Annotated in this window: 42 protein-coding genes; 18 read left to right on the top strand and 24 right to left on the bottom strand. The window is 68.8% G+C overall.

The features are described from left to right. A partial coding sequence (locus tag QZT59_RS08715) for a hypothetical protein (RefSeq protein ID WP_290814337.1) occupies positions 1-510 on the top strand: 510 nt, incomplete at its 5' end. 30 nt (positions 511-540) lie between these two features. On the opposite strand, the gene QZT59_RS08710 is transcribed toward QZT59_RS08715, so the two are convergent. Continuing rightward, positions 541-1,089 (bottom strand): tRNA (cytidine(56)-2'-O)-methyltransferase, encoded by a 549-nt coding sequence (locus tag QZT59_RS08710; protein ID WP_290814334.1) that lies wholly within the window; start codon positions 1,087-1,089, stop codon positions 541-543. 158 nt (positions 1,090-1,247) lie between these two features. Between QZT59_RS08710 and QZT59_RS08705 the strand changes: the two genes are divergently transcribed. Then, positions 1,248-1,472: a hypothetical protein gene (locus tag QZT59_RS08705; protein ID WP_290814331.1), complete on the top strand. Its 225-nt coding sequence runs from the start codon at positions 1,248-1,250 to the stop codon at positions 1,470-1,472. 32 nt (positions 1,473-1,504) lie between these two features. On the opposite strand, the gene QZT59_RS08700 is transcribed toward QZT59_RS08705, so the two are convergent. From QZT59_RS08700 to QZT59_RS08660, 9 genes are all read right to left on the bottom strand, one after another. Then, positions 1,505-1,966, bottom strand: a complete 462-nt coding sequence (locus QZT59_RS08700) for a universal stress protein (RefSeq protein ID WP_290814329.1) — start codon at positions 1,964-1,966, stop codon at positions 1,505-1,507. Between the two features lie 2 nt (positions 1,967-1,968). Then, the gene (locus tag QZT59_RS08695; protein WP_290814326.1) at positions 1,969-3,684 is read right to left on the bottom strand and encodes a VC_2705 family sodium/solute symporter; all 1,716 of its coding nucleotides are present in this window, start codon (positions 3,682-3,684) and stop codon (positions 1,969-1,971) included. After that, positions 3,681-4,127 carry a DUF4212 domain-containing protein gene (locus QZT59_RS08690; protein ID WP_290814323.1) on the bottom strand — a complete coding sequence of 149 codons (447 nt, stop codon included), beginning with the start codon at positions 4,125-4,127 and terminating at the stop codon, positions 3,681-3,683. The genes QZT59_RS08695 and QZT59_RS08690 overlap by 4 nt, the downstream gene beginning before the upstream one ends. A 127-nt stretch (positions 4,128-4,254) precedes the next feature. Continuing rightward, entirely contained in the window at positions 4,255-6,240 is a 1,986-nt protein-coding gene (gene acs / locus QZT59_RS08685; protein ID WP_290814320.1) for an acetate--CoA ligase, read from the bottom strand. Positions 6,241-6,676: 436 nt separating this feature from the next. Continuing rightward, positions 6,677-6,814, bottom strand: coding sequence for a ribbon-helix-helix protein, CopG family (locus tag QZT59_RS08680; RefSeq protein ID WP_290814317.1), 138 nt, complete (start codon positions 6,812-6,814; stop codon positions 6,677-6,679). 5 nt (positions 6,815-6,819) lie between these two features. After that, complete coding sequence (locus tag QZT59_RS08675; RefSeq protein WP_290814314.1) at positions 6,820-8,739, bottom strand: ATP-binding protein; 1,920 nt, start codon at positions 8,737-8,739, stop codon at positions 6,820-6,822. A 354-nt stretch (positions 8,740-9,093) separates the two neighbouring features. Next, positions 9,094-9,732, bottom strand: coding sequence for a hypothetical protein (locus tag QZT59_RS08670; protein ID WP_290814311.1), 639 nt, complete (start codon positions 9,730-9,732; stop codon positions 9,094-9,096). Between the two features lie 167 nt (positions 9,733-9,899). Then, positions 9,900-10,250, bottom strand: a complete 351-nt coding sequence (locus QZT59_RS08665; protein ID WP_290814310.1) for a hypothetical protein — start codon at positions 10,248-10,250, stop codon at positions 9,900-9,902. 46 nt (positions 10,251-10,296) lie between these two features. After that, positions 10,297-11,589: a DNA double-strand break repair nuclease NurA gene (locus QZT59_RS08660; RefSeq protein ID WP_290814308.1), complete on the bottom strand. Its 1,293-nt coding sequence runs from the start codon at positions 11,587-11,589 to the stop codon at positions 10,297-10,299. Between the two features lie 275 nt (positions 11,590-11,864). Here QZT59_RS08660 and QZT59_RS08655 point away from each other — a divergent pair, with 275 nt between their 5' ends. Beyond that, positions 11,865-12,161 (top strand): hypothetical protein, encoded by a 297-nt coding sequence (locus tag QZT59_RS08655; protein ID WP_290814306.1) that lies wholly within the window; start codon positions 11,865-11,867, stop codon positions 12,159-12,161. 179 nt (positions 12,162-12,340) lie between these two features. On the opposite strand, the gene QZT59_RS08650 is transcribed toward QZT59_RS08655, so the two are convergent. Beyond that, positions 12,341-13,336 carry a hypothetical protein gene (locus QZT59_RS08650; RefSeq protein ID WP_290814304.1) on the bottom strand — a complete coding sequence of 332 codons (996 nt, stop codon included), beginning with the start codon at positions 13,334-13,336 and terminating at the stop codon, positions 12,341-12,343. Between the two features lie 158 nt (positions 13,337-13,494). On the opposite strand from QZT59_RS08650, the gene gpmI reads away from it, so the two are divergent. The 3 genes from gpmI to QZT59_RS08635 all read left to right on the top strand — a co-directional run bounded on the left by gpmI (position 13,495) and on the right by QZT59_RS08635 (position 17,218). Beyond that, complete coding sequence (gpmI, locus tag QZT59_RS08645) at positions 13,495-15,021, top strand: 2,3-bisphosphoglycerate-independent phosphoglycerate mutase (RefSeq protein WP_290814301.1); 1,527 nt, start codon at positions 13,495-13,497, stop codon at positions 15,019-15,021. A 172-nt stretch (positions 15,022-15,193) separates the two neighbouring features. Continuing rightward, a complete protein-coding gene (locus QZT59_RS08640) occupies positions 15,194-16,480 on the top strand; it encodes an O-acetylhomoserine aminocarboxypropyltransferase/cysteine synthase family protein (RefSeq protein WP_290814299.1) in 1,287 nt (428 codons plus the stop codon). A 72-nt stretch (positions 16,481-16,552) separates the two neighbouring features. Next, the gene (locus QZT59_RS08635; RefSeq protein WP_290814297.1) at positions 16,553-17,218 is read left to right on the top strand and encodes a GNAT family N-acetyltransferase; all 666 of its coding nucleotides are present in this window, start codon (positions 16,553-16,555) and stop codon (positions 17,216-17,218) included. Positions 17,219-17,258: 40 nt separating this feature from the next. Here QZT59_RS08635 and QZT59_RS08630 read toward each other — a convergent pair whose 3' ends face one another. The 4 genes from QZT59_RS08630 to nadC form a co-directional block, all read right to left on the bottom strand. Continuing rightward, on the bottom strand, positions 17,259-17,669 hold the full coding sequence (locus QZT59_RS08630; protein WP_290814295.1) for a hypothetical protein: 411 nt from the start codon (positions 17,667-17,669) through the stop codon (positions 17,259-17,261). Positions 17,670-17,735: 66 nt separating this feature from the next. Further along, entirely contained in the window at positions 17,736-18,686 is a 951-nt protein-coding gene (locus QZT59_RS08625; protein ID WP_290814292.1) for a D-2-hydroxyacid dehydrogenase, read from the bottom strand. 217 nt (positions 18,687-18,903) lie between these two features. Next, on the bottom strand, positions 18,904-19,806 hold the full coding sequence (locus QZT59_RS08620; protein WP_290814289.1) for a proline iminopeptidase-family hydrolase: 903 nt from the start codon (positions 19,804-19,806) through the stop codon (positions 18,904-18,906). A 270-nt stretch (positions 19,807-20,076) separates the two neighbouring features. Next, a complete protein-coding gene (nadC, locus tag QZT59_RS08615) occupies positions 20,077-20,898 on the bottom strand; it encodes a carboxylating nicotinate-nucleotide diphosphorylase (RefSeq protein ID WP_290814287.1) in 822 nt (273 codons plus the stop codon). A gap of 123 nt (positions 20,899-21,021) precedes the next feature. Here nadC and QZT59_RS08610 point away from each other — a divergent pair, with 123 nt between their 5' ends. Then, the gene (locus QZT59_RS08610; RefSeq protein WP_290814285.1) at positions 21,022-22,311 is read left to right on the top strand and encodes a hypothetical protein; all 1,290 of its coding nucleotides are present in this window, start codon (positions 21,022-21,024) and stop codon (positions 22,309-22,311) included. A gap of 79 nt (positions 22,312-22,390) precedes the next feature. Here the strand turns inward: QZT59_RS08610 and QZT59_RS08605 are convergent, their stop codons facing one another. From QZT59_RS08605 to QZT59_RS08595, 3 genes are all read right to left on the bottom strand, one after another. Beyond that, complete coding sequence (locus QZT59_RS08605; protein ID WP_290814283.1) at positions 22,391-23,971, bottom strand: L-aspartate oxidase; 1,581 nt, start codon at positions 23,969-23,971, stop codon at positions 22,391-22,393. Between the two features lie 2 nt (positions 23,972-23,973). Then, a complete protein-coding gene (nadA, locus tag QZT59_RS08600) occupies positions 23,974-25,107 on the bottom strand; it encodes a quinolinate synthase NadA (RefSeq protein ID WP_290814281.1) in 1,134 nt (377 codons plus the stop codon). A 250-nt stretch (positions 25,108-25,357) separates the two neighbouring features. Continuing rightward, a complete protein-coding gene (locus QZT59_RS08595) occupies positions 25,358-25,816 on the bottom strand; it encodes a DUF2267 domain-containing protein (RefSeq protein WP_290814278.1) in 459 nt (152 codons plus the stop codon). Between the two features lie 139 nt (positions 25,817-25,955). Here QZT59_RS08595 and QZT59_RS08590 point away from each other — a divergent pair, with 139 nt between their 5' ends. After that, a complete protein-coding gene (locus QZT59_RS08590; protein ID WP_290814276.1) occupies positions 25,956-26,444 on the top strand; it encodes a hypothetical protein in 489 nt (162 codons plus the stop codon). A 51-nt stretch (positions 26,445-26,495) separates the two neighbouring features. Here the strand turns inward: QZT59_RS08590 and QZT59_RS08585 are convergent, their stop codons facing one another. From QZT59_RS08585 to QZT59_RS08570, 4 genes are all read right to left on the bottom strand, one after another. After that, entirely contained in the window at positions 26,496-27,476 is a 981-nt protein-coding gene (locus tag QZT59_RS08585) for an LLM class flavin-dependent oxidoreductase (RefSeq protein WP_290814274.1), read from the bottom strand. A gap of 116 nt (positions 27,477-27,592) precedes the next feature. Continuing rightward, entirely contained in the window at positions 27,593-28,600 is a 1,008-nt protein-coding gene (locus QZT59_RS08580) for an NAD-dependent epimerase/dehydratase family protein (RefSeq protein WP_290814272.1), read from the bottom strand. Between the two features lie 103 nt (positions 28,601-28,703). After that, complete coding sequence (locus QZT59_RS08575; RefSeq protein ID WP_290814270.1) at positions 28,704-28,889, bottom strand: hypothetical protein; 186 nt, start codon at positions 28,887-28,889, stop codon at positions 28,704-28,706. 77 nt (positions 28,890-28,966) lie between these two features. After that, positions 28,967-30,604: an amidohydrolase gene (locus QZT59_RS08570; RefSeq protein ID WP_290814268.1), complete on the bottom strand. Its 1,638-nt coding sequence runs from the start codon at positions 30,602-30,604 to the stop codon at positions 28,967-28,969. A gap of 144 nt (positions 30,605-30,748) precedes the next feature. Here QZT59_RS08570 and QZT59_RS08565 point away from each other — a divergent pair, with 144 nt between their 5' ends. After that, positions 30,749-31,123, top strand: coding sequence for a hypothetical protein (locus tag QZT59_RS08565; protein WP_290814265.1), 375 nt, complete (start codon positions 30,749-30,751; stop codon positions 31,121-31,123). A 127-nt stretch (positions 31,124-31,250) separates the two neighbouring features. Next, positions 31,251-32,480: a hydroxymethylglutaryl-CoA reductase (NADPH) gene (hmgA, locus tag QZT59_RS08560; protein ID WP_290814263.1), complete on the top strand. Its 1,230-nt coding sequence runs from the start codon at positions 31,251-31,253 to the stop codon at positions 32,478-32,480. A 220-nt stretch (positions 32,481-32,700) separates the two neighbouring features. On the opposite strand, the gene QZT59_RS08555 is transcribed toward hmgA, so the two are convergent. Beyond that, positions 32,701-33,075 carry a hypothetical protein gene (locus QZT59_RS08555; protein WP_290814261.1) on the bottom strand — a complete coding sequence of 125 codons (375 nt, stop codon included), beginning with the start codon at positions 33,073-33,075 and terminating at the stop codon, positions 32,701-32,703. Positions 33,076-33,482: 407 nt separating this feature from the next. Between QZT59_RS08555 and ppsA the strand changes: the two genes are divergently transcribed. From ppsA to metG, 4 genes are all read left to right on the top strand, one after another. After that, positions 33,483-35,825 (top strand): phosphoenolpyruvate synthase, encoded by a 2,343-nt coding sequence (gene ppsA / locus QZT59_RS08550; RefSeq protein WP_290814259.1) that lies wholly within the window; start codon positions 33,483-33,485, stop codon positions 35,823-35,825. Positions 35,826-36,396: 571 nt separating this feature from the next. Continuing rightward, positions 36,397-37,482 (top strand): tyrosine decarboxylase MfnA, encoded by a 1,086-nt coding sequence (gene mfnA, locus QZT59_RS08545; protein WP_290814257.1) that lies wholly within the window; start codon positions 36,397-36,399, stop codon positions 37,480-37,482. 141 nt (positions 37,483-37,623) lie between these two features. After that, positions 37,624-37,953: a hypothetical protein gene (locus QZT59_RS08540; RefSeq protein WP_290814255.1), complete on the top strand. Its 330-nt coding sequence runs from the start codon at positions 37,624-37,626 to the stop codon at positions 37,951-37,953. A 289-nt stretch (positions 37,954-38,242) separates the two neighbouring features. Further along, complete coding sequence (gene metG, locus QZT59_RS08535) at positions 38,243-40,372, top strand: methionine--tRNA ligase (protein WP_290814252.1); 2,130 nt, start codon at positions 38,243-38,245, stop codon at positions 40,370-40,372. A gap of 57 nt (positions 40,373-40,429) precedes the next feature. Here metG and QZT59_RS08530 read toward each other — a convergent pair whose 3' ends face one another. Further along, complete coding sequence (locus QZT59_RS08530) at positions 40,430-40,717, bottom strand: GYD domain-containing protein (RefSeq protein WP_290814250.1); 288 nt, start codon at positions 40,715-40,717, stop codon at positions 40,430-40,432. Between the two features lie 121 nt (positions 40,718-40,838). Between QZT59_RS08530 and pyk the strand changes: the two genes are divergently transcribed. The 4 genes from pyk to QZT59_RS08510 form a co-directional block, all read left to right on the top strand. Further along, positions 40,839-42,629 (top strand): pyruvate kinase, encoded by a 1,791-nt coding sequence (gene pyk, locus QZT59_RS08525; RefSeq protein WP_290814248.1) that lies wholly within the window; start codon positions 40,839-40,841, stop codon positions 42,627-42,629. Between the two features lie 150 nt (positions 42,630-42,779). Then, the gene (locus QZT59_RS08520) at positions 42,780-43,133 is read left to right on the top strand and encodes an adhesin (protein WP_290814246.1); all 354 of its coding nucleotides are present in this window, start codon (positions 42,780-42,782) and stop codon (positions 43,131-43,133) included. Positions 43,134-43,352: 219 nt separating this feature from the next. Continuing rightward, positions 43,353-43,940 (top strand): NfeD family protein, encoded by a 588-nt coding sequence (locus QZT59_RS08515; RefSeq protein ID WP_290814244.1) that lies wholly within the window; start codon positions 43,353-43,355, stop codon positions 43,938-43,940. A 144-nt stretch (positions 43,941-44,084) separates the two neighbouring features. Continuing rightward, a partial coding sequence (locus tag QZT59_RS08510; protein ID WP_290814241.1) for an SPFH domain-containing protein occupies positions 44,085-44,769 on the top strand: 685 nt, incomplete at its 3' end.

The raw sequence follows: 44,769 nt of genomic DNA, 5'->3' as shown, positions 1-44,769 counted from the left end.
GAAGACGACGAGATGGAAGAAGACGACGAGATGGAAGAAGACGACGAAGAGGAGGACGACGACGAGATGGACGACGACGAGGAGCACACCCTCACCGTCACGGTCGAAAACGAGGACGAGGACCCGGTCGAGGGCGCGACGGTCACCGTCGAGTCGGACGACGATGAGGACGACGACGGGATGGACGACGAGGACGACGAAGACGACGGGATGGACGACGAGGACGACGACAACGGGATGGACGACGAGGACGACGACAACGGGATGGACGACGACGATGACGACGAAGAACACGAAGAGGAAACCGACGAGGACGGCGAAGCGGAGTTCGACCTCGCGGACGGCGACTACACCGTGATGGCCGAATACGACGATGAGGAGGACGAGGACGACGTCACGATCGACGGCGACGACGAGGAGCTGACGCTAACCCTCGACGTCGATGTCGACGATGACGACGATGACGATGACGACGACGATGACGATGACGATGACGACGACGGGCTGTAACGAATAGACTCACCAGCTCCGACGGTCGGCTCACTCTTCGTCGGCCGGTTCGACCTGCTTTCCGGTAGCCTTGGGCACGACCCGCCGTTCGGCGTCCTTCCACTCCCTGTCGAGCTCCCGACCCTCGAAGAGCCGATCGAGGAACACGGCCAGTCCGGCCACCTCGGAGTGGGGCTGATTCGTCACGCCGACGTTCCAGTCGGCGGCTTCGTAGACCTCGAAGGGGACCTTCTCGGAGCCGACGACGACGAGTAGCGACTCGCCGCGGTCCGCGACGGCGTCGCGGATCTGGTCCTCGACGTCCTGGATCCGCTCGCCGTACATCGTCAGGTGGGCGACGCGGCCGTCCCAGTTACGTATCACGCCGCGAGGCGAGTCCGTCCGCTCGACGTCGAAGGGGCCGCCGAAGCGGTCGGTGATGTCGCGGACGGTCGCCACGGCGTCGCCGGCGTTCTCCGGGAAGATTACGCGGTCGGCGCCGAGCGCCCGGGCCGTCAGGCCGACGTGGGACGTCATCCGATCGTCCCGCCCCGGTCGATGACCCAGCCTGAGGACCGCGACCGCGGCCAACTCTTCCATGGAGCAAGTTCCGTCGGCGGTCATATGTGGGTTCGGGTTCGACTCGATCGTCCCGTCAGCGACGCGAACAGGCTTTTCCCCCGCCGGGTGTCACCGACGCGTATGGACGACGGGACGACGGCACCGGACACGACCGCCAGAACCGGGAGGTGGCGCGGGTGAACCCACTCGCGGAGTGGGTCGCGAGCGTCCGCGAGGATCGACTCGGTCTCCTCGTCGACCTCGCGTTCGCGGTCGCCTGGGTCACGATGGTCGAGGTGGTCTTCCGGGTCGTCGACGGTCCGACGTGGGCGTACTACCTGGCGATGCTGTCGGGTATCGTCGCTTACTTCGGCTTCGTCTGGAACCTCGAGGTCGCGACGGGCGGTCGGGATGGCGACTGAGCGCCGCCGACCGTCGGTCGCCCGGCCTATCCTCAGCGATCTTTGGCGACGTCCACCACCAACACCGGAACGTGCGTCGTCCGGAGCGTCCGCTCGGCGACGCTGCCGAGGAGCGCGCGACGGACGCCGCCGCGGCCGGCCGAGCCCATGACGATCAGGTCCACGCCGTGATCGTCGGCGTAGTTGGCGATCTGGCGGTGGGGCGAGCCGGCCTGAACGGCTTCCGTGACCGAAATTCCCAGGGCGTCGCCCTTCTCGACGACCGATCCCGTCGCCCGTCGGGCCCGCTCCTGGAGCTCCGGCATCTCCTCGAATCGTCCGGCTTTGATTCGATCGACCTGCTCCGTTCCGAGGCTGATGTCGACCGCGCCGATGTCGACCACGTACAGCGCGTGGACGTCGGCGTCGTACCGCTGGGCGAGGTCGAGCGCGTGGTCGATGGCCGTTTCCGCGATGTCGCTGCCGTCCGTCGGGACGAGAATGGTATCGTACATTGTCAGTCTTCCTCGGTTCCGCCGTCGGTGAGCGCGTCCTCGGCGGAGTCCATCTGTTGCATCGGTTCGGGGCTGTGACACTGGCGGACCAGTCGCTTGACGTGCATCGGCGGGTCGTCGGTGAGGAACGACACGACGACGATCACCAGGAACGCGACCGGGACGCCGATCAGCGCGGAGGAGGTCGGCGGCAGGATCGTCGCGAGCGTCGGCGAGATCGCGTCGCCGGGGATCAGGCCCGTGTATCCCGGTATCGTCGCGTTGAGGATCGCACCGAAGGAGATGACGACCCCGGTGAGCATGCCGGCGATCGCGCCTTCGCGGGTGGTATTCTCCCACCAGAGCCCCAGGAAGAACACGGGGAAGAACACGCAGGCGGCGATCGCGAACGCCATCCCGACGAGTTCGCCGATCAGCGCGGGTGGATCGAGGGCGACGACGGTGACCAACACGCCGATCCCGACGATCGTCAGACGACCCACGAACACCTGTTCACGCTGACTGGCCTCTTCCTTGTAGAGATTTGTGTAGATGTCGTGGGCCGCGGCCGACGATGCGGAGATGAACAGCCCGGCGGTCGTCGCCAGCGCCGCGGCGACCGCGCCGGCGGCGACCAGCCCGACCAGCGCCGTCGGCAGGTCGGCCAACTGGGCGGTCAACGCGACCAGCGCGTCGGCGTCGGCGCCCGGCATGTCCATGAAGGTATCCACCTCGCCGACGGTGACGGCCGTGTCGGTGTCCTGGACCGGGTCCTGGTACAGCAACCCGCCGAAGACCGCGTACGCCGCGGTTCCCCAGTACAGCAGACAGATGAACAGCAACCCCCAGACGGTCGACCAGCGGGCCGTCCGCTCGTTATCGACCGTGTAGAACCGCACGAGGACGTGTGGCAGACCGCACGTCCCGAGGATGAGGCTGACCGTCAGCGCCACCCAGTGATAGTAGCTGCCGTGGGCGAACGGTTCGACGAACTGGGCGTCGATCTCGTCGACGATCTCGGCCGTCTCCGCGCCGAACTCGAGGTACGGCATCACCGTCGAGTACCCTTGGGTCCAGCCGACGGCGTACATCCCGAGGAAGAACGCGATGATGAGGATGACGTACTGGATCGCCATGTTCTTCGTCGCGCCCAGCATCCCCGAGAGGGCGACGTACCCGACGGTGACGCCCATGAAGATGATGACGCTGATCTCGTAGGGCAACCCGAGGATGTACTGGCCCATCAGGCCCATGCCGAGTCCCTGACCGATCGCGTAGACGAACGCGATCGCGAGGGTCGTAAACGCCGCGATGCCGCGGGCGGTGTCCGAGTAGAACCTGTCGCCGACGAAGTCCGGCGCCGTGTACTTCCCAAACCGGCGGAACTGGGCGGCCATGAAGATGAGCAGGATGAAGTAACCGGTGGTCCAGCCGACGACGTACGCCAGGCCGAAGTAGCCGAGCGTGGCGACGAGCGCGGCGACGCCCAGGTAGGAGGCGGCGCTCATCCAGTTGGCGCCGATCGCCATCCCGTTCTCGATCGGACCGATCGAGCGGCCCGCCACCCACAGGTCGTCGACCTCCGCGACGCGGAAGAAGTACCCGACGCCGAGGAACAGGATCAACATCGCGACGACGGTCAGCGCGGGCACGAGCTTGAACCCCGGATCGAGCGCCGTCTCGTACTCCTGCAGGAGGAGCGCCTCCGACGCGGTTCCGAAGAGCGGTCGCGCGATCACTCCTCCTCACCCCCGTCGGCCACCGCCGCCCCGGCCGGTTCGTCCTCTTCGGCCGCGTGAGAAATGCCGTACTTCTCGTCCAGACGATCCCGATACCAGGCGTAGAACGCCGCGAGCACCAGCGCCGCCGCGGGCGCGATCAGGGCCGTCAGGAAGAAGTTCAGCGGGTAGCCGCCGAGCACCCGCGTCTCGGTCATGAACGCCGGCCAGAAGTAGCTGGCCGTGACCGGCCCGAAGATGAAGAGCAACCACGCGGCGAACAGGCCGAAGATCATCTTCAGATTGTCCCGCATAAACGGCGTCGCCGGCCGGAACAGGTTGATCTCCTCGTCGAGGTAATCCGGATGCTGACGATCCGCGTCGACGGCGCCGCCGTCGGGCTCCGACGCGACGTCGGTCTCGGACCGATCGGACGACCCGGCGTCGGTATCGTCGGTCGTCATGCTCCACCTCCGGTGACCGGACGGTCGGTCGGTCGTCCGTCTATCGTCGGCGTCGAAGCGATCCGCGTTGACGGGGAGAGCAGCGTCGATGGAGAGAGCCGTGGTGACGTAGGGGTCCGCATCGCGATCACCTTTCCCCCACCGATCCCTGGATCTTCTCGACGACCTCGGGGTTGCGAAGCGTGGAGGTGTCGCCGAGCTCTTCCCCCGAAGCGATGTCCTCGAGCAGGCGACGCATGATCTTCCCCGAGCGGGTCTTCGGGAGTTCGGGCGTGAAGACGACCTCCTCCGGGCGGGCGATCGGGCCGATGGCGTCTTCGACGTTCGCGACGATCTCCTCGCGGAGCGCCTCGTCGCCGTCGGCCGCCTCTTCGGTGATGACGTAGGCGAAGACGGCTTCGCCCTTGACTTCGTGGTCGCCGCCGACGACGGCGGCCTCCGCGACCCCTTCGGTGCCGACGATCGCCGACTCGATCTCCATCGTCCCCAGGCGGTGTCCGGCGACGTTGATGACGTCGTCGACGCGGCCCAGGATGGTGATGTAGCCGTCCTCGTCGAGTTTGGCACCGTCCTCGGGGAAGTAGATCCAGTCGTCGGGGTCGTCGCTGCCCGTATCGGAGTACTCCGCCCAGTACTCGGAGACGAATCGGTCGTCGTTCCGATAGAGCGTCCGGAGCATCCCGGGCCAGGGCCTGTCGATCGTGAGGTAGCCCGCCCGCCCGGCCTCGACTTCCGTCCCGCCGACGTCGACGACTCTGGCGTCGATCCCGGGTAACGGCGGCCCCGCCGAGCCGGGCTTCATCGTGTTGACGCCGGGGAGCGTGGTGATCATCATCCCGCCCGTCTCCGTCTGCCACCAGGTGTCGACGATGGGGCACTCCTCGCTCCCGATGTGTCTGTAGTACCACTTCCAGGCTCGCGGGTTGATCGGCTCGCCGACGGTTCCCAGGAGGCGGAGGCTCGAGAGGTCGTGGCGCTCGGGGTACTCCTCGCCCCACTTCATGAACGCCCGGATCGCCGTCGGCGCCGTGTAGAAGATGTCGACCTCGTTGTCGGCGACGATCTCCCACATCCTGTCGCGCTCGGGGTGGTCGGGCGTTCCCTCGTACAGCAGGGTCGTCGTTCCGAGCGCGAGCGGCCCGTAGACGATGTAGGAGTGACCCGTGATCCAGCCGATGTCCGCCGCGCACCAGTAGGTGTCTTCGGCTTCGATATCGAGGACGGCGCGGCTGGTCCAGGCCGCGTAGGCGAGGTAGCCCCCGGTCGTGTGCTTGACGCCTTTGGGCTGACCGGTCGTCCCAGAGGTGTACATGAGAAACAGCATATCCTCGGCGTCTCGCGGGACCGGTTCGACCGAGGCGCCCGCGTGCTCGTCGACGAGCTCGCCGAAGTCGCGCTGGTCCCCGCCGGCGGTCGTGTCGGCGTCGGCGCCGAGGCGGTCGACGACGACCACCTCGGAGACGCCGTGATCGACGCTCTCCAGGCCCTCGTTCGCCTTCGCGAGGTGATCGAGCGCCTCGCCGCGGCGGTAGTAGCCGTCGCAGGTGACCAGGTACTCGCTGTCGGCCGAGGTCATCCGCGTCGCCAGCGCGTCGGCCGAGAAGCCGGCGAACACCGCCGAGTGCGGCGCGCCGATGCGCGCGCAGGCGAGCATCGCGATCGGCAGCTCCGGGATCATCGGCAGGTAGAGCGTGACGACGTCGTCCGCCTCGACGCCGAGGTCTCGAAGTCCGGCCGCGAACGCCTCCACTTCCTCCCGGAGCCCGTCGTACGTGTAGGTTCGCGTCTCGCCCGGCTCGCCCACCCACTCGATCGCGACCTCGTCGCCGCGTCCCGCCTCGACGTGACGGTCGATGCAGTTGTGCGACGCGTTCAGCTTCCCGTCGACGAACCACTCGTAGAACGGCGCCTCGCTCTCGTCGAGAACCTCGTCGTACGACTCGTCCCACTCCAGCAGGTCGGCGGCCCGCTCCCAGCAGCCGGGCCAGTTCTCCGCGAACGCCTCGTAGATTCCCTCGTCGGTCACGTTCGCCTGCTCGACGAACGATTCGGGCGGTTCGAACGCCTCCTGTTCTTCGAGTCTCGCTTCGAGTTCTGTGTCGTCGTCGGTCATGGATAGTGTGGACCCAAAAGCAGGCCATGCCAACTATTACCAACCAAAGAAAGAGGACCGACCGTTCATCGCGGGAAACGAACCGATACCGGCTATAACCGGAGAATACCGTCGCATTCGATCGGTGGCTATCGGCACCCGACCGAGTCCGCCGTCGGCTATCGACCACCAAATGGCGGCGCGCGCGCCGACGGCGCTCGTCTCGGGATCCGGGTCGCATCGGAAATACATCGCTACCGCGAGATTGCGATCGGGTCATCGGGACCGGTCACCCCGTTCAGTCCCGAAGGGCTATCGGCACCGAGCCCCGGATTCGGCGCGCTCGACCTTCACGCGGGGTGCCGGGTTCCATGGGGACAACCCTTACGCGACATGCCGGGTTCGGCGCGCTCGACCCTCACGCGGGGTGCCGGGACGATTCGGCTCGCCGCCGACGTCACTCGCCCCGCTTGCGTTCGAGCCACTCTTCGAGCAGCCGCCGGATCGCCTCGTCGCGGTGGACGTGCTCGGTCCGGCAGTAGACGTCCAGGTCGGCCGCCAGGTCGTCCGCGAGGTCGACGCGACACTCTTCCATCGGAATCACTCCCTCCCGTGTCGCGTCAGACAGTGCTCGAGTCCGACGAGTTCGACGGGCTCGGAGTTGTCCGGCGAGTAGACGACCATCTGGCCTTTCTCCATGTACGGCACCTTCGACTCCAGCTCGCGCGGGATGTTGACGCTCTTGATCGCGTCCTCGTCTCCGAGGTTCAGGACGATCGTCGTGTTGAGCTGCTTGAAGACGGCGTCGTCGATGTCCTGGGGGTCCTGGGTGACGAGAAAGAGGCCGAGGCGCTCCTTGCGCCCCTGCTTTGCGGCCTCCGTGAATTTCCGGATCACCTTGCCGGCCTGGACGCTCTCGGCGTCCGTCAGGAAGTTGTGGGCCTCGTCCATCCCGAGTATCAGCGGCGTCTCCTTGATCCGGTCGAACGTCGGATCGTTCGAGAGCTTCTCGTCGATCAGCAGGCTCGAGAGCGCGAGGACGACGGCTTCGGTCGCCCGGGAGTCGCTCAGGTGGTAGGTCGGGACGACCGAGAGGCGCCCGGGCCGGACGAACTCGTGAACGAGGTCGGTGATCGGCCTGGCGTCCTGGTCGAACACGTGACCGAAGCCGCGGATCCGCCGCCGGAGCGCGTCGAAGGTCGCCTCGTGAACCAGACCGTTCTCGTCTAGCTCCTCGCGGAGGGCAGTATCGTCCAGAAAGCCGGTGAACTCGTCGTAGGTCGAACCCTGCCCGTACTGGCGCCTGAATCGGGGGAGGAGCACGTTCACGAGCGCACCGTACTGGTTGTCGTTGAGGCCGCTGCCGGCGACGAGCCACGGGTTGTCGTCGACCATCGAGAACGGGATCGTGAACTCGATCTGCTCGGCGCGGTGGTGGCCCGCCGAATACGTGGCCGAGCCCACCTTCGGGACGAACGCGACGGTATCGTCGTGGCCGCCGTGGGCGATCCCCTCCCGCTCGAGCCGGCGGGCGAACTCGTCGTCGTAGTCGCCCTCGTCGTGCATCTGGGCGTACTCGTCCTGCGGATCGAACTGGACGATCGCCGGGTGCACCTCGCGACCGTCTTCCATGGGATACCGGCGGTCGTCGGCGAGGTACTGGCGCAGGACGTTTTTCGCCGCGTGGGTCTTTCCCGACCCCGTACCGCCGGCGATCAGCGTGTGTCGGAAAACCAGGGGATCGCCGGACCGGTAGTCGTCTTTCACGCGGTAATCGATCGTCGGCGGCGACGCCGCGGTGCGGACCGTCTCGCCGCCGACCGAGAGGTGGCCGAGAAAGACGCCGGCTTCCGGGATCTTGAGGCCGGTCTTGATCTCGGCGGGATCCGTCGCCCGCCGCAGGACCGTCTGGGGCTTGGGCACCCGATCGGTCATACGGCGCTTGAGTTCGCCGCCGTCGTCGAAGAGGACGGCCACGGGATCGAGGCTCGCGACGAACTTGTAGTCGGCCTCGTCGATCCCGTCGGTGCGCATGGCGCGGCGCGCGTGGATCTCCGTCGCGTCGTCGGCCCGGTACTGCTGGGCGTACTCCAGACCGGAGATGCGACAGAACAGCGTTTCCCCGTCCGGGTACGGCGCCAGGAGGTAACTCCCGAGGCGGATCCCCGATCGATTCCCGCGAGTGACGTAGGCCTCGAGCGTCGTGTCCTCTTCGTCCGCGGCCACCCGCAGCCCCTTGGAGACGCAGATGGCGCCGATTCCCTCGTCGGCCCCGTCCGGTTCGACGCTCGTCCGTTCGAAGCGGTCGCTTCCACCCGCGTCGGTCGACGGCGGTGGCGAACCGGCTGCCTCGTCATCAGACTCGGTCGTCGCCGATCCGCTCGCGTCGTCACCCGACTCGGTTGTCGCCGCCGTTACGGCGTCGCCCGCGGCTTCGTCTCCACCGTCCCGCGTCCCGGATCCGTCCGCTCCCGACTCGTCGTCGGCGGCGAAGTCGTCGAAATCCCCGAGATCGGTCATACTCACTCAATCCGACGCATCCCTAAAACCCGTTTCCCCTCGGCGGCTGACGGACGTCAGACGCTCCGGGCCCCGGACGGGCGATTCGACGGGCGTGCGTCGCCGTTCTCGACGATCGGACCGACGACGAATCGTCCATCGACGTCCCCGACGAACGGGATCGACCCCCCGGCGAACGGGCTCGGAACGCCCCCGACGAGCGAGATCGACCCCCTCGGCGACGGGGCCCCAACGCCCTCGAGGACCCGACCGACGGATGAACGAGAAACGAACGGGTCGCGAGCCGAAACGCGCGTCGAACGCGAGCGACGGCCGCGCGATCGCGATCCGCCGACGCGACCGATCGGACGGCGATTAGGAGGTCCGAGCGGTGACGACGTCTTCCGCGGAATCGTACTCCACGAGGCCGACCGCGGACAGCGCCGCGAGGTGCGAGTGGTGCAGCGACACCCGAACGCGGTCGACGGCGGTCGCCGAAACGTCGGCCGGGTTCGTGGCGTGTTCACGGGCAGCGACGTGGCGGGCCAGTTCGTCCACCGAGCGCGCGCGCTCGCCCTCCTGCAAGACGGCGAGGACCAGGCGCCGTCGAGACTGGGAGAGTCGACCGAGCAACCGCGAGGAGGCCGCCGTCGATCGATCGTCGACGAGCTCGCGTACGCGTTCGGCGGAGACGCCGTCACCGAGCGCCACCACGTCGGACGTTCGATCCCACTCGACGATGCGGTGGGAGGCCAGCGCCGGGAGGTGGTGATGGCGGAGCGAGATGGCGATCATTCGCCGCTCTCGCTCGGCGACGTCGGCGACGGACTTCTCGGACTCGCCCGCGGCCACGAGACGGGCCAGCTCCCCCGTCTCCACGGGCCCGTCGGTGCGGGCCAGCGCCGCGAGAACGGCCACCCGTCGCGGGGGCGAGAGGATCGCGAACGCGTCGACCGAACCCGTCGACGCGTTGGTCCCGCCGGTGTCCACCGGGTACCGCAGTCCAGAAGCCATTACTATCGGAAGAGGCGTTGGGAGCTAAAGGTTCGCCCCAAATCCTGTAGGGCCGGGACGAGCACGGAGCGATGGGGACGCGAGGTTCGAGCGGAGGCGACGACGAAAACGCGGCGAGGCGGACGTGGTGTAGGCGCGAGTCGACGACCGGCTTTCCGCCGGCGGAATCACCCGGCGTCGGACTCGCAAACGTCGCCGTTCTCGACGGTCACCGAGACCGAGTCCGGCGCCACGCCGATGCGCGCGAACTGCGTCCGGACGTGGTCCTTCGCGGCCGCGACCGCCTGGGCGCGGGTGTCGAAACCGCGGGGCATCGGCGACTCGAAGGCGACGTTGATCTCGCGGTCGGCGATCTCGAGGCTCGACCCGCCGCTGTCGACCTCGTAGAACTCGTCGCAGACCCAGACGTAGGCCGCGTCCTCGTCGGGAGCGCCCCGGAACTGCGGCGCGTCCTCGCCGCGCTCGTAGATCGTCCCGGTGAGCTCGGTGCCGCCCGCCCGTCCACGGACCAAGAGCATGGGATGACGTTCCACCGCCGAGGGTAAAAGCCGTTGGCCGGCCCGCTCATCGACCGCGCGCTGCGCCGACGAATCCGCCCTCCCCGTCCCACCGGTGATCGTCGTAGTTCCGATCCCAGGTCGACTCGAACCGGTCTTCCAGCGCCTCCCGAAGCGACGCTTTCTCCGGCGCGCTGATGCGGGCGAGTTCGTCGGCCTTCGCGACGACCCGCGGGGGGCCGCCCGCGATCGCGACGTCCGCCAGCAGCTGTCTGGTGAGCCGCGCTCTCGTCTCGTCGTCGCGAGTGAACGCGTAGGGCGCCTCGACCCGGTAGCAGAGGTCCTCGCGGGGATCGTAGACGGCGAAGAAAGTGACTTCGTACGCCTCCCGGTCGAGGCGCCGGTCGACGCCGAGGGCGTTCCCGTCGACCGAGAGCGGCCGGTCGACGCCGCCGCGCGAGCGAAACCAGCCGGTGTAGCTCAGCGCGTCCGCGTCGCGCTCCCAGCGCTCGCCGTCGACGTCGTCGACGTACTCGCCGCGTTCGAGCACGCGAGTGAAGAACGCGGTATCGTCGGTCCAGGGCGCCTCGGCCCCCTTCTCGGCGACCGTTCGCGAGATGACGCGCGTCGCCGGGTTCTTGACGAAGCCGACCAGGGGGACCTCGCGCTCGACGAACGTCTCCACGAGGCGAACGTAGTTCTCGAGGACCGACCGCGGACGGTGGTCCTCGATCAGCAGCTCGGCGAGGTCCGGATGCTGGTCGTTCCAGCGCAGGAGTCCGCGGGGGTACAGCGGCCCGTCGAGTACCAGGAGGTCGGACACGTCTTCGGCGTGCTCCAGGGCGTGCTCGCTCTCGGCGAGGTAGAGCGCGAGCGCGTGAACGACGCCCTCCGCGAAACGCGGAAGCGGGGGGACCTTGATCGCTCGGCTCCGACTGTACCCCTCGTCGAATCGATCCCAGCGATCGTCGACGGTGGCCGTCGGATCGTTCGAGTGGACCGACGCGACGACGGTCCGCGAGCGGTGGACGTCGAGGTCCGACGGCGTCGCGGCCATCGCCGCCTGCGCGACGTCGATCACCAGCCCGTTGCGAAACGTCGTCGGGTTGATCGTTCCGGCGTCGAGGCCGTGTTCGGTCGGAAACGGACGATCCGCGAGGGCGACGTCCTCCACGTCGACGAGCCGGCGTACCACCGACTCGATCGGCTCGAGCACGACGCGGCCCCCGTCGACGAGCGGATCGAGGAACTCCGCCCAGACGGTCTCCGCGTACGCCCGGTGGTCCCGCTCGGACGCGCCGTGATCGATCCGTCGCGCGAGTCGCGCGATGCCGTCGAAGTGGACCGGATCGAGCGTCATGGTTCCCGGAACCGATGCCACCGCCAAAAATCTCGCGGTCGACCCGGTCTCGGCCGGTCCGACCGTCGGGGCGGCTGATCGTCGGGGCGGCTGATCGTCGGGGCGGCTGATCGTCGGGGCGGCCGACCGTCGGGGCGGCTGATCGTCGGGGCGGCTGATCGTCCCCGGAGGTAGCGGTGGCGTTCGATCACCTCCGGCCCGCAGGTTAACTCGGCCGCGGAATAACAATTATCAGAAGCCTTATGATTCCGGACGGGTTGTTCCCTTCCACCTCGATGTCCCAGCGCGATCCGGACGCGGTCGATCCCGAGTGCGAGGCGATCAACTGGCGACGAACCGACGACGGCGTCGAACTCTACGACGAGACGAACGCGGACGCCTGGGTCCACGTCTCCTGGACCGCCGGCACGCCGCCGGAGAAACGACTCTTTTCGGTCTGCCCCGAGTGCGGCGCGGTCGCCGCCCAGCGCGGTCCGCCCGGCCGGGGAACCGTCTGCGGCGACTGCGGGACCGCGTACGATCACGCCCTGGATGCGGACGGACGGTCACACGCCCTCGACCGCGAGAAGTGAAGCGACGAAACGAGGTCGCTCTCGAGACGGGGAACGAAGTCGCTCGCGAGACGATAAACGAGGTCGCTCGCGAGACTGGAGCTCACCGTGCGCGTCGGGACGGGCGCGAGGACGACCGACGAATCGGACGCTCGACCGGACGCGGTCGCCCGGAAGAGCGCCGCCGGACTTCCTCCGTATTACCGCACCGTTTCCTCGGCCACGGGCCGACCCGCCCGCGCGAGTTCGAGGTACCGTTGCAGTTCGTTCCGGTCGCCCAGCTCGGCTAAGAGGGACTCTTCCGCCGCCGTGAGATCGGACCTGGACTGCAGCTCTCGAACCCGTTCCAATCGACTGAGCACCGTGTACGCCTCCAGCGTCTCCCTGAGGTGGTGGAGATCGGTTTCCGACGATCGACCCTTTCCGTTCAATTGCGCGATCAACGCGGCCACCCGCCGATCGATCTCCATCCGCCGCCGGTTCGCGACGTTCTTATCGATCTGGACGACGGCGTAGCTGGCGTCCGTGTATTCGACCGCGCTCCCGTCGACGCCTTCGACCATGCGGAGGTCGTCGTCGAGCGACAGGTCGCGATTGCGAACGCCGTTCTTCGTGCACACGTAATAGCCGGGTTGTAACAGCCGACGACCCGTTTCGGGCTCCGCCATCTCGAGCGTCAGCCGCCGGTCGAGGATCGGCCCGTGCCGTTCGATGTCGTTCACGACGGAAACCAGCCTGTCGGCTTCGCGACCGACGTCGCCGGAGTAGGGGGCGAGCAAGGGAAACGCGCCCGCCGGCGTCGTCGCCAGTTTCCCCATCTCCGTCTTGATCTCGCTCGGTACGCCCTTCAGGTCGTAGATCTTCACGCGCAGGTGGAACCGCTCGTCGCGCAGGTCCCGCTTCGAGACGACGACGTCGTCGGAGAACTCGCCGTACCAGCCGAGCTCGTCCTCCGCGCCGACGTAGTGGACGCGGTCGACGATCGGCTTCTCGCCGAAGGCGTACTCGGTCGCGACGAACAGATCGTTCGTACTCCGGAAGAGCGACCATCGATCGTGGTCGTCGAGGACCATCGCGCCGCGCAACCGAACCCGCATGGGTTCGGACTCCGCGAACACGTCGTCTTCCGAGAAGCCGGTATCGAGGGGCCGGAGGCGACCCGACGGACTACCGGCACCTCCTGTGCCGAGCCACATACCGCCGGGGTTCACCGTTCGCGAACAAGAGGGCTTTGCCACGTTCCAGTTGGTGCGACGGCGAATGCACTCGTTAACGGGTGCGTTCGGCGAGCCGCCGTCCCGACGCTCTCCCGGCGAACGACAGCTAGATACGCCGCGCCCTTGACCGACCGACCATGCAGGCGGCACTGATCGTGCTCGACGGCTGGGGGCTCGGCGACGAGGAGGGCGGCCGTGACGCGGTCGAGGCGGCGCACACGCCGGTCTTCGACCGGCTCGCCCGGGACGGCGCGTACGGCGAGCTCGAGGTGTCCGGTCGCCGGGTCGGACTGCCCGACGGGCAGATGGGCAACAGCGAGGTCGGCCACCTCAACATCGGCGCCGGCCGGGTCGTCTACCAGGAGTACACTCGAATCGGCGACGCCATCGCCGACGGCTCGTTCCGCCGGAACGACGCGATCGACCGGGCGTTCGAGCAGGTCCGCGAGAACGACGGCGTACTTCACTTCCTCGGACTCGTCAGCGACGGCGGCGTTCACTCCGATCACCGCCACCTCCACGCGCTGATCGAGCTCGCCGGCGACCGGGACGTCGAGGCGGTCACCCACGCGTTCACCGACGGCCGCGACACGTCGCCCCGCGGCGGCGTCGAGTACCTCGCGGCGCTCGAGTCCGTCGTCGCCGAGGCCGGTACGGGCCACGTGGCAACCGTCTCCGGGCGGTACTACGCGATGGATCGGGACCAGAACTGGGACCGCACGAAGCGAGCCTACGACGCCATCGTGAGCCGCGAGGCGGAGTTCGAGGCCGCGTCGCCGGTCGAAGCGGTCGAGCACTCGTACGAGAGCGGCCGGACGGACGAGTTCGTCGAACCGACGCTCGTGCGGGGCGCGCCGGCGCTCGAAGACGGTGACGCGGCAGTCTGGTTCAACTTCCGGTCGGATCGCGCCCGCCAGCTCACACGGATGCTCGCCGACGTCCGGCCGGAGGACTGGGCCGACGAGTTCGAGACCGATCCGCCGGACGCGGCGGTCGTGATGATGACCCAGTACGACGAGACGTTCGACCTCCCGGTCGCGTTCCCGCCGACCCAGCCGGCGAACGTCCTCGGTGAGGTGCTCGCCGAGGCCGGGAAACGCCAGCTCCGCATCGCCGAGTCCGAGAAGTACGCCCACGTCACCTACTTCCTGAACGGCGGCCGCGAGGTGGCGTTCGAGGGCGAGATTCGAGAGATCGTGGAGAGCCCGGAGGTTCCCACGTACGATCTGCAGCCGGAGATGAGCGCGCCCGAAGTGACCGACGCCGCGATCCGACTCGTCGAGTCGGCGGACCCCGACGTCCTCGTCCTCAACTACGCGAATCCGGACATGGTCGGCCACACCGGCGACTACCGGGCGGCCGTCGAGGCCGTCGAGGCCGTCGACGAGCAGCTGGGCCGGCTCGCGAAAACGATCCGGGACCGCGGCGGGCACGCGATCGTGACCGCCGACCACGGGAACGCCGACGACATGGGCACGGCCGAGGACCCGCACACGGCTCACACCGCCAACGACGTGCCGTTCATCTACGTTTCGCCGGACCGCGACGACGGCGGCCGCGAGGTGCGTCCGGGCGGGACCCTCGCCGACGTCGCGCCGACGCTGCTGGAGCTGATCGGCGTCGACGTACCCTCGGAGATGACCGGCGAATCCCTGCTGAAATAGCTACGGCGCCCCGGCCAGCAAACTGCCGGAATAGCTTCGGTGCCTCGGACACCGAACCGGGTCGGCCTGGGCGGGTGGGGAGCGAGACCGAACGGGTTCGACGTGAACCGCAGTAGCGTCCGATATTGCAGCTACTGGGACCGTTATGGCGCTCCGGCGGCAGGCTCCGGGCATGGGAGACGACAGCGACGATCACCGATTCGCCACCCGCAGCGTGCACGCGGGCCAGGAGCCCGACCCGACGACCGGCGCTCGCGCGCCGCCGCTCTACCAGACGACATCGTACGTCTTCGAGGACACCGACCACGCGGCGAGCCTCTTCGCCCTCGAGGAGTTCGGGAACATCTACTCCCGGATCATGAACCCGACGAACGCGATGCTCGAAGAGCGCGTCGCCAGCCTCGAGGGCGGCGTGGGCGCGCTCGCGACCTCCTCGGGGATGGCGGCGTTCGACCTGGCGACGTTCATCCTCTGTGAGGCCGGCGACAACATCGTGAGCGCCTCCTCGCTGTACGGCGGCACCTACACCTACCTCACTCACACCGTCGAGAAGCGCGGTATCGAGACGACGTTCGTCGACACGCTCGACTACGACGCCTACGAGGAGGCGATCGACGACGACACCGCGTTCGTCCACCTCGAGACGATCGGCAACCCGGCGCTGGTGACTCCCGACATCGAACGCATCGCCGACATCGCCCACGACCACGACGTCCCGCTGTTCGTCGACAACACGTTCGCGACCCCCTACCTCTGCAATCCGATCGAGCACGGCGCCGACCTCGTCTGGCACTCGACGACCAAGTGGATGCACGGAGCCGGTTCGACGATCGGCGGAATCCTCGTCGACGGCGGCACGTTCCCCTGGGACGAGGGGAACTACCCCGAGATCGCCGAACCCAATCCGGCCTACCACGGCGTGAACTTCTACGAGACCTTCGGCGAGGCGGCGTTCACGATCGCCGCACGCACGCGAGGACTGCGCGACCTCGGCAACCAGCAGGCGCCGTTCGACGCCTGGGTCACCCTCCAGAAGCTCGAGAGCTTGCCCCTTCGGATGGAGAAACACTGCGAGAACGCGCTGGCCGTCGCGGAGTACCTCGCGGATCACCCGGCCGTTTCGTGGGTCACCTACCCCGGCCTCGAGGACCACGAGACCCACGAGAACGCCACGACGTACCTTGATGGTGGATACGGCGGCATCATCACCTTCGGACTCGAGGGCGGCTACGAGGCCGCCGAGGGCGTCTGCAACGACGTCGAACTCACGAGCATGCTCGCCAACGTCGGCGACGCGAAGACGCTGATCATCCACCCGGCGAGCACGACCCACCAGCAGCTCACCGAGGAGGAACAGCTCGCGAGCGGCGTCACGCCGGAACTCGTCCGGATCTCCGTCGGGATCGAGGACGTCGAAGACGTGATCGCCGACCTCGACCGGGCGCTCGAGGCGGTCTGAGCCCATCGACGGTCCGCGGTCGCGCTCCTCGAATACGCGCCCCTTAAGATCCACCGCGAACGACCGGCGCCCGTGCAATCCACCGTCGAGATTCGCCGCGCTCGCGCCGACGACGCGCCGGCGATCGCCGCCTGCTACCGCGACGCCTACCGAACGGCTGCCGAACTGGGCTATCCGTCGCGGATGACGGAGATCGACGCGAAGACGGTCGCCGACTGGCTCGCTGCCGACGCCGTCACGCTGGTGGCCAGGCCGACGGACGGAGACGGGAGCTCGACCGACGGGGACGGCGGCGGGGTCGACGAGGACGGCGACGTCGGCTCGACCGACGAGGACGGCGACGTCGGCTCGACCGACGAGGACGGCGGTTTGGCCGACGAGGACGGCGGCGAGTCAATCGACGAGGACGGCGGCGACGGCGGCGCGGTCGACGAGGACGGCGGCGAGTCGGTCGTCGGCACCGTCCGCATGCTGGAGAAACGACCGGCACCCTATCTCGAGCGCCTCGCCGTCGCCGAGGCGTGGCAGGGCCGCGGACTGGCCGACCGCCTCGTCGACCGCGTCGAAACGATCGCCGCGGATCGCGGGTACGAGTGCATCCAGTTGACCGCGTTCGACGGCCACCCGTTCCTCTTCGACTGGTACGCCTCGCGGGGCTACGAACCGATCGAGCGCCACCGACGGCCGGAACGGCCGTACGACTTCGTCACGATGGAGCGGCGGTTCGCCGACGACTGACGCCGCTCGCGGTTGGGCTACGGGGGCCGCCCCTCGTCGGTCACCGGCGGGGGACGATCGACGCGAGGAGCGCGTAGCCCATCGTTCCGACCGCGAAGGCGGCCGCGTATCCCGCGCGCAGCGACTCGAAGAGGGTGCCCCAGGCGAGGAGGGTGAGGGTCGCCAGCCCGAGCGCGAGGCCGGCGCCACCACGGTGGAACCACGGCCGGCCACGTTCGGCCATCGTCCCGGAGGCGCCGGACCGCGCCGCGTACAGGTACGGCACCAGCGACCCGGCGCTCGCCCCAGCGAGCCCGCCCACGACGGTGGCGTAGGTCGACGGATCGATCGTTCGGGCCACGACCACGGCGACGGCGAGCCCCGCGATCGCCGTCACGGCCAGGTGACGCGCACCGACGCCGGCGACCGTCTCGTCGGCCGACCCGGCCCGTTCGCGTCCGGAGTCCGTCATCGTCCGGTGACTCACCGACGCGCGAGGAATACCTTTCTCCGAGACGCACGGCGCGAAACCGGGCGCTCAGACGACCCGGTTGCGCATCCCGTCCCGGTCCCCGGCGACGAACCGTTCGTAGTTCTCCCGGAAGATCTCGGCGACGCGATCGTAGTACCGCGGCGTCGAGCCCGCGACGTGCGGGGTCACGAGGACGTTGGGCAGATCCCACAGCGGCGAGTCCGACGGCAGCGGCTCCGTCGAGAAGACGTCGAGCGCCGCACCCCCGATCCGGCCCTGCTGGAGGGACTCGACCAGCGCGTCTTGGTCGACGACGTCGCCGCGGGCGACGTTCACGAGGACCGCGTCGCGGGGCATCGTCTCGAAGGCCGCGGCGTCGATCAGTTCGCGGGTCTCGTCCGTCAGCGGGCACGCGAGAACCAGGTACTGCGAGCGGTGGAGCACCGCGTCCAGTTCCGCCGGGGGAACCGCCTCGTCGACGGCGTCCGGTGCGGTCGACGGATCGCGCTTGGTCCCGATCACGTCGCAACCCACCGCCGACGCGAGTTCGGCGACGCGACCCCCAATGGCGCCGAGGCCGACGATCCCGACGGTCTTCGAGCCGAGCTCGCCCCCGCCGTCGCGGAGCCAGACGCCGTCGCGCTGGCGCTCGCGGGCCTCGAACAGCGTCCGCTCGAAGCCGAGCATCGCGCCGAGCACCCACTCGCCGATGGGCTGACCGTGGACGCCGGCGGCGGTCGTCAGGGCGATCCCCGACTCCTCGAGCGCGTCGAGGTCGTAGTGATCGTAGCCGGCGGAGGTGGCCTGAGCCCACTGGAGTCGGTCGGCGCGTTCCAGCCACTCGTCGGGGAGCCGCGGCGTGAGGGCGACGGTGGCGCGCTCGAACGCCTCGCGGGACTCGGCCGGCGTGTCGGCGACGGTGATCGTCGCGTCCTCGAGGTCGCGGAGTTCCGGAACGAGGGTCTCGCGAGCCTCCGCGGAGTACGAGTGCGGGATCAGGATCTCCTGGTCGGTCATCGCCCTGGACATACCGCCCCGCGGAGTCGGTTCTTTCGGTTGCGGAGAACCGTACGGACCCCGTTCGGACGACCGTCGGTGAGGAACCCACTCGGCACGGACGAGCGGATCCCTCTCGTGCGCGCGTCGAACCCCGACGGACCGGAGAGCTCCGCCCGGCGCCGCCGATCCCGGCCGTGCCGTCCTCGATCCCGCGTTCCGCCTCCCGCCAACGGCCTCAGCGGCCCTCGGCGAGGAACCGCTCGACGCGTTCGGTGTGGGCCTCGGGCTCCTCCCAGAGCGGCATGTGACTGCTCTCCTCGAACTCGACGAGCGTCGCGTCCGGAATCCGGTCCGCGATGTCGGCGCCGATCGACGGGTCGATCTCGTCGTGTGCGCCCGTGAGCACGAGGGTCGGAACGTCGATCTCTCCGAGACGGTCGCGAACGTCCCAGCCGCGCAGTCGAGCCGTCTCCAGGAGCACGTACTCGTTGGGCCCCCACATGAGCCCGTAGACGTCCTCGTTAACGTTCGAGAGCGTCCGACGCACGGGGTCGGGATACTCCTCGAGCCGGCAGACGTGGGACCGATAGACGTCGTCGAGGACGTCGAGGTAGGCGGGATCGTCGTAGGCACGACGCCCCTCGCAGCGCTCGACGATCTCGAGATCGTCATCGGCCAGCGCCTCGACGTGACTCCGCATCGACTCGTACGCCGAGGCGGTGTCGGCGAGCGTATTCGCGAGGACGAGACTCGAGAGTCGGTCCCCGTATTCCAGCGCGTACTCCAGGGCGAGCATGCCGCCCCACGACTGCCCGTAGACGTGGAAGTTCTCGGGTTCGAGCTCGCGACGGATCGCCTCCACCTCGTCGCGGTAGTGCTCGACGGTGTACCGGTCGAAGTCTCCCGGTACCGGACCGTCCGACCTGCCGACGCCGAACTGGTCGTAAAGGACGACTCGTCGCTCGGAGCCGCCGTGACGCGAGAGTGGGAGGAGGTAGTCGTGGGGCATTCCCGGTCCGCCGTGCAGTCCGAGCACCACGTCGTCGCCCGTCCCGAATCGTCGGTAGTAGAGTTCGTACTCGTCGATCGGGAGGTATCCCTCGGCGTGTGCCGTCTCGAGGTAGTCCTCGTCGGTCATTCGTCTCCGCTCGAACGCTCGCCGCGAATCCGCATATACGTTCGGCCCGACCGGTCCTCGGCCGGAGACCACGAGCCTGACAGCGGGGCGAACTCGGGACGCTCGCGAATCCTCTGTTGCGATCGATCGATGTCGGCCGTACCCGGAAGGTTGCTCGCCGATCCGAACGGCGACTCACTCGCCCGTCCGAACGGAAACTCACTCGCCCGTCCGAACGGCGACTCACTCGCCCGTCCGGACGGAGGTTCACCCGGCCGTCCGAACGGAGATTCACTCACCCGTCCGGAACGACAGGTCGAGCGACGGCGCCGAGTGGGTCAGACTCCCCATGGAGATCACGTCGACGCCGGTCGCGGCGTACTCCCGCACGTCCGCGGTGGTAATGCCGCCGCTCGCCTCGGTGAGGACGTCGTCGTGACCCGCCTCCACCAGTCGGTCGATCGCCGCCCGGACGTCCGTCGGCGCCATGTTGTCGAGTAGGACGATGTCGGCGCCCGCTTCGGCCGCCCGCGGCGCGTCGGCGACGCGCTCGACCTCGACCTCGATCTTGGTGGCGAACGAGACGCGCTCGCGGAAGTGCTCGACGGCGCCCTCGAGGCCCAGCTCCGCGACGTGGTTGTCCTTCACCATGACCATGTGCGAGAGGTCGAGGCGGTGGGTGTCGCCGCCGCCGGCGACCACCGCCCGCTTCTCGATCCCGCGGAGACCCGGCGTCGTCTTTCGCGTCGCGGCGATCCGGACCGAATCCGACTCCGTGCGGGCCGCATCCACGGCGCGCTTCGTCCGCGTCGCGATCCCCGAGGCGTGGCCGGCCAGGTTCACCGCGATCCGCTCGCCGCGCAGCACGGCCCGCGCCGGCCCCTCGACGCGGAGCAGTTCGTCGCCAGGTTCGAGGCCGACGCCCGCTTCGATTCGATCCGTGACGGTCGCGTCGAGGTACTCGAACACCGCCGACGCGGCGTCGACTCCCGCCGCCGCGCCGGCCTCCTTCGCGACGAGCCGCCCGGTCGTCGCTCCGGGGACGTCGTTGGTCACGTCGTGGTGACCGACGTCCTCGCGGAGCCAGCGTTCCACCTGCGCGTCGGTGATCATCCTGTCGGCGAGAACGACCCGATCCGGGATAAACGGACCGTCTCGACGGCGGCCCGATCCCAGATTCACGCCTCGCGGCCGGGAGCGTCAACGGTTTGGCTCCACGGGACGTAGCCGCGATCCATGCGGGGACGGAATCCGACGCGCCGGCGAGTGCTCCACGCGGGAAGTCTGACCGCCACGACGGTCCTGGCGGGCTGTACCCTCCCCAGGAGCAATCCGTCCAACCCGGAATCGAAGCGATTCCTCGAGTTCGAGGAGGTCGACGAGCGATTTCGAGAGCGGACGGAATCGGTCTACGAACGCGTGGTCGAGCTGGCTGACGCGGAGCTCGCCGCGTCGACGACGGTCCGCCTCATCGATCGCACCGAAATGCGCGAACTCGCGTCGCCGACCGGACTGTTCGGCGAGACGACGACCCAGCGCCTCGCCCACCGGGCGCTCGGCCTGATAGAGGACCTCGACGCGAGCGTCCCGTTCGAGTTCTCCGGGGCGTACTTCTCCGGGTCGAGGGAAGTGATCTTCGTCGCCACCGACGCGGAGACGGTCGACGACCAGCTGATCGCCCACGAACTCCTCCACGCCGTCCAGTTCCAGGAGGGCGGCGCGAGCGAGTGGGACCACGGCTGGTCGACGGGGTTCGACCGACACAAGGCCCAGCGGAGTCTCGTCGAGGGAACGGCCCAGTTCCTCGAAGACGAGTACGTGGGGGGCTGTGACGGCGAGTTCTCGGACTGTCGGTTGCGCAACGCCGCCGCCGCTAACGCCGCCGGCTGGGACGAGGAGTGGCTGCTCGCGTTCGGGCCGTACGTGAACGGACACGACTTCGCCGCCGCGCTGGCGGATCGGGGCGGCTGGGAGGCCGTCTGGGACGCCCACGAGGCGCCGCCCACCCACACCGGCCAGGTGCTGAAGCCGGAGTGGTACCCGGATCGGGAGCCCGCCGACGTCGCCGTCGAGGACGAGTCGAACGAGGAGTGGGAACTGCTCGACCGCGAGCGGCTCGGCATGCAGTCCGCGTTCGCGACCCTCTGGCACGCGAGGGCGCTCCCGTACGAGGAAGTGTACGCGGACGAGGACACGGACGAAGACGAGGTCTTCACCGGGCTGGTGCGATACCGATCCGCCGAAACCGACGCCTGGCGCGGGGACGAGTTCGTCGCACACGAGCGCGAGGACGGCCGGTACGGCTGGCAGTGGACGCTCCGCTGGGCCGACTCCGCGGCCGCGGAGGACGCGTACGAGCTGTTCCGGGTCTGGGCGGACGAGCGCGGCGAGGCGACCGACGACGATGGCGTCTGGGAACGGGAGACCGGCACGGAGGCGCTCGCGCTCGACGGCGAAGAGCTGCTCGTCGGCTCGGCGCCGGAGACCGACGCCCTCGAGACGCTTTCACCCGCGCTGGGCGAGTGACCCCCAAAGCGGGTGCCGCGAGCGGATCTTAGGGGAACCGCTCAGTCGTCCGTCGGCGGCTCCGCTTTTGGGCGGCCGCTCAGTCGCCCGTCGGCGGCCCAACCTCCGCCTCTTCGACCACGTAGTGACAGCCGACGGACGCCTCGTTCTCGCGCGCCGCGCGGGCGATCAGCAACGCGGTGACGCTCGCGTTCCGGAGCTCGTAGAGGTCTCTGGCCGTCCGGGTCCGGACGTATGCGTCGACCTCGCCCTTGAGTCGCCGGAGGATCGCACCTGCGCGGGCGATCCCGTCGGGATCGCGCTCGAGGCCGAGGTACTCATCCATCGTCCGGCGCAGCCGGGTGAACTTCTCGGCGGCGAACCGCGGCGGCAGGTCGGGATCGCTGTTCAGCAGTTCGGGCGCCTCGACGAGGGTCGGTCCCGCCTCGCCGTCGACGTCGAGGGCGGCGCCCTCGCCGGCCCGGAGGCCCCACACGAGCCCCTCGAGGAGGCTCGTACTCGCGAGGCGGTTGGCGCCGTGTACGCCCGTCCGCGCGCACTCGCCGACGGCGTACAACCCGTCGAGACTCGTCCGCCCCCGGTCGTCGACGTCGATCCCGCCGCAGAGGAAGTGTTCGCACGGCGCGACGGGGATCCGATCGCCCGCGACGCCGCGCTCTGCGCACTCGGCGGCGAGGTCGGGGAACGCGTCCGCGAACGGCTCCTCGAGCGTGCTCACGTCGAGGAGGACCTCGCCCGTCCGCTCGCGTTCGCGGGCGACGGCGCGCGCGACGACGTCGCGCGGGGCGAGCTCGCCGTCTTCGTGGTACTCGGGCATGAACCGGTCGCCGTCCCCGTTCAGCAGGATGGCACCCTCGCCGCGGAGCGCTTCGGACAGCAAGAAGGGGTCGTCGCTCGCGGCCTCGCCGCTCCCATTTTCCGAGGCGCCGGGCCCCTCGCTTCCCGTATAGGCCGTCGGGTGGAACTGCACGTACTCCATGTCGGCGACGTCGGCGCCCGCGAGGGCGGCCATCGCGATGCCGTCGCCGGTCGACCCGGGCGGGTTCGTCGAGCGGGTGTACAGCGAGCCGATCCCGCCGGTGGCGAGGATCGTCGCGCCCGCGTAGATGGGGCGACCCTCGGAGTCCTCGTCGGAGACGACCCCGTGGACGGTTCCCTCGTGGGCGATCAACCGGAGAACGGCGGTATCGTCGCGAACCTCGATCCGATCGTGGTCGTCGACGTGGTCGAGGAACGGCCGCAGGATGTGCGTCCCCGTCGAGGCGTCGACGTGGAGGATTCGGCGCTCCGAGTGGGCAGCTTCGCGGGCGTAGTCGAAGTCGTCGCCGTCGCGGTCGAACTCGATCTCCAGCGTGTCGACGAGGACGTCGTGCACGGCGTGGTCGGCGTCGGAGACGAGGACTTCGACCGCGTCCTCGTCGGCCGTCCAGTCGCTGGCCTCGAAGATGTCCCGCTCGAGTGCTTCGGAATCCCCGCGGGTGGTCGAGATGCCGCCCTGGGCCCAGTCCGTGCTCGCCTCGTCGGGGCGGCTGGCTTTCGTCAGAACCAGGACGTCGGCGCCCTCGCGCGCCGCCGCGAGTGCCGCGGCGCAGCCGGCAATCCCGGATCCCACGACGATCACGTCGGCACGTTCGTGCGCTCGGGTATCCTCTCGAGGCATGGTCAGACCTCGAGCATGCGGTCGAGCGCCACCTTCGCGAGCTCCGCCTCCCGGGGAGCCACCTCGATCACGTTTCGTTCGCGTCCCTCGACGAGTTCCTCCAGCACCCAGGTCAGGTAGTTGGGGTCGATCTGGCGCATCGCGTTGCAGTCCATGCAGGCGTCCCCGCACAGCGCGAGCACCTCCACCTCGGGGTGCCACCGCTGCAGGTGGTTCGTCAGGTGGATCTCGGTGCCGATCGCCCAGATCTCGCCCGGATCGGCGTTCACGATCGTCTCGCAGATCGTGCTCGTCGACCCGACCACGTCGGCGGCCTCGACGACCTCGCGACGACACTCCGGGTGGACGACGACGTTGGCGCCCGGGTGGTCGGCCCGGATCTCCTCGACGTGACGCTCGCGGAAGCGCTCGTGGACCTGGCAGTAGCCGTCCCAGAGGATGATATCCGCCTCGGCGACCTCCTCGGGGTCCTTGCCCTCGGGGTCCCACGGATCCCACGTCGCGATCCGATCCTCCATGCCGAGTTCGTGGGCCGTGTTCTCGCCGAGGTGCTTGTCCGGCAAGAAGAGCACCTTGTCGCCGCGCTCGAACGCCCACCCGAAGGCGCTCGCGGCGTTCGAGGAGGTGCAGACGAGCCCGCCCTGGCTCGCACAGAACGCCTTCAGGTCCGCGTAGGAGTTCATATAGGTGATCGGGACGATCTCGGCGTCCGGCGCGGCCGCGGTGATCTCCGCCCAGGCGGCGTCGACCTGGAGCGCCTCGGCCATCCCCGCCATCGGGCAGGAGGCCTCCATGCTCGGCAGGATCACCGTCTGGTCCTCGTCGGTGATGATGTCCGCCGATTCGGCCATGAACGTGACGCCGCCGAAGACGACGTACTCGGCGTCCGCTTCGGCCGCCCGCTTCGAGAGCTGGTAAGAGTCGCCGACGAAATCGGCGTGCTCGACGATCTCGCGGCGCTGGTAGTTGTGTCCCAGGACGACGACGTCGTCGCCCAGTTCGGCCAACGCGGCCTCGATTCGGGGCGCGCGTTCGTCCTCCGTCAGGTCGCGATACTCGGGGGGCAGCTGCTCCAAGTTGTCGTACTTGAAGAGGCTGAGGTCCGTGTCGATCTCCGCAGTTTCCATCGTTACCATGGCGACACCTGTGCGTTATCCCCTCGTGCGAGGGGCGCCATGAAAAGATTTTATCTTCAATTCGGCCGATCAGTGGGTTACCGGCCCGCGGACCGGGAACGTTCGGGTCGGAAATGATCGGTTCCGGGTATCGAAACGACGGATGGAAACGGTTAGGACGGGGCGGTCGTCGTCGGTGCCGATCGATCCCGATACGGCGGGACGGTCGCGGAAGAGACGCTCTTCCGCGGGTACGGTCTCCTCGACCCCGTCACTGACGCGGTTCCCACGGCGGCGTCTCGACGTCGAGAAACTCGAACAGTTCCTCGAACTCCTCGGGGAGTTGCTTCTCGACGTCGGCGAGCCTTCCGCCGGGGACGATCTCGCACAGCAGCGCGACGACGGCCTTCGTCCGGAAGACCGCCTCGGAGCGATCGACTTCGACCGGAAACCCGTAGGACGTCGTCAGCTCGAGGTCCTGGTTGTTGAGTCGCATCAGCACGCGGTCGACGAACTCGTCGTAGTCGTACGTGTGGCCGTGATCGACCTGCAGCAGGTAGCGATCGATCTCCATCGGGAGGGGGCCGGCGACGTCGGTCGCGCCACCCTCCCCGACGCGCTCGCCGAGCGTCTCCAGCACGGCCCGGGTCGTCCGGACCGCCTCCGCCCGCTCGCCCGTCTCGATCCGGTGCTGTACCTCGCCCACGAAGTCGGTGTAGGAAGTCGCCATCGTCGGTCGATCCGTCCACCCAGTTCGTGATAAGGGCTGTTCAGCGAATCCGAACGGTGGTGCAGGCGGCGGTCCGCTCGGGCGACCGATCGAAGCAACCGTCCGGAGCGTATTTCTCCGTCGTCGGACTGTTCGGATCGTGGACCTGTCCGGTCGAAACGGCTCGGGCGGTCGCGCGGATCGACTCGTCTCGAACCCGGCCCGAATCGCCGCATTCGGCGGCGGCTGTCACGCTCTCGTCGTCCACTGGGTGTATTCGGCCGTCCGCCACGACCCGATCCCGAGGCCGGTTCTCCCGGCGGGACTGGACGCGTTGGTGATGGTGATCTACGCGGGCCTCGGACTCGTCCTCCTGGGAGCGGTACCGCTCTTTCTGCTGCTTCGAGATCGACTGGCCCTTCCGCTCGCGACCCACGTCGCGCTCTACGCGTGGGTCACCTACCGTAGCTGGCTGTCGCTCGCGGAGGCCCGAGCGATCGCGGGCGGGCCGGGGATCAACCCGCGGGCCGACGCGGTGTACGTCGGGTTCTGGTCCGCCCCGCTCCTCGTCGTCCTCCTCGCGGCCGTCCTCGAGCTGGCGCTCCGTCGCGCCGTGACCTGGGTTCGGTTGCGGACCCCACTCGAGTGACGAAGAGCTAGCGGAAGAGCGGATCGGCGGGATCGGCGACGTGGAACGCCGTCAGAACCGTACCGGCGCCGCGGCGTCCACGGTCCGCGGACCCAGCTCCGCGGCCGCCGGCGCCGGCACGACGATCATCGGGCGGTCGATCGGCGTCTCCGCGACGAGCGACCGGAGGCCGTCGCGCACTTCCTCGGGTCCTCCGGCGACGCCGAGGTCGTCGACCATCTCGTCGGTGACGGCCTCGGCCGCTGCGCTGCGGTCGCCCGCCCGCCAGGCGTTGGCGATCGAGCCCGCCTGGTCCGGGTACGCGGCCCCCACAGCACGCCGGTAGCCCTCCCCGCTGCCGACGTAGTAGGCGACGTGGTGTCGGATGGCGTTCCGGGCCCGCTCGGGGTCGTCGGCGACCGCCGTGGGAACGTACGGCGCCACCTCGATCTCGTCGCGAGCGCGGTCGCGCTCCGCGGCGGCATCGGCCACGTCCTCGAACGCGTCTTCCAGGGCGCTGAATGGAATATTGTGCGGGATCCAGCCGTCACAGAGCCGGCCCACCACGCGTCTATTGGCCGGGCCCAGCCCGGCGTGGTAGATCGGGACGTCGACGTCGAGTCCGGGAAACCTTCGGCTCTCCAGGAGCTCGCCGTCGTACGAGATCTCGCCCCCGTCCGACGTGAGCCGCCGGAGGAGTTCGATCGTCTCGTGGGCCCGCCGGACGGGACGATCGAAGTCCATCCCGTGGAGCCCCTCGACCGCGGTCGGCGTGCTCGTGCCCGTCCCGAGGACGAACCGGCCGTCGGACGCCCGCTGAAGCGAGGCGGCGGTCATCGCGAGCACGGCCGGCGTCCGCGAGAAGACGTTGAGGATGGCGGAACCGAGGCCGATCTCGTCGGTGGCGGCCGCCATCTCGGCCAGCTGGACGGCGGCGCTTTCGTTCCAGAGTTCGCCCACCCAAACCCGGTCGTAGCCGAGGTCCTCGGCGTTCCGGGCCATCTCCGCGGGATCGATGCCGCCGACCGCCGACACCAGCAGATCGAGTTCCATGCCCACAGCCTGCATGGGAGGTGGTAAAAATCGACCCCTCGTCGCCGCGGCGGTCGACGCCCGTTCGGCGCGACCGGATCGTCCGAGGATCGCCGCTTCTCACCCGATCGATCGCTTCAGATCGTGTCCAGCACCCCGAGCACGCGCTCTTCTTCCGCTCGGTCGGGTCCGTGCTCGCGGCCGGTCCGGTCCGACTCGAGGTGATCGGTCACGGCCCGCTCCATCGCGTCCGCCAGCGGCGTGGATTTCCACCCCAGTTCACGCACCTTCGCCGTCGAGAGGACGTGCGGCGGATCCCGGTACAGGACGAAGTCTTCGAGGGCGAGGTCGGCAGCCGCGAGCTCGCGCGGGCCCGCCGTCACGATCTCCACGCCGGATTCGTGGTCGGGGTCGACGGCGGCCAGCGACTCGTCGATCAGCTCGACCATCCCGCGCATGGTGACCATGCGCTCGTCGCCGACGTTGTACGCCTCGCCGGGCTCACCGGCCTCCGCGACGGTGCGCATGCCGCTCGCCACGTCCTCGACGTAGACGCGGTGCCAGATGTTCGTCCCGTCGCCGGGCACGACGACGCGGTCGAACCGCCGCACGCGGTCGATCCAGTAATCCAGGCGCGCCGTGTAGTCGTGGGGGCCGTAGACGATCGGCGGGCGGACGCTCATCGCCCGCACGCCATCCTCGGCGGCCGCGAAGACGGCGCGGTCGCCCTCCGCTTTCCGGGGTCCGTAGGTCTCGGACTCGTCCGCCGTAGCCTGCTCTTCCGTGCACTCACACAGTGGCGTGAAGTCCTCCCGCTTGGGCAGGTCCTCCCGGCCGTACGCCGCCCCGCTGGAGATGTAGACGTACGCGTCCACGTCGTCGAAGACGTTCGTCGCCTGGCGGACGTCACGCGGGAAGTAGGCGACGCAATCGAAGACGGCATCCGGCTCGACGGCGGCCGCGTCGAGGAGATCGCTGTCGTCGGTCCGATCACCCCGGACGTGGTCGACGGCGTCGACGTCCGCGAACGGGTTCTCGTGGTTCCCGCGGTTGAACAGCGTCACCTCGTAGTCGTGGTCGAGCAGCTCTTCGACGAGGTGGCGACCGATGAATCGCGTGCCGCCGATGACGAGCGCGTGGTCCATGTGGCGAGGCTGTCGGCGGGCGATGATAACGGTGCCGAAGGCGGAAGATCGAGAGCTCTCGTCGACCTTGGTCGAACGCTCAGTCGACGAACCGATCGAACGCTCAGTCGACGAACCGATCGAGCGCGAAGCTGCGAAGCCCGATCGAGAGCCCCATCGCGAGGATCAGCGTGACGGCGAGCGCGAGGAGTTCGTCGACGTCGAACGCGATCAGCGCGGCGTAGATCGACAGTCCCACGACGATGACCGCGACGATGATGCCCCCTCGAACGGCAGCCTCGGAAGTCATGTTCGGGCCGAGGGACAGGCCCACAAAATAGTTTTCGAGGTGGCGGACCGAGGCGTTCGGTGATCCGTGAGCACCGCTCACTCGCCGACGTCGTAGACGACCTCGCCGTCCACGATCGTCGTCGCCACGTCGATCTCGTGGATTCGATCCTCGTTCTCCCAGGGCGACTCCTCGAGGATCACGACATCCGCGCACTTCCCGACCTCGACAGTGCCCATCCGGTCCTCGTCGAAGCCCGCGTACGCCGCGCCCAGGGTGTAGGCCCGCAGCGCCTCGGTCACGGAGAGGCGCTGGGACTGTTCGGGCGCGGTGACGGCGTGGTGGACGCCCAGCAGCGGGTCCAGCGGCATGCAGTCCGAGCCGAACGCGAGCGGGACGCCCGCGTCGAGGATCGTCCGCAAGCGATTGGTCCGCTTCCGGCGCTCCTCCCCGAGGCGCTGGTCGTACAGGCCGCCGGGCCGGGCCCACTGGTGGAAGTTCGGCTGGACGGAGGCGACGATTCCGGCTTCGGCCATCCGTTCGAGGTGCTCGTCGGTCGCGAGTTCGGCGTGCTCGATGCGGTGGCGCGCGCTGTCCGCGTTCTCGGTCTCGGCGAGCACGCCGATCGTTTCGTGGACCGCCTCGTCGCCGATGGCGTGGACGGTCAGCTGGTAGTCGTGGGCCGCCGCGGTCTCGGCGACCTCCGCGAGCTCGTCGGGGTCGACGACCCACTGGCCGCGCCCGTCGCCGGCGGCGTCGGCGTCCGGGGTTTCGGCCGCTCCGCCGTCGGCGACAGCGTCCCCCTCGTCCGCTCCTTCGGTGGAGACGTCGTCCGACTCCGCGTCCGCCGGCAGGTCGTCGTAGGGCTCGAACAGCTTCGCCGTCCGGGCGCCGAGGCTCCCGTCGGTGAACGACTTGATCGCGCCGGTTCGAACGAACTCGCTGCCGGCGTTCGTCGCGAGTCCCGCGTCGATCACGCTCTCGAGGTGGTCGCTCCAGTAATCGATTCGGACGCGACAGTCGAGTTCGCCCTCGAGTTCGAGGTCCCGGTACACGCGCGGCGCGTGGGACTGGCGGACCTTGTCGTGAACGCAGGTAACGCCCAGCGAGTTGGCGTGGTCGATCGCCGCGGTGACGAGCTCCCGGGCCTGGTCGTAGTCCGCCTCGACGGCGTTCCAGACGGCCTCGGTGGCGTCCTCGACGACGACGCCCGTGGGCTCCCCGTCCTCGGTTTCGACGTCGTGATCGGGCATCTCGTCGACGAGTCGGTCGAGCGCGACCGAGTTCAGGGACGCGGTGTGCATGTCGACGCGCATCGCGACCACCGGGCGCTCTTCGCTGACGGCGTCCAGGTCCTCGCGCGTCGGATACCGCGTCTCCGGCCACGCGCTCTCGTCGTAGCCGAACCCGAGGACCCACTCCCGATCGGTATCGGCCTGCGCCGAGAGAGCGTCGATGGCGTCGTCGATGTCCGCGGCTCCAGAGAGATCGGCGTGAACCAGGTAGAGGCCCTGGCTCTCCATGTGCGTGTGTGCGTCCACGAATCCGGGGAGCACGACCCGCCCCTCGCAGTCGATCACCTCGGTCTCGACGCCCGCGAGGTGTTCGATCTCGTACGTGGAGTCGACGCGAACGATCCGTCCGTCGCGGATCGCGACCGCCTCGCGGGTTTCGTCCGGTTCGGCCAGCGTGTGCACGTCCCCGTCGAGGAGGACGAGATCCGCGGCGTCGGTCATGTCAGGGTCGGCGACTGCCACCGATAAAACGGTTGCGTCACGCGACGCTCGCTGGATTCGCGGCTCGTTCGCGTGCGGCGGTCACACCCCGGCGGCCCGGAATCGAACGAAACCGGTATCCGTGACCCATCGGAACCCTCCCCCATGAGTTCCCGCGAGGATCGGGTCATCGTCGCGACGATCGCCCTCTTCGTGCTCTCCCTTTTGATCTTGAGCTACGCGGAGTACGCCTTCGCGGTCGACATCGACAGGCCGATCGTCGCCTACCTCCTGTTCGCGGGAGTCGCCGTCGTCGGCCCGCAGCTCTACCTCGCGGCGACGAGCGACGACGTCCCGTCCCGGACCAGGGTCCGGTTCGCGGTCCTCGCCTCGCTGGTGCTGGCGATCGTCTTCGGCGGGACGAGCACCTGGGAGGAACGGCTCGTCGTGGCGATCGGCGTGGGTGGCTACGTCGCGTACGTCGGTTACGAAGCCGTCGCGGGCTACCGGAGCGGCGGCGGATCCGCGCGAGCGGAGTGAGCGTCGGCCGTGGATCCGTCGCCGACGGATCTGCCATCGACGCCGCCGAGGGAGATCCGGGTGGCGCCCGACGGCCTCCGGAGACGAATCAGCAACTGTTAGGACCCGTCCGCGTTTCGACCTACGCATGACCGATCCCGAGTCCCTCGCCGAGCGGGTGCGAGACGGGGAGCTACGGCTGCACGAACTGGAGGAACACGCGGACCACGAGACCGCGGCCGCGGCTCGGCGCCGGCTCGTCGAGCGGGAGACGGGCGCCGACCTCGAGACGATCGGCGACTTCGCGTTCGCCGCCGAGGAGACCGAGCCCAATATCGAGAACCTGATCGGCGGGGCGCAGTTGCCCATGGGCGTCGCCGGACCGGTCCCCGTCGACGGCGGGGCCGCCGACGGGGAGCACTACCTTCCGCTCGCGACCACCGAGGGTGCGCTCGTCGCCTCGGTCAACCGCGGGCTCTCCGTGATCCGCGAGGCCGGCGGTGCGGCGGCCCGCGTGACGAAAAACGGGATGACGCGAGCGCCGGTGTTCCGGGTCTCCGGCGTGGTCGACGCGGCAGAGACGGTCGAGTGGGTCGGTGCGAACGAGGACCGACTCCGGGAGGCCGCGGAGTCGACGACGAGCCACGGCGAGTTGCTCGGGATCGAACCGTACGTCGTCGGTGACTCTGTTTACCTCCGATTCGCCTACGACACCAAGGACGCGATGGGGATGAACATGGCCACCATCGCGACCGGCGAGGCCTGCAAAATCGTCGAAGCGGAGACGCCCGCCGAACTGGTAGCGCTGTCGGGCAACCTCTGTTCGGACAAGAAGCCGGCCGCGATCAACGCGATCGACGGTCGCGGCCGATCGGTCACCGCCGAAGTCGTGATCCCGGGTGAGGTTGTCGAAGCGCGCCTCAAAACCACGGCCGCGGGGATCGTCGAGGCGAACACGCGCAAGAACCTCGTCGGGAGCGCGAAGGCCGGCAGCCTCGGCTTCAACGCGCACGCGGCGAACGTCGTCGCCGCGGCCTTCCTGGCCACCGGCCAGGACGAGGCCCACGTGGTCGAGGGGGCCAACGCGATCACCACCATGGACACCCGTGAGACCGACGAGGACGGGTCGGCCGACCTCTACGCCAGCGTCTCGCTGGCCTCTCTGCAGGTCGGCACGGTCGGCGGCGGCACCCGCCTGCCGACCCAGGCCGAGGCGCTCGACGTGATCGGCGTCCGCGGCGGCGGCGATCCGCCGGGCGAGAACGCGGCGGCGCTGGCCGAAGTGATCGCCGTCGGCGCGCTCGCCGGCGAACTCTCGCTGCTCGCGGCGCTCTCGTCGAGACACCTCGCCAGCGCGCACGAAGAACTCGGCCGCTGAGCCGTACACGCCGGCAGCAAGCCCGCACGCGCAGGTAGCAGACCCGCACGTTCCAATCGACTCCGGTTGAGGACCGAAAACGCGCACCGTTCGAACTCGGTTCGAGCGACCGACCGAGATTGATCGGATAACCCGGTCGGACGCCCCGCCTCAGGGTGGAGCGGACCTCCTTCGGCGCGGGGCCGAACCGGACCTCCTTCGTCGCGGGGCCGAACCGGACCTACTCCGTTACGGGTTCACTCTCGCCCGCCGGTGCGTCGGCCTCCCGCTTCCGACGACGGGTAACGAGCGCGACGTAGACGGCCGAGAGGGCGAGGACGATCAGACCGACGATCACCTGGGTGCCGTCACCGGCGAGGACGAACACCCAGCCGATCCCGGCGCCCCCGAAGCCCCAGGTGAGATCGTACTCCCCGACGGCGGCGTGCAGCGCGGCGACCGCGACCAGGGTGAGCGCGAGGACCCAGCCGGCGACGGTCATCGAGTCCACGCCGACGATCGTCTCGTCGACGAACGTCCCGTACGCCAGGACGGCGATCATCGCCAGCAGGCCGACGCCGATGAACGTCCCCTGCAGATCCGCAGCCTCTTCCATACCGTACGGTCCGGATGAACCGGGATAGCGCTGGCGATTCGACGTGGACGGTGCGACCGAACCGTCCTGCTGAGAATCCAGCCGCCACCGGCGTTCGAGCGAACCGGTTTGTGCAGAACACGGTTCGTCAGAGACGGCGGATCGTTCGTCTCCGAGCGTACAATCCGTACGTCGAGCCGAGGACGCTCATTCGACTCCTCGAGCCGCGGACGATCCTTCAACTCCTCGAGCCGCGGACCATCGATCGCCCCGCTGAGGTCGATCGATGCCCCCGCGGAACGGCTCGGCGAGCTACCGTCGTTCGCAGGAATTACCGGAGTGTCGGAACACTCATTCGGTGACGAGTACCCGTTAGACCGGTCCCTTCGGAAGCTTCTTTATTCGCACCGTGTTCCGGTGAGATACAGATGGCTGTACTCTGGCTGGACGAGATCGGCGCCGACGACCTCGAGTCCGTCGGCGGCAAAGGCGCGTCCCTGGGGGAACTCACGGGGGCTGGGCTGCCGGTCCCGCCCGGCTTCGTCGTCACGGCGGGCACCTACCGATCGTTCATCGAGGAGGCCGGCGTCGACGAGGAACTGTTCGAGGCCGTCGACGTCGACGTCGAAGATTCCGCGGCGCTGGCCGAAGCGTCCGAGCGCGCCCAGGAACTCATCCTCGAGACGCCGTTCCCGGACGACCTGCGCGAGGAGATCGTCGAGGCGTATCGATCGGTCGGTGACGGGGAGGCCTTCGTCGCCGTCCGCTCGTCGGCGACGGCCGAGGACCTGCCCGACGCCTCGTTCGCCGGCCAGCAGGAGACGTTCCTCAACGTGAGAGAAGACGCCCTCCTCGACCGCGTCCGGGAGTGCTGGGCCTCGCTGTTCACCCAGCGGGCGATCTACTACCGCCAGGAGAAGGGCTTCGACCACTCGGTCGTCAACATCGCGGTCGTCGTCCAGCGGATGGTCGACGCCGAGAAGTCCGGCGTGATGTTCACGAGCCACCCCTCGACCGGCGACCCGACGATGATCCTCGAAGCCGCGTGGGGCCTCGGCGAAGCCGTCGTCTCCGGCGCCGTCTCCCCCGATAACTACGTGGTCGAGCGCGAGGATCGCTCGATCGACGTCACGATCGCCGACAAGAAGGTGATGCACGTAAAGGACGAGGAGACGGGCGAGACGGTCGAGCGACCGGTCCCCGACGAGCAGCGGGAGGCCCGCGTGCTCGCCGACGACGAGATCGAGCGGCTGGTCGAACTCGGCGAGCACGTCGAGGACCACTACGAGACCCCGCAAGACGTCGAGTGGGCGATCTACGACGACGACGTCTACATGCTCCAGTCCCGGCCGATCACCACCATCAGCGGCGGCGACGCCGCGGCCGGCGAGGGTGGGACCGTCGCCAAGAGCGTCACGGACGGCAGCGGGGGCGTCGAGGCGGCCGGGGCCGAGGGCGGCTCCGGAACGGACACCGAGACCGAACCCCCGGGCGCCGGCGAGCTCCTGGTCGACGGGCTCGGGTCGAGCCCAGGTCGCGTCTCGGGTCCGGCGCGACTCGTCGAGAAGCTCGACGACCTCGACAAGGTCCGCGAGGGCGACGTCATCGTCACGGAGATGACGACGCCCGACATGGTTCCCGCGATGAAGCGATCCACGGCCATCGTCACGGACGAGGGCGGCATGACCAGCCACGCCGCCATCGTCTCCCGGGAGCTGGGCGTTCCCGCCGTCGTCGGGACGACCAACGCCACGACCGTCCTCGAGGACGGCCAGCAGGTAACCATCGACGGCGACAAGGGACACGTCCTCGCCGGCGCGGCGGTCGACCCCGACGAGGAGGCCGAACCCGTCGAGGACGTTCGACCCCAGTCGCCGGTGAAGCCGATGACCGCGACCGAGGTCAAGGTCAACGTCTCCATCCCCGAGGCGGCCGAACGCGCCGCCGCGACCGGCGCCGACGGCGTCGGCTTGCTGCGGATCGAACACATGATCCTCTCGCTCTCGAAGACGCCCGCGAAGTTCATCGAAGATGAGGGCGTCGACGCCTACGTCGACGAGCTCGTCCAGGGCGTCCGCGGCGTCGCCGACGAGTTCTACCCGCGGCCGGTGCGGGTGCGCACCCTCGACGCGCCGACCGACGAGTTCCGCCAGCTCGAAGGCGGCGAGGACGAGCCCGCAGAGCACAATCCCATGCTCGGCTACCGCGGCATCCGCCGCAGCCTCGACCGTCCCGACGTCTTCGCCCACGAGCTCGAAGCGTTCAGCCGGCTGTACGAGATGGGTTACGACAACGTGGAGATCATGTTCCCGCTGGTCAACGACGCTGAGGACGTCTACCGCACGAAGGAGCTCATGACGGAAGCCGGCATCGACCCCGAGAAGCGGACCTGGGGCGTGATGATCGAGACGCCCGCCTCGGCCCTATGCGTCGACGAGCTCGCCGAGGCAGGCATCGACTTCGCCTCCTTCGGGACGAACGATCTCACCCAGTACACGCTCGCGGTCGACCGCAACAACGAGCACGTCGCGAACAAGTTCGACGAGCTCCACCCCGCGGTCCTCCGGCTGATCGGCGACGTCATCGAGACCTGCCGGGAACACGGCGTCGACACGAGCATCTGCGGGCAGGCCGGCTCGAAGCCCGAGATGGTCCGGTTCCTCGTCAACGCGGGCGTCAGCTCCATCTCCGCGAACATCGACGCGGTCCGGGACGTCCAGCACGAGGTCAAGCGCGTCGAGCAGAAGCTGATCCTGGAGTCGATTCGCTAGCCGTCCGACGAGCCGGTCGGCACCGGCCCGATCCGCCCCCGGCGGGACCGTCGAACGCTCGACGTCGGTTTCCGATATTTTCCGAATCGACGGGGTTCACGACACCCGGTACTCGTCGATCCGCCTCGTTCCGTGGACGGACGAGACGGGAACGGCGACGGTCGCGACCGTCACGGAGGTCGTCCCCTCCGGGACGGAGTGGCCAGCGCGGTCAGCACTCCCATCGTCGTCTTCCCCGCACCGTTCGGTCCGAGGAAGCCGCAGATGCTCCCCGAACCGAACGACGGCGACAGGTCGTGGACCGCTCTCACGTCGCCGCACACCTCGGTGAGACCGGTGACATCGATTTCCCCACGAGGAATGATAGCAGCGAATCGGTCGGGTAACTCCTGTCACTCGAATCGCACGCGTCGCGCTCGGCGGTTCGTCGAACGGCGCGACGGTCCGATCGGGCGTCGATCGCTCGGTTCTCCGGGCGAAGCGCGTGTTGGACCGACTCGGGGGAGCCTCCGCGACTTCTCGGCACCCGACAAACGGAACGAATAAACCGCCGATCGTTCTCCACCCGGTTATGCAGGCCGAGCCGCAGGCGTTCGACCGGGTCCTCTCTTCGATGTGCACGAAACCGCACCCGGCGGCGCGAGAGGCGGCCGAACGATTTCTCGCGACGAACCCCGGCGACCCGGGAACCTATCCGGCGGTGGCCGAGCTGGAAGCGCGAGCCGTCTCGCTCCTCGGCGAGGTCACGGCGCTCCCGGATCCGTCCGGCTACGTGGCCAGCGGCGGAACCGAAGCGAACATCCAGGCCGTCCGCATCGCCCGCGAGCGCAGCGACGCCCGTCGACCGAACGTCGTCGTGCCCGGGTCGGGCCACTTCAGCTTCCGGAAGGCGGCCGACCTCCTGGGGGTCGAGCTCCGGATCGCCCCGACGGACGACGACCGCCGGGCGGACGCCGAGGCGGTGTGTCAGTGCGTCGACGACGAGACGGCGCTCGTGGTGGGCGTCGCGGGGAGCACGGAGTACGGTCGCGTCGATCCGATCCCGGCGCTGGGGGAGATCGCCCGGGATACCGACGCCCTCTTCCACGTGGACGCCGCCTGGGGCGGCTTCGTCCTCCCGTTCGCCGACCGCCCGTGGAATTTCGCCGACGCGCCGGTGGACACGATGACGATCGATCCCCACAAGATGGGGCAGGCAGCGGTGCCCGCCGGCGGGTTGCTCGTCCGCGACGAGCGCCTGCTCGACGAGCTCGCGGTCGACACGCCCTACCTCGAGACGACGGCCCAGGCGACGCTCACCGGCACCCGGTCGGGGGCGGGCGTCGCGAGCGCGGTCGCGGCGATGGAGGCGCTGTGGCCGGCGGGATACGCCGCCCAATACGAGCGCTCGAGAGCGAACGCGGCGTGGCTGGCCGGCGCGCTCGCCGATCTCAGCTTCGACGTGGTGGAGCCGACGCTCCCGATCGTGGCCGCGGACGTGTCCTCGGGCGCGTTCGAGGCCCTCCGAAACGAGGGCTGGCGGCTCTCTCGGACCGGCGCCGGCGAACTCCGCGTCGTCTGCATGCCCCACGTGAGCAGAGCGATGCTCGAATCGTTCGTCGACGACCTCGCGGCGATCACGGGACGGGCGTCCGCGCCCCTCGCGAACGACCACTGAGAGCGGCCGACGCCTCGCGAAGTCTCGAATTTGGACCGGCAACCAGTCGACGCCACGCGATCCCCTCTCACGTTCGTCCGAGCCGATCTGCGCGTCGTCGGGACCGATACACGTTTGCGCCTCCCGTCGAAAACGCGGCGCATGGACCTGGATCGGCTCGACCTGGTCGCGATCGGCGGAATCCTGTCGATCGTCGCGCTGTCGCCGGTCCTCGAGCGACCGTTTCTGGCGGCGATCCTCGCCGGATTCTTGCTCTCGGTGTCGACGTGGCGACTCTACGGCGGTCGGCCCGCGGAGTCGATCGCCTGGCTGATCTGGGCCGGGGCCGCCGTCACGCTCGTCGTCGTCCCGCCCGGTCCCGTCGCGGTTGCGGGCGTCGCGGTCGCCTTGCTGGTCGGCGCCGCCCTCCTCTTCGCGAGTCGGCGGGCGCGGTCGCTCCTCGCCGAGGCGCACGCGGAACCGGCCGAATGAGGGGTGTCGATCGGCGTTCGATCCGTCGGACGGTAACGCTTAACCGGCTCGGCCCGGAACTTGCCACCGACATGTCGACGCGACGCGATCGGCCGGGCCGTTCGATGCGTTCCCAGCCGTAGCGTCGCCAGGCGGAGTCGTCGCGGACGGCCGGTCATGCGGCCGCGGACCCCGGCGACGAAACCCGGTTCTCCGGACCCCGACTTTCAGCGAGACGTATCGCGCGACGACCGAGGACGAAACCGGCGGGTTTTACGCCCGCCGGGGCAACACGCACGCAAGGAAACCCATGAGCCACGACGACTACCCGACGGACGAACCCGCCGTGGTGACCTGCGGGCTGCCGTACGCCAACGGCGACCTGCACATCGGTCACCTCCGCGGATACATCGGCGCAGACGCGTTCACCCGAGCACTACGGACGCTGGGCCAGCAGTCAGCGTACGTCTGCGGCTCGGACATGCACGGGACTCCGGTCGCGGTCAACGCCGAGAAGGAAGGCGTCGACCCGGAGGAGTTCGCGCTGGGCTGGCACGAACAGTACGAGGAGACCTTCCCCCGGTTCAACGTCGAGTTCGACAACTACGGCCACACTCACGACGAGACGAACACGGAACTGACGAGAGAGATCGTCCGGACCCTGGACGAGGAAGGCTACATCTACGAGAAAGAGATTCAGGTCGCCTACGATCCCGAGGCCGACCAGTACCTGCCCGACCGGTACGTCGAGGGGACCTGCCCGTACTGCGGCGAGAAGGCCCGCGGCGACGAGTGCGACGAGGGCTGTCAGCGCCACCTGGAGCCCGGCGAGGTCGAGAATCCGACGAGCGCGATCACGGGTAATCCGGCGGAGTACCGCGAGCGCCCTCACAAGTTCTTCCGGGTCTCGGAGTTCGCCGACTACCTGACCGACTTTCTCGACCAGCTCGAGGGCACATCGAACGCGCGAAACCAGCCCCGGCAGTGGATCGAGGACGGCCTCCAGGACTGGTGTATCACCCGCGACATGGACTGGGGGATCGACTATCCAGGAGGGGACGGCGAGACCGGTGACCTCGTCCTCTACGTCTGGGTCGACGCACCGATCGAGTACGTCGCTTCGACGAAGCAGTACGCGGAGCGCGTCGGGAGCGACGAGTACGACTGGGAGCGAGTCTGGAAGGACGAGGGCGAGATCGTCCACGTCATCGGCCGGGACATCATCCAGCACCACACGATATTCTGGCCGGCGATGCTCGAGGCGGCCGGCTACAATGCGCCCCGAGCCGTCGCCGCGACCGGTTTCATCACGATCGGCGGGAAGGGCCTCTCGACGAGCCGAAACCGGGCGGTCTGGGCGAGAGAGTACCTCGACGAGGGCTTTCACCCGGACCTGCTGCGGTACTACCTGACGACCACCGGCGGACTCCAGCAGGACGTCGACTTCACCTGGGAGGCTTTCCAGGAGAAGGTCAACGGCGAGCTCGTCGCCACGGTCGGCAACTTCTGGTACCGCTCGCTGCTGTTCGCCCACCGGAACTACGAGGGTACCCCCGACGCCGACGTCTCCCCGGAGGTTCGCGATCGCATCGAGGACGCGATCGAGGAGTTCCGCGAGGCGGTCAACGACTACTCCGTGCGCGAGGTCGGCGGCGCCGCCACCCGGCTGGCCCAGTACGGCAACGAGTACATCCAGCGCAACGAACCCTGGAAGCTGGTCGACGAGGAACCGGACGAAGCCGAGCGGGTCATCCGCGATTGCGTCCAGATCGCGAAGGCGGTCGGCGTGCTCATCGAGCCGATCGCCCCCGGCAAGGCGCAGGCGCTGTGGGAGCAGATCGGCGAGGACGGCGGCGTTCGCGACCTCACGCTCGAGGACGCGCTCGACGCGCCGCCTCGCTCGTTCGATCGGCCGGAGGAGCTCTTCGAGAAGATCGACGACGAGCGCGTCGAGGAACTCGAGCGCAAGCTCGCCGAGCGCGTCGAGGCGGCGGGGACGGACGAGGCGGAGACCGGTGCCGCCGCCGACGCGGCGAGCGCCGACACCGAAGACGAAACCGAAACTGAAGACGCCTCCGCCGACGAAGGCGGGGACATGAGCGAGCTCGAACCGCTGCTTGAAGGGCGCATCAGCTTCGAAGACTTCCAGGATCTCGACATCCGGGTCGGCCGGATCGAAGCCGCCGAAGGGATCGACGGCGCCGACGACCTCGCGCGCCTCGAGGTCGACATCGGGTTCGAGACCCGCCAGGTTGTCGCGGGCATCAAGCAGCTCCACGACCTGGACAAGCTCCCCGGGGAGAAGTGCGTCTTGCTCGCGAACATGGAGCCGGCGGAACTGTTCGGCGTCGAATCCGACGGGATGGTCCTCGCGGCGGGCGAGCAGGCGGACCTGCTGACCACTCGCGAGGACGCCGATGTCGGCGAAAAAGTTCGATAGGACTCGCACGTCGGGTTCGAGAGCGCGTTCGAACCCGCGACGAGGCGACGGGCGCAGTTAGATATCCTCGACGAGCGTCGAGAAATCGTCCGTGTCTACGACTTCCATGGTCTGGCCCGAGAGGCCGTGTCGACGGAGCGTCAGCGCGGTCTTGAACGCACCCTCCCGGTCCGGCACCTCGAAGATCACGAGGAAATCGTGTTCGCCGAGGATCGCGTAGGCGTCGACGAGCGTCGCTTCGTGGTCCTCGATCTCGGACCGGATCTCTCCCCAGATCGACGCGAGTTCCTGGGCGTTCTGGACGGTCCGGTCGTCGGTCTCGATGAGCGAGGCGTACAGGGGCACGGCCTGGGGTACTTCCCTCCGATGGAAATTCCTTGGGCCGGCGCTCGCCCGGGCGAAGAGTACTTACTACGCACCGAGTCAATCACGCACCTTTTTGCGAGGGACGGGCGTAGCCTCCGCCATGAGAAAGGCGAAGATCGTCTGCACGCTCGGGCCGGCCTCGAGCGACCGGGAGACGATCCGGGCGCTCGCCGACGCCGGGATGTCCGTGGCCCGGCTGAACGCGAGTCACGGGAGTACCGCCGACCGAGCCGAACTGGTCGAGACCGTGCGTCGCGTCGACGAGGCGATCGACCGACCGGTCGCCGTGATGCTCGACCTCCAGGGACCGGAGATCCGAACCGCCCCGCTCCCCGACGGCGAGACGGTGACCCTGGATACCGGCGCCGAGGTGCGATTCGTCGAGGGGGAGGAGGCCACGGACGAGGAGATCGGCCTCTCGCTTCCGCTATCGGGAGTCGCCGCGGGCGACCGGATCCTGCTCGACGACGGACGCATCGAGACGACCGTCCGGGCGGTCGAGGCCGACGCGATCGTCGCCGACGTCGACAGCGGCGGCAGGCTGGCCGGACGGCAGGGGGTCAACGTCCCGGACGTGGACCTCGACCTGGAGACGGTGACCGCGGACGACCGCCGGGAGCTCGAACTGGCGGCCGAAGCGCCGGTCGACTTCGTCGCCGCGAGCTTCGTCCGCGACGCGGCCGACGTCTACGAGGTGAGCGAGGTGCTCGAGGAGTTCGGCGCCGACGTGCCGGTCATTTCGAAGATCGAGCGCGCCGGCGCCTTCGAGAACCTCGACGAGATCGTCGAGGCCTCTCACGGGATCATGGTCGCGCGCGGCGACCTGGGCGTCGAGCTCCCGATGGAGGACGTCCCGATGATCCAAAAACGGATCATCAGACGCTGCCGCGAGGCCGGGGTCCCCGTGATCACCGCGACGGAGATGCTCGACTCGATGGTCAGCGCGCGCCGGCCGACCCGGGCCGAGGCCTCCGACGTCGCCAACGCGGTGCTCGACGGAACGGACGCGGTGATGCTGTCGGCCGAGACGGCGATCGGCGACCACCCGGTGCGGGTCGTCGAGACGATGGACAGCATCGTGCGCGAGGTCGAGCGGTCCGAGGAGTACGCGGAGGTACTCGAGGGCCGCGTTCCCGGTTCCGGCGAGTCTCGGACCGACGCGCTCGCCCGGTCGGCCCGGTACCTCGCGCGCGATATCGGCGCCGAGGCGATCGTCACGGCGACGGAGTCCGGCTACACCGCACGCAAGACCGCAAAGTACCGCCCGGCGATCCCCGTGGTCGGCTCGACGCCCCACGACGACGTCCGCCGCCAGCTGGCGCTCGCCTGGGGCGTCCACCCCGTCTACGCGCCGGTCTCCAACCAGAGCGCCGACGCGGTCATCGAGAAGGCCGTTCAGGCCGCCATCGACGCCGGGGTCGCGGCGAGCGGCGACACCGTCGTCGTCCTCTGCGGGATGATGACCGATCTCGAGGGCGCGAACACCACGAACATGCTGAAAGTCCACGTCGCGGCCGACGCGCTGGCGACCGGCCGGGTCGTCGTGGACGGCCGGGCGACCGGTCCCGTCGCGCGGACGAGCGACGGCGACCTCGCCGACGTGCCGGCGGGGGCGATCGTCGCCCTCGACGGCGACTTCGCGGACGAGTTCCGGGGCGATCTCGACAAACTCGCCGGCATCGTCGACGCGCGCCCGGGCATGACCGGATACCCGGCGCTGATCGCCCGCGAACTGGAGATCCCGATGCTAAGCGGCGCCGACTTCGGGGACGTCGAGCCGGGAACCGTCGTCACGATCGACGGCGATCGCGGCGTGGTGTACGAGGGTCGTATCGAGAGCGCGCCGGATCGCACCTCGAGCGACGACCCGCGCGAGCGCCGGTCTCGGTGAGAGCGGAGCATCGCGCCAGCCGCGGCCGACGCGATCGGACGGGATCGCGTCGCCGCCACCCCGCTCCGCCCGCCGGCGGGTCGTGCGACGATGCGCTCGGCGCCACCCGCGGACGGCGTCTTTTTCACGGCGGCGACCGTAGCGCGGTGCATGACCGAGCGGCCGGACGAGGACGACGCGAACGAGACGACGGAGCCGACCGTCCCACCGACGCCGGACGGGCGCGACGGTGAGCACCCGCACGGTTTCGAGTTCGACCGCCCCGATCGGATCCCGATCGATCCGGACCGCACCGATACCGGCGGATCGACCCGCGACGACGGAATCGGCACGACCGGCGACGAGGACGCGACCGGCGACGACGATGACGAGTACCGCTACCCGGAACCGAGCTCGACCCCCGTCGAACCCGGCGCGGTCGAGCCGGAACACGCCGCCTTCGTCGTTCTCGGCGCGCTCGCCATGCTCGCGGTGCTGGCACGGATCGCCGGTATCGCCTTCTGAACGGGGCGCACGCCGCCGATCGGGTCGGGGCTACTCTCGCTTCGGTTCGAGCCGGATCGATGCGTTCGAACGCGCCGACCGTGGATGGATGTCTCCGCGCAAGTGGAAACCGACCGTGGATGGATGTCTCCGCGCAAGTGGAAACCGCCTCCGGCACGCGACGGCGACGCGGGCGTCGGTCGGTAAACACTTAATCGGGCCGAGACCCAACTGTCGGGTATGCTCGAATTCCTCGTGGACAACGTGGCCCTCGTTCTGGTCGCGGCAGGACTCGCCCTCATGGTGGTGGAGGCGATGTCCCCCGGCGCCTACTTCATCGTCATCGGCGTCGCCCTCGCGGGCGCGGGCCTGATAGGGCTGTTGATCCCCGGCGGGCTCGACATCCTGGTTCTGGCCGGGCTCACGCTCCTGATCGGCTTCGCCGCGACGTGGGTCTACCGCGAGTTCGACTTCTACGGCGGCAAGGGGAAAGCCCAGACCAGCGACTCGAAGACGCTCGCCGGCGCCACCGGGTACGTGACCGAAACGGTCACGCCGCGAGGCGGCGAGGTGAAACTCGACAGCGGCGGCTTCGCCCCCTTCTACTCGGCACGGTCGACCGGTGACACGATCGAGGAGGGCTCCGAAGTCATCGTTCTGGATCCGGGCGGCGGGAACGTGCTCACGGTCGAGGACATGAACGCCATCGAGTCCGACGAGATCGACCGGGCGCTCGCTCGCGAAGCCGCCGGCAGCGACGGAGACGACGAGGACGCCGCTCGGAACGACGCGTCCGACGCCGAAGTCGAGACCGAACGATCCGAGTGAGCGAGCCGCCGATCCAGTGACCACCTCGACGGTCGAGAACGGCGGCCGGCGATCTCGGCCGCGGGGTCGAGACTGACGGCCCTCGAGGATTTCTTCACCTACAGAAACGGCAACACTTTTGCCCGCGACCTCGTAACGTCCGACATGGTCGAAACAGCGATCCTGCTGATCAGCGCGCTCGTATTCGTCGTGGTGATCGCGGCGCTGCTTAGCGCCGTAGAGATCGTCAACGCGTACGAGAAGCGGGCGCTCACGGTGTTCGGGGAGTACCGGAAACTGCTCGAACCGGGGATCAACATCGTCCCGCCGTTCGTCTCTCGAACGTACATGTTCGACATGCGGACCCAGACGCTCGACGTCCCGCGGCAGGAGGCGATCACCCGCGACAACTCGCCGGTCACGGCCGACGCGGTCGTCTACATCAAGGTGATGGACGCCAAGAAGGCGTTCCTCGAGGTCGACGACTACAAGAGGGCGGTCTCGAACCTCGCCCAGACCACCCTCCGGGCGGTGCTCGGCGACATGGAGCTCGACGACACTCTCAACAAGCGCCAGGAGATAAACGCCAAGATCCGGACCGAACTCGACGAACCCACCGACGAGTGGGGGATCCGGGTCGAGAGCGTCGAGGTCCGCGAGGTCAACCCCTCGAAGGACGTCCAGCGCGCGATGGAGCAACAGACCTCCGCCGAGCGCAAACGCCGCGCCATGATCCTCGAAGCGCAGGGTGAACGGCGCAGCGCGGTCGAGAAGGCCGAAGGTGACAAACAGAGCCAGATCATCCGTGCACAGGGTGAAAAGCAGAGCCAGATCCTGGAAGCCCAGGGTG

The organism is Halovivax sp., from assembly GCA_007119345.1.
Taxonomy (GTDB): Archaea; Halobacteriota; Halobacteria; order Halobacteriales; family Natrialbaceae; genus Halovivax.
Note: the sequence above shows the minus strand (reverse complement) of the source record. Positions and strands in the feature narration are given on the sequence as shown.

Excerpts from the sequence above, each read along its gene's own strand:
- QZT59_RS08710 (WP_290814334.1), bottom strand. The coding sequence starts at position 1,089 with ATGGAAGAGTTGGCCGCGGTCGCGGTCCTCAGGCTGGGTCATCGACCG.
- QZT59_RS08700 (WP_290814329.1), bottom strand. The coding sequence starts at position 1,966 with ATGTACGATACCATTCTCGTCCCGACGGACGGCAGCGACATCGCGGAA.
- QZT59_RS08690 (WP_290814323.1), bottom strand. The coding sequence starts at position 4,127 with ATGACGACCGACGATACCGACGCCGGGTCGTCCGATCGGTCCGAGACC.
- acs (WP_290814320.1), bottom strand. The coding sequence starts at position 6,240 with ATGACCGACGACGACACAGAACTCGAAGCGAGACTCGAAGAACAGGAG.
- QZT59_RS08680 (WP_290814317.1), bottom strand. The coding sequence starts at position 6,814 with ATGGAAGAGTGTCGCGTCGACCTCGCGGACGACCTGGCGGCCGACCTG.
- QZT59_RS08675 (WP_290814314.1), bottom strand. The coding sequence starts at position 8,739 with ATGACCGATCTCGGGGATTTCGACGACTTCGCCGCCGACGACGAGTCG.
- QZT59_RS08670 (WP_290814311.1), bottom strand. The coding sequence starts at position 9,732 with ATGGCTTCTGGACTGCGGTACCCGGTGGACACCGGCGGGACCAACGCG.
- QZT59_RS08665 (WP_290814310.1), bottom strand. The coding sequence starts at position 10,250 with ATGCTCTTGGTCCGTGGACGGGCGGGCGGCACCGAGCTCACCGGGACG.
- QZT59_RS08660 (WP_290814308.1), bottom strand. The coding sequence starts at position 11,589 with ATGACGCTCGATCCGGTCCACTTCGACGGCATCGCGCGACTCGCGCGA.
- QZT59_RS08655 (WP_290814306.1), top strand. The coding sequence starts at position 11,865 with ATGTCCCAGCGCGATCCGGACGCGGTCGATCCCGAGTGCGAGGCGATC.
- QZT59_RS08650 (WP_290814304.1), bottom strand. The coding sequence starts at position 13,336 with ATGTGGCTCGGCACAGGAGGTGCCGGTAGTCCGTCGGGTCGCCTCCGG.
- gpmI (WP_290814301.1), top strand. The coding sequence starts at position 13,495 with ATGCAGGCGGCACTGATCGTGCTCGACGGCTGGGGGCTCGGCGACGAG.
- QZT59_RS08640 (WP_290814299.1), top strand. The coding sequence starts at position 15,194 with ATGGGAGACGACAGCGACGATCACCGATTCGCCACCCGCAGCGTGCAC.
- QZT59_RS08630 (WP_290814295.1), bottom strand. The coding sequence starts at position 17,669 with ATGACGGACTCCGGACGCGAACGGGCCGGGTCGGCCGACGAGACGGTC.
- QZT59_RS08625 (WP_290814292.1), bottom strand. The coding sequence starts at position 18,686 with ATGACCGACCAGGAGATCCTGATCCCGCACTCGTACTCCGCGGAGGCT.
- QZT59_RS08620 (WP_290814289.1), bottom strand. The coding sequence starts at position 19,806 with ATGACCGACGAGGACTACCTCGAGACGGCACACGCCGAGGGATACCTC.
- nadC (WP_290814287.1), bottom strand. The coding sequence starts at position 20,898 with ATGATCACCGACGCGCAGGTGGAACGCTGGCTCCGCGAGGACGTCGGT.
- QZT59_RS08610 (WP_290814285.1), top strand. The coding sequence starts at position 21,022 with ATGCGGGGACGGAATCCGACGCGCCGGCGAGTGCTCCACGCGGGAAGT.
- QZT59_RS08605 (WP_290814283.1), bottom strand. The coding sequence starts at position 23,971 with ATGCCTCGAGAGGATACCCGAGCGCACGAACGTGCCGACGTGATCGTC.
- nadA (WP_290814281.1), bottom strand. The coding sequence starts at position 25,107 with ATGGTAACGATGGAAACTGCGGAGATCGACACGGACCTCAGCCTCTTC.
- QZT59_RS08595 (WP_290814278.1), bottom strand. The coding sequence starts at position 25,816 with ATGGCGACTTCCTACACCGACTTCGTGGGCGAGGTACAGCACCGGATC.
- QZT59_RS08585 (WP_290814274.1), bottom strand. The coding sequence starts at position 27,476 with ATGGAACTCGATCTGCTGGTGTCGGCGGTCGGCGGCATCGATCCCGCG.
- QZT59_RS08580 (WP_290814272.1), bottom strand. The coding sequence starts at position 28,600 with ATGGACCACGCGCTCGTCATCGGCGGCACGCGATTCATCGGTCGCCAC.
- QZT59_RS08575 (WP_290814270.1), bottom strand. The coding sequence starts at position 28,889 with ATGACTTCCGAGGCTGCCGTTCGAGGGGGCATCATCGTCGCGGTCATC.
- QZT59_RS08570 (WP_290814268.1), bottom strand. The coding sequence starts at position 30,604 with ATGACCGACGCCGCGGATCTCGTCCTCCTCGACGGGGACGTGCACACG.
- QZT59_RS08565 (WP_290814265.1), top strand. The coding sequence starts at position 30,749 with ATGAGTTCCCGCGAGGATCGGGTCATCGTCGCGACGATCGCCCTCTTC.
- hmgA (WP_290814263.1), top strand. The coding sequence starts at position 31,251 with ATGACCGATCCCGAGTCCCTCGCCGAGCGGGTGCGAGACGGGGAGCTA.
- QZT59_RS08555 (WP_290814261.1), bottom strand. The coding sequence starts at position 33,075 with ATGGAAGAGGCTGCGGATCTGCAGGGGACGTTCATCGGCGTCGGCCTG.
- ppsA (WP_290814259.1), top strand. The coding sequence starts at position 33,483 with ATGGCTGTACTCTGGCTGGACGAGATCGGCGCCGACGACCTCGAGTCC.
- mfnA (WP_290814257.1), top strand. The coding sequence starts at position 36,397 with ATGCAGGCCGAGCCGCAGGCGTTCGACCGGGTCCTCTCTTCGATGTGC.
- QZT59_RS08540 (WP_290814255.1), top strand. The coding sequence starts at position 37,624 with ATGGACCTGGATCGGCTCGACCTGGTCGCGATCGGCGGAATCCTGTCG.
- metG (WP_290814252.1), top strand. The coding sequence starts at position 38,243 with ATGAGCCACGACGACTACCCGACGGACGAACCCGCCGTGGTGACCTGC.
- pyk (WP_290814248.1), top strand. The coding sequence starts at position 40,839 with ATGAGAAAGGCGAAGATCGTCTGCACGCTCGGGCCGGCCTCGAGCGAC.
- QZT59_RS08520 (WP_290814246.1), top strand. The coding sequence starts at position 42,780 with ATGACCGAGCGGCCGGACGAGGACGACGCGAACGAGACGACGGAGCCG.
- QZT59_RS08515 (WP_290814244.1), top strand. The coding sequence starts at position 43,353 with ATGCTCGAATTCCTCGTGGACAACGTGGCCCTCGTTCTGGTCGCGGCA.